Raw genomic sequence first — 57,671 nt, forward strand, 5'->3', positions numbered from 1 at the left:
TTCTCAAGGAACGGACACTTCCTTCGGACCGCCTTCCAGCGGGCCCTCCGGGCGCTTCGTTCTTTCGTGTTCCCAGCTTACCAGATGTTTTCCGCCCCGTTTCCGGCGCTTCGTTCATCCAACTCGCTGGTGTCTTCTGCGGCTTTATGCCCCGTCCGACGTTTCAAACTCTAGCCGACCCCTGCTCCGAAAAGCGAATCAGCCGCAATCCAATAAAACGAGCACGCCGAATAGGAACCAAGCCGCGACAAGACGCGACCCGGCCCGAACCAGGAGGTGGTGTTTCAAGAGGATTGGCCGCCCCGGGACCGTCCGCGCCGATGCGTGTCCGGTGCTCCCTGCCGAGCGACTGGGAGACAGTACCCCCTATTCAGTGCCCGAAACAAACGCCCAGCCCGGGACCGCCCGGGTCTACCCCTGCGAGCCCCTGCCAGCCCCTCCCGACCTCTACCGACCCGCCACAACGCCCCCGGTCACGGCGTCAGGTCGCAGCACCGTTGGCAGCCGTCCGGGCGAGGCGCAGTTGTTCCTCCTCCACGATCAGCGCGGCCAGCGACTGCTCCGAGACGTCGACCGCTTCAGGAGTCGATTCGGCCACGTCACTGCGGCGCGCGTAGTCGTCGAACAACTGGCTCTTCGCGCGAAGGATCTCCACCATCCGCTGGTCGACGCTGTCCACGGCCAGCAAGCGGTGCACCTGCACACGCCGGACCTGGCCCATGCGATGGGCTCTGGCTATCGCCTGGCTCTCCATGGTGGGCTTCACCTGGGGCTCACAGAGAATGACGACCGACGCCGCCTGGATGTTCAGTCCCACACCGCCGGCCTGGATCTGGCTCAGCAGCACCGCATGGCCCTGCACGGCGGCGAACTCGTCCACCACGTCCTGCCGTCGGACAGCGTCCAGGCCTCCGTCGATCGGGCCGAAGGCACGCTGCCCCAGAGCGTCCTGGACGACCCGCAGGACATCTCGGAAGTACGAGAAGACAACGACCTTCAACCCGTTCTCCGCAGCCTCGTCGACGACCTCCATCAGCCGCAGCAGCTTTGCCGACCCTTCCGGGTCCGCGTACGCGGCACGGCGCATGGCCATGAAGTTCCCCTCGGCGACCGCCGAGCGGTAGGCGACGAGATCGGACGCCGACAGTTCCTCCCATTCGTCGACATGAACGACGTCGGGGAGCTCCGTCAGGACGTCCCGCTGGTTGCGGCGCAGGTAGGCCGGTGCCACTGCCTTGCGAAACGACGTCGGCCCTGCGGCGGCCGAACTGCTGTGGATTCCGGGCAGAAGATCAGGCTGCAGATAGCGGACCAGGTTCCGGAACTCCTCCACCCGGTTCTCCATCGGGGTGCCGGTGAGGAACAGGACGCGGTCGACGCGGGCGGTCCACTCTGCCACCGCCTGCGAGCGCTTCGTGCTGTGGTTCTTGACGTAGTGGGCCTCGTCCACCACGACCATGCCGACCGTGACGTCCTCCGGGACCTCCAGGCGACGCAGTCCGTCGAAGGTCACGACGGCGACACCTCCGCTGCGGAGCCATTCGGTGCGCGCCGCTTCCCGCTCCTGGCCGTGGAATCGGAACGCCCTCAACGTGCTGCGCGACTCGATCTCCCTGATCCAGTTGATGAGGACGCTCGCCGGGCAGACGACGAGGAAGTGTGCGCTCCCGTGCGCCCGCAGATGCGCGAGCGCGGCAATCGCCTGGATCGTCTTCCCGAGGCCCATCTCATCGCCGATGATCACCCGCTTCTGGGCGAGGGCGAAGCGGGCTCCGAACGCCTGGTAACCACGGAGCGGGACCGTGCACCGGGTGTCGTCCAGCGGCTCGGCCCGGACCCGGTCCGACAGGCTCTCCGGGAGGAAGCCCTCGGAGGCGGTGAGCCCGTCGGAGCCGGATCCGGCGAACTCGCCCAGGACGCCGTAGAACTCGGCCGAGCGGACTTCGAACTCCGCCCAGGCCTCGATGTCCGTGGCCGGTGGGCGGAGGAGGTCCACCGAGGCCTGGGCGAAGAGCATGGACGTTCCTCGGCCCTCCGTCTCCGCGAGCAGGGCGTCCAACCGATCGACCGCGGCGAATGCCTCCTGCCGGCGCTGCCGCCCGGCGAACAGGCCTCTCACAACGCCCCGGGCCGGCTGGGCGGCGGCGATCAGGGCGGCGGCCTCGCCGGCGACACGCTCCGCCAGCTCCCTGGCCCGTCTCGCATCGGGCCCGGCGGCGACCAGCCGTTGGAGTGCGACGACCAGCGCGGTGCCCGCCGCGTCCTGGTGGTCGACGTCCAGCCGGATCGCCACGGCCTGCTCGGCGGCCCGGGCGATCTGCCCGGCGGCGGCGATGGCCTGGAGAGCGCTCTGGGCTCCGATTCCGGGCAGCAGTTGGAGCGTGTAGGGCGTGGCGTCCACCACCTGCCGCACGGTCCTGATTCCGGCGGCCTCCAACGCGCCGACGCGCAGACGCCCCTCGGTGACGTCCTTCAGCCGGGCCACCGGAATGCCGTCCAGTTCGTCGCGGACCAGCTGGCCCCGCAGACCGGCCGCGGCCTGGCGCACGTGCTCGACAGCACCCTGGTGATCGTCGACGACCGCGCGGGCGACCGCATGGAGCCGCTCCCCGTCCGCCAGCACGACCTTGGGCTTCCGGACGGCGCGCTGCCTCTCTCCCACCTACGGCTCCTGTCCCGACTCGACCCTGCGGCACCCTCTCCGGGCGTCCACATGATTCCATCCAGGCACCGCCGACCGCCCCGGATTCCCGACCACACCCCCGGCCGCCCGACGGCCCGGCGGAGTCTCCGGGCCGGGGGCGCCCGGGCGTCCGTCTCGATCGACGGCGGTCACCCTGCCGTCAGCCGGCGGTCACAGCGCTGCCAGGGCCGTCTCCAGGTCGTCCAGGCCCAGGGAGCCCTGTCGCAGGGCCTTCATGTGCCAGCGCTTGAGGTCGAAGTCGGCGCCCAGCCGGCGGCGGGCCGCCTCGCGGCCGGCCAGCCAGGCGCGCTCGCCGAGTTTGTAGCCGATGGCCTGGCCGGGCCAGCCGAGGTAGCGGACGATCTCACTGTGCAGGTGGGCGGGCGCCAGACCGACGTAGTCGGCCATGAAGGCGGTGGCCAGCTCCGGGGTCCAGCGCTCGCCCGGGTGGAACGGGGAGCCCGCCGGAATGACGCTCTCCAGGTGCATGCCGAGGTCGACGATGACGCGGGCGACCCGCATCATCTGCTTGCCGAGGTAGCCGAGGCGGCGTCCGGGATCGGTGAGGAAGCCGAGCTCGTCCATCAGCCGCTCCGCGTACAGGGCCCAGCCCTCCACGTTGGCGCTGATCTTGCCGAGGGTGACCTGGTAGCGGGACAGCTGCTCCGCCGCCGCGGTCCAGGAGGCGAGCTGCAGATGGTGCCCGGGGACACCCTCGTGGTACCAGGTGCTGACCAGGCGCCAGGTGCGGAACCGCTCCTGCGCGTCGCCGTTGGCCGGCGGGAGGAAGGTCCGGCCCGGGCGGGCGAAGTCGAGGCTCGGTCCGCTGTAGTAGGGCGCGGCGGCGCTGCCGGCCGGGGCGATCCTGGTCTCGACCCGGCGCAGCGGGCCGGTGATGTCGAAGTGGCGCCCGTCGAGTGCCTCGATCGCGTCGTCCGTGATCTGCTGCAGCCAGCCGCGCATCTGCTCGGCGCCGTGCACGGTGTGTCCGTGCTCGTCCAGGTGGGCCCGGGCTTCCCGGACGGTGGCGCCGGGCAGCACCCGTTCGGCCTCTGTGCGCAGCTCGGCCCAGACCCGGTGGAACTCCTCCCAGGCCCAGTCGTAGGTCTCGTCCAGGTCCAGGTCGGCGCCGGTGTACCGGCGGGCCCCGAGCAGGTAGCGCTCGCGGCCGACGGCGTCCGGCGTGCCTTCCGCAGCGGACCGGTAGCTGTCGCGGAGCCAGTCCCGGAACGCGGCCACGGCGGCGGTCGCCTCGTTCGCGGCGGTGTCCAGTTCGGGGCGGAGCCGCTGCGGCGCGGGGGCGACGAACTCGGCGAACCAGCCGGGGCCCCCGGCCGTCTCGCCGGTCCACGCGGTGAGCTGCGCGCACAGCACGTCGGCCTGGCGGGGCGCGGCGAGCAGTTTGCGGGCGACGCCCTCCGCCAGCGTGGCCTGGTAACCGTCCAGCGCGGCGGGCAGGTTGCGCAGTCGGCCCAGGACCGGGGCCCAGTCGTCGTCGGTGGCGGTGGGCATCATCGTGAAGATGCCCCGGAGCTGGTGCACCGGCGTGTGCAGGTTCCGCACGGCGCGGAAGTTCTCGCCGGCCTCGTGCACCCGCACCTCGGCGTGGAGCCGCTCGCGCAGCAGCCGCGCGCACACGAGCTCCGCCGGATCCCCGTCGGGCCCGGCCTCGGGGACGGCGTCCAGACGCGCCAGCGCCTCCCGCGCGAGCCGGACCGTCTCCTCGACGCCGTCCGGCGACAGGTCGGGCATCCGGTCGTCGCCCGGAGCCAGGCCCAGGGACGTGGAGGTGACGGGATCGTGTGCGGCGACCCGGGCCACGTAGTCGTCGGCGATCTGTCGTGGAGTCATCGTCAGCTCCTTCGGTCGGCGATCGGTCGCGGTACCAGGCGTAGGAGGCCTTCGGGGTGCGCCGCTGCGCCACGAAGTCGCTACGCCGCGAAGTCACTGCGCCACGAAGTCACCGCGCCGCGAAGTCGCTGCGCCGCGACGTCGACGTGGACGATTCCGGAGCGCCGGCGGAAGGCCTCAGGCCGTCGAACACGTCGTGATTGTAGCCAGGGTCCGCCCTCCCGCCCCGGACAGCCGCCAAGTCCGCACCGCAGCAGACGGGTTGGGCCACGACCGGGCAGGGCGAGCCGGCCGCCCCCTCCGGTGCGCAGTGGCGCTGATCACAGCAGGTTTCGCGCAGTCGGCGAAATGCGGGGGCCATCCGGGTTGTTTGCACAGGCAACCAATTCCGCCCCGGCGCACTCCACCGGTACCCACGAGGGATCCCATGACCGTCACCGAGCCCGCAGCCTCCCGCGCGGCCGAAATCCTGTCCCGGCCCGTCACGCTCAACGGGCTGACCGTTCCCAACCGCATCGCGATGGCGCCGATGACGCGCAGGTTCTCCCCGGGCGGCGTGCCCGGCGAGGACGTGCGCTCGTACTACGGCCGCCGGGCCGCCGCGGGCGTCGGCCTGATCATCACCGAGGGGACGTACGTCGGCCACGAGTCCGCCGGCCAGAGTGACGACATCCCGCGCTTCCACGGCGAGGAGCAGTTGGCCGGGTGGGCCCGCGTCGCCGAGGACGTCCACGCGGCGGGCGGCACCATCGTGCCGCAGCTCTGGCACATCGGCATGGTGCGCCAGCAGGGCGACCCGCCGTTCGCCGACGCGCCCGCCGTCGGCCCGTCCGGGATCCGGCTGGACGGCACCGAGGGAACGGGCCGGGCGATGACCCGGACCGATCTGGACGCCGTCATCGGCGCGTTCGCCGAGGCCGCCACGGCCGCCGAGCGGATCGGCTTCGACGGCGTCGAGCTGCACGGCGCCCACGGCTACCTGCTCGACCAGTTCCTGTGGGCGGGCACCAACCGCCGCACCGACGCCTACGGCGGCGACCCGGTGGCCCGGACGAAGTTCACGGCCGAGCTCGTCGCCGCGGTGCGAGCGGCCGTCTCCCCGGAGTTCCCGGTGATCTTCCGCTACTCGCAGTGGAAGTCCGAGAACTACGAGGCCCGCCTCGCCGAGACCCCCGAGGAGCTGGAGGCGATCCTCACCCCGCTCGCCGAGGCCGGCGTCGACGCCTTCCACGCCTCGACCCGCCGCTACTGGGTCCCCGAGTTCGACGGCTCGGACCTCAACCTGGCGGGCTGGACCAAGAAGCTCACCGGCCGCCCCGCCATCACCGTCGGCTCGGTCGGCCTCGACGGCGACTTCGTCGGCGCCTTCAGGGGCGAGGGCTCCCCGGTCCAGGCCATCGACAACCTGCTCGACCGGCTGGAGCGCGACGAGTTCGACCTGGTCGCCGTCGGCCGCGCCCTCCTCCAGGACCCGCAGTGGGCCGCCAAGGTCCTCTCCGGCCGCCACGCCGACCTGCGCCCCTACGACGCCGACGCGCTCCGCACCCTCAGCTGACCACCACCCCCCGAGGACCCGGCCGCGCGGCAGGTGCAGCGGCAAGTACGGCGGGGCCGGGTCCCTTCGGACTCCCGCAGGACCGCTCCGGCAGAACGAGGTGTCAACAAGCTTGCGTGAGCGGTGATTTCGGACGAAGTCGACACGGACGAGGCCGTGACGCCGGTGGTGGCCCTCGGCCTGCTGCCCCCACTGCCCTGCGCAGTGGCCCGTACGGCCTTATGGTGAAGAAAGGCCCCCCGGATGGACCCCTGAGCAGCCTGCCGACGTACGGCGACGACTTCCCGGAGGAGCGCCGATCATCTTCCCGGAGGAGCGCTGATCATGAGTACCTATCGAGTGGCACAGGCGACCGCCCCGGGCGGTGCGCTCCACCCGGCCGAGCGAGAGGTGCCGCAGCCGGGACCCGGCCACGTGAGGATCGCCGTGGAGGCGTGCGGCGTCTGCCACTCCGACACACTCTTCGTGAACGCGGCGCTACCGGGCGTGTCGTTCCCCGTGGTGCCCGGACACGAGATCGCCGGGCACATCGAGGAGTTCGGCGAGGGCACTCGGGACCGTGGATGGCAGATCGGCGACCGGGTGGCGGTCGGCTGGTTCGGCGGCAGCTGCGGCCACTGCAAGCCGTGCCGCCAGGGCGACTTCATCGTGTGCCGGAACCTGAAGGTCCCGGGATGGACGTATGACGGGGGCTTCGCCGAGAAGGTGATCGCGCCTGCCGACGCACTGGCCCGGATCCCCGACGAACTGGCGGCGGGCGATGCCGGGCCGATGGCCTGCGCGGGCGTGACCACGTACAACGGGTTGCGGCGCAGCACCGCCCGGCCCGGCGATCTGGTCGCAGTGCTCGGGCTCGGCGGGCTCGGGCACCTCGGGGTTCAGTACGCGGTCGCGATGGGCTTCGAGACGGTGGCGATCGCCCGGGGAGCCGAGAAGGCCGGCTTCGCCGAGCAACTGGGCGCCCACCACTACGTCGACAGCACCGCCGGCACCCCGGTCGCCGAGGCGCTGCAGTCCTTCGGCGGCGCCAGGGCCGTGCTGGCCACTGCCGGGAACTCCGAGGCCATCGCGTCCACGCTGGACGGCCTGGCCCCGCGCGGGGAGCTGGTGGTGATCGGGGCGGACGCAGCTCCGATGGCGATCAGTCCGGCCGGACTGCTCATGGGTGCCAACGTCGTCCGGGGCCACCCGTCCGGCACCGCGCAGGACGTGGAGGACACGATGGCGTTCAGCGCCCTGCACGGCATCCGCCCGATGACCGAGACCGTGCCGCTGGACCACGCCGAGGAGGCGTACCAGAAGATGCTCGCCGGGAAGGCCCGCTTCCGGATGGTGCTCACCACCGGCTGACCCCGCTCGGCCACGCCCCCCTGGCTAGGCGGTCCCACTACGGGCCTCCCCCGGCTACTCGATCATGGGCCAGGCCATCGAGGCACTCGGCTGCAGCGACTGCTCGGCCCAGATGATCTTGCCCCAGGGGGTGTAGCGCACGCCCCAGCGCTCGGCGAGCCGGGCGACGAGGAACAGGCCGCGGCCCCCCTCGTCCTCGGCGGCCGCGTAGCGCAGGTGCGGGGCGGTGCTGCTGGTGTCGGCGACCTCGCAGATCAGCGTGCGGTCGTACAGCAGCCGCACCTTGATCGGTTCGGTCCCGTGGCGAATGGCATTGGTCACCAGCTCGCTGAGCACCAGCTCGGTGACGAACACGGCCTCCTCAAGGCCCCACTCGGTGAGCTGTCGGGTCGCCTCGGCCCGCGCCCGGCCCACGGCCTCGGGGGTCGCGGCCACTTCCCACTCGCTGGTCCGATCGGGTGCCAGCACCTGGGTGCGGGCGACGAGCAGGGCGATGTCGTCGGTCTGGCGGACGGGCAGCAGGGCGTCGAGCACGGCGTCGCAGACCTCCTGGGGCGACCGGTCGGCGCGGCCCAGGGTGGCGGTGAGGACGTCCAGGCCGACTCCGATGTCGCGGGTGCGGTCCTCGATGAGGCCGTCGGTGTAGAGGACCAGGTTGCTGCCCTGGGGCACCCGTACCTCCGTGGCCTCGAAGGGCATCCCGCCCAGGCCGAGCGGCGGACCGGCGGGAAGGCTGAGGACCTCCACCGTGCCGTCCGGGTGGACGAGGGCGGGCGGCGGGTGGCCCGCCCGGGCCAGGGCGCAGGTGGCGGTGGTGGGGTCGTAGATGGCGTAGAGGCAGGTGGCGCCGGTGATCGCGAGCTCGCCCTCGGCTGCCGCCGTCTCCTGGTCGATGTGGGCGACCAGTTCGTCCAGGTGCCCGAGGAGCTCGTCCGGCGGCAGGTCGAGGGTGGAGAAGTTCTGGACCGCGGTGCGCAGGCGGCCCATGGTCGCGGCCGCGTGCAGGCCGTGGCCGACCACGTCCCCGACGACGAGCGCGACCCGGGTGCCCGACAGCGGGATGACGTCGAACCAGTCGCCGCCGACCCCCGCCTGGGCGGGGAGGTAGCGGTAGGCGATGTCGAGGGCGCTCTGCTCGGGCAGCGCGCGCGGCAACAGGCTGTGCTGAAGGGTGACGGCCATCATGTGCTCGCGCGTGTAGCGGCGGGCGTTGTCGATGGACACGGCGGCCCGGGCGGCCAGCTCCTCGGCCAGGGACAGGTCCTCCTCCTCGAAGGGACCTCTGTCACGGCTGCGCCAGAAGCAGGCGATGCCCATCAGCACACCCCGTGCCGACAGCGGAACGGCGATCAGCGATGCCAGGCCGAACTCCAGCACCGCCTGCGTACGCTCGGTGTCCTGCATGCGCCAGCCGGCGTCGGTCGCCAGCTCGGTGACCAGCGTGGGACGCCCCCCGACGAAACCCGCCGCCTGCGGGGTGCCCCGGTCCCACCTGACCAGCTCCCCTCGGGGGTACAGCGGCGAATCGTCCCGGGCGCCCGCGAGCGCCACCCGCTGCAGCTCCACCGGGGCATCGACCACCAGCACCCGTGGTTCCTCGCCGTCCAGGACCGCTTCGGCGAGGTCGACAGTGGCGTAGTCGCAGAATTCGTGGGCGGCCGTCCGGACGAGCTCCTCCGCGGTGCGCCGGACGTCCAGGGTCGTGCCGATGGCCAGGCTCGCTTCGTACAGCAGCCTGAGCCGGCTGCGGGCGACCTCCGCCCTCCCCGCGAGGGCGCGCAGTTCGGTGGAGTCGCGCAGGGTGGTGACGCTGCCCGACGGTCCTCCCCCGCTGTCGGTGGGGCGGCTGTTGACGGCCAGCAGGCGGTCTCCGACGGGGAGCACCTCGTCGGTGACCGCACGGTCGGAGAGCAGCAGTTCGGCCGTGCGGGGGGCGAGGCCGAGGTCGGCGACGGTGCACCCCTCCACGTCGGGCGGCAGGTCGAGCAGGCGGCGCGCCTCGTCGTTGGCGAGCAGGACCCGGCCGTCGCCGCTGACGATGGCCACGCCCTCGCGCACCGCGTGCAGCACCGCGTCGTGGTGCTCGTACATCCGGGTCATCTCTTCCGGCCCCAGGCCGCGCGTCTGCCGCAGCAGACGCCTGCCCACCAGCGCCGTGCCGGCCGTGGCCAGGCCCAGCGCCAAGGCGCCGACGCCCAGGACGACCGGCAGCTGGCGGTTGAACGCGCTGCTCACGTTGGAGACCTTCATCCCGGACGAGACGATGCCCACGACCGCCCCGTGGGAGTCCTCCACCGGGACGACCACCTGGTACTCGGAGCCGAGTGGGCCGTTCACGTCCTCGACGGTGACCTGGCCGTGCAGCGACGGCCCGATGGTGCCGATGAACATCTTGCCGATCAGCTCCGGATCGGGGTGGGTGTAGCGGATGCCGTTGCGGTCGGTCACCACGATGAAGTCGACCCCGGCAGCCGTGCGGGCCGCTTCGGTCAGCGGCTGGAGCACCGCGCTGGGGTCGGGGCCCTGCATCGTCGCCACCAGACCGGGACCGTGGGCGAACGCCTGGGCCGCGGCGAGCGTGCGGCCGTGCGCCGCTTCGAACCGGTCGCTGCGGGACTGGACCAGCAGCACGACGACGGCCGTCACCACGAGCAACAGCACGATCAGCACCTGCAGGACGAACATCTGACCGGCGACACTCCGGATGCTCATCACCGACCACAGGCGATGCGCCGACTGCTCCCGCGGGGCTGAGCGTGGGTGTCGCCGCTCACGACGGCTACCCGATCGACGCAGGGGCAGCCAGGAGGAGCGGCCCGTGTCTCTGGCCATACACCCATGATCCACCGCACCCCGGTCACGAGCGGGCCACACTACGCTGATGGGGGCGAAGCGCAGGTGGCAGCGTGTCCCACCGCAGCACCGAACGGCTCACCCGCCCCGCGGCCGGCCGGCCCTCACCGTTCCTCTCCTCCCTCTCCTCCCTCTCCTCTCGTCTCGTCTCCTCTCCTCTCGTCTCCTCCACGACCGAACAGTCCTCGGCGCGGATGTCAGGCGGGGGACGGGGAGGTGTGGAACTGGCGGGTGAGGTAGTTGGACCAGGTCTGGTGGAAGGTGGTGGCGAGTCGGGAGTGGGGGGCGATGAGGTCGAAGGCGTGGTAGGCGCCGGGGTAGAGGTGGAATTCGACCGGGACGCCGTGGGCCCGCAGGCGGGTGGCGTAGTCGAGGTTCTCGTCGCGGAAGCAGTCGAGGTCGCCGACGGTGATGAAGGTGGGTGGCAGGGCGCTGAGGTCGGTGGTGCGGGAGGGGGCGGAGTAGGGGCAGACGTCGTCGGTGCCGGCGCGGTCGCCCAGGATCGCCTGCCAGGCGAGGAGGTTGGTCGAGCGGTCCCAGATGCCGATGTCGGTGATCTCGTGGCTCGATGCGGTGCGGTTGCGGTCGTCGAGCATCGGATACGTGAGGGATTGGAACAGGGGTGTCACGCCGCCGCGGTCGCGGATCAGGAGGGTCGTGGCCGCCGCGACGCCTCCGCCGCCGCTCTGGCCCGCGATGCCGATGCGGGTGCCGTCCAGGCCCAGGGCGTCCGCCTCGCGGCCGAGCCACTGGTAGGCGGTGAAGCCGTCCTCGGCGGCGCCGGGAGCGGGTGTCTCGGGGGCGAGCCGGTAGTCGACCACGGCGACGGCGCAGCCGAGGCTCGCGCCCAGCCGGGTGAGCCACGGGTCGTCCTGGGCGGCGAAGCCGAGGACCTGTCCGCCGCCGTGGAACCAGAGCAGGACCGGCAGAGGTCCGGGCGCTCCGGTGGGGCGCAGAAGGCGGATCGGTACGTCGGGGCCGTCCGTTCGGCGCGCGAGGTGCGTCTCGATGGTGACCGACGGATCGCCGGGCTGGGCTTCGGCGGCGGCCTCGGCCTGGGCGCGGAACGCCGCGCGCGTTGCGGCGAGGTCCGTCAGGTCGAACGCGCCGTTGGGGGTCATGGGGACCGCGTCGAGGGCCAGGCTCAGTTCCTGGTCCATCAGTTGACGGGATGCGGGCATGGCCGTTCCTGCTTTCGGGGGGAGGTGTTTCGAGGGGGCCGGGGGGAGGCGCTTCAGGGGCGGAACGAGTCGATGACGACCACGCCGGTGGGTCCGTACGTCTCCAGGGACTCCAGGACCTCGCTCGCCTCGTGGAGGCCGACGGTGCGCGAGACGATGCGGCCGGGGTCGAGGCGGCCGGCGGCGATCATGTTCAGCATCGTGCCGAAGCGCTGGCCCTGCATACCGAAGGCACTCAGGAACTCCAGCTCCTTGACCATCATGACGTCGACCGGCAGCGCGACGTCCCCCTGTTCCGCAGCGGTGGTGTGTCCGAGCTGGAGGTGGCGGCCGCGAGTGCGCAGGGAGAGGACGGAGTTGCGGCAGGCGGCGGCGATGCCCACGGCGTCGACCGACACGTGGGCACCGCCGCCGGTGAGGGTCTTCACCGCTTCGGCGGGGTCATCGGTCGCCACGTTGACGGTGTGGACGGCGCCGAGCGCGCGGGCGGCGTCCAGCTTGTCGTCCGTGATGTCGATCGCGATGACGTTGGCGCCCGTCGCCGCGGCGATCTCGACCGTCGACAGCCCCATGCCGCCCCCGGCGCCGTACACCGCGACCCATTCGCCGCCGCGGACCTTCGCCTGGTCGACGACGCCGTGGAAGGCGGTCATGTAGCGGCAGGCCAGCGCGGCGACGTCCACGAAGCCGACGCCTTCCGGCACTTCGACCAGGTTGACGTCGGCGAAGCGGACCATGACGTACTCGGCGAAGGCGCCCCAGTACGACACCCCGGGCACGAGCGAGTCCACGTGCTCGCAGACGTGCTGATTGCCGCTGCGGCACATCTCGCACGCACCCTCGCCGGGGTTCATCGGGAAGATGACGCGGTCGCCCTCCTTCCACCCCCGCACCTCGCGGCCGACCTCCACGACGGTGCCGGCGAACTCGTGGCCGAGGACGAACGGGGCCTCGACACGCGGCCCGCCCGTCCAGAACTCCCCGGCCCACAGGGCCCAGTCGGTCCGGCAGATCCCGTTCGCCCCGACGCGCACGATCGCGCCGTCCGGCGGGCAGGAGGGATCGGGCACCTCGCGGATGACGAGCGGCTTGTGGAGTTCCTCGATGACTGCGGCGCGCATGGCGCGGCCTCCTCGTGCTGAAGGGCGTTGGCGGGAGTTGAGGGGAGTCGACGGGAGCAGGGAGCAACCGCCTAAAGTCCACCGGTTCAAGTGGTGGACTTTGAAGCTAGCCGCTTGCCCGGAGCCATGTCAACCGCATAAAGTGGTGGACATGGACGACAGCCGCGAGGGGCGCCAGCGCGCCAAGGCCGACTTCCGCTTCGACGACGCGCGGCTGTGCTTCGCCTTCGCCGGCACCCTGGCCGACCGCGGCGCGGACACGCCCTTCGAACGGCTCGCCCGGCCCGAGGACTTGAGCCGCTGGGCCGTCGAAAGCGACTGCACGACAGCGCCGCCGCCCTGCACCGAGGCCGACCTCGGCCGCGCCAGGCAGCTGCGTGAGGCGATCCAGCGGACCGGCCGCGCCCTGGCGGACGCCACGCCGCCCTCGCCCGAGGACATCGCGCTCGTCAACCGCACCGCCGCCGAGCCCCCCTCGACACCCGAACTCGCCCCCGACGCGACCACCGTGCGCTGGCACGGCGACGCACTCGCGGCGGTGCTCTCGATGGTCGCCCGGGATCTGATCGCCCTCTGCGCATCGGAGCACCGCACCCGCGTCCGCATCTGCGGGAACCCCGACTGCGGTGCCCCCTTCGTCGACACCTCCCGCGCGGGCGCCCGCCGCTGGTGCTCGATGAAGACCTGCGGCGCCCTCGTCAAAAAACGCGCCTACCGGGCCAGGCAACAGACACCCGCCGACGGCCCCCGGTAGCGCATCGCCGCGCGCGGCGAAATCGGCACCTACTCCTACCAGGTCCACGGAGCAGGCTGCCTCTTCATCAGCGACAACGGCACCGAGATCGACGTGGACTTCGCAGCCGACGGCAGGGAGATCTTCGATTTCTGGCGGCTGCGCCGCTATGGCCGGAGTTTGCCCGCGCCTCACGACCCCACGGAGCAGGACCTGCGGTCCGCAGTGGAATCGCTGAAGCCACCGCTGGTCGAGGTGCGGCCAGGGTGGTTCAGCGTGGCCGAGGTCAAGACTTCAGCGTGAGACCGGCGCGGTCGACGACGAGCCCGCCATTCAGCGACTGATCACGAGGTCGCAGGTCGCGGGGCCACGAACCCCCGTGCTCGCGATTGCTTCGGATTCCCGGGGTATCGCTCTCACTACTGGCTCGTTCTGAGCAGGTGTTCGGGCCGCGGTACACACGGACGGATCACGCGGCCGACCGCGCTGACGTCGAGAGTCAGGAGGGCCCGGTCTCTTCTGTCCCCGCCATCCCGCTCGCCTCTGCGATTCCCTCGACCGTCGCGCGGTCGCTCGCCCGCCGGCCCTCAGCGGCGTCAAGCCGGTCGCGCATTTCCCGCAGTCGGGCCGGGTCGGAGGCGACCTCCAGCGGTACGAGCGACATGACCTCCTTGGCCCACTCCCCGTCGCCGAGGTCGGCCACCACACGGTCGGCACGGTCCTCGTGTCCGGGTGTCAGGGCACCGATCAGGCCGAGGAGAACGAGCAGTTCGCGCTGCACCGCAGGTGTGAACAGCTCCCGCTCCTCGTCGTCCAGCTTCACCGCGATCCGCCCACCGCCGAGCTCGGCATAGCCGCGCAGGACGTCCATCAGAAGCTTGAACTGCCGCTCGGGCATCAGGACCTGGAGCGACTCGACGTAGAGCTTCAGTCGCAGCGCCGGCAGTTCCGAGGGGTTCGCATCGCCGTCCTCGTGCTCGCTGTCCGCCATCAGGGCCCTCCCTGGCGTGTCGGTCGACCGGCATCCTCACCATTCGTAGTCACCCGATGGCACGGGTGGTGAGGACAAGTGACGGCGCCTGGAGGCGGGCGGAGTTCCCATTGCCGTCAAGGATCAGACGATACTCGGAGCCAGGACGGGCGCGATCGACGGGCCGGGGGCCGCCGCGGCCCCCGGCCGAACCGCTGGCGAAGACCGTCCGACCTATCGGACACCCTGTCATCACCGCCGAGCGCGGGGTACTCGGCTACGGGTTCGCATTTCGCCAGTCGCTTCCTTCCCAGTCGCGATCCTGACTCGCACCCCTCGCGCAGCTCGCAACTAACGTCCAAATTTCGCATAATGACTTGCAATCAGGTCGCGGTACCAGGCGTAGGAGGCCTTCGGGGTGCGCTTCTGCGTCTCGAAGTCGACGTGGATGAGGCCGAAGCGCTGGTGGTAGCCCTCAACCCGTCGAACAGGCTGTCATTCTATTCGTTTCGGTGGTCTGCCAAGTCATCGAGGAGGAAATCTGCGACCACCTCCTCGACCACTGCGGTGCGCAGGTCGGCCATGGAGTCGACGAGCTCCCGGTCCCACGGGGCGGGCGTCAGGCGCCCGGGATCGGGGCCCGAGGGGACCAGGGGCGCGGCGGCCCGGTAGTCGTCGGCTGCCATCCGCCGGGGAGCGGCACCGGCCTTGGCCATCACATGGGCTGCGATGCGGATGCCATCGCCATCGAAGTCACCGTGTTAGCGCAGGGAAGCGCCGTCTTCGGCGAGTCGGCGCAGCGGGTAGATCACGGCGGTGTTGGGCCAGCCGGAGGTGCAGACCAGCGGTGGGCAGTGCGGCCGAAGCACGCAGGGCCGGCCCGAGCACGCTGGGATTCTCGGTGATGTGCACCGGTCCTGCGGGACCGGTGCAGTCACTGGGTGTACTCAGTTGGGCAAGGACCGTCAGCGGGCCCCGGGTCCCAGTCGGGAGAGCCGCCGAGAGGCCGTTGGCCCGCTCCTCGCATCGTGGCGCGGCTCGCTCGGACTCGGGGTGGACTTGGGCGGTTCCGCCGCCACAACGGCCGTCACATGAGGCGCTGACGCAGGTCGTGGACCACCCGCCACGCTTGTTCCGCGGACTGCGCCCGCGCGACGTACTTCTCCTCAAGCTCCCCGCGGGCGCACTCCGGCTCGCCCCGGAAGGCCGGAGGAAGCTCGGCCGTGGTCTGAGCGGCCTCCCTGAGGGCGGCAAGTGTCGGCGCACTCTCACCGAGGTCCAATCGGCACTCGGCTGCGCGAAGCCGCGCAGTGATCGCGGCGGCACGTTCCTCTGGCCCATTGGCGTGTGTGAGGTCCCGCGCGATCCCTTCGTACAGCCGGCAGGCATGCCTCCCGGCCCCCGCCTCCGCCCTCAGTCCGTCGGCTGCCAGAATGAGCGCGTCCCGAACCACTGCACGGCGCAGACCCAGCTGCTGCTGGCCGAGGAGCGCCAGCCTCGCAAGTTCCTCGATGCGCTCCACCACTTCGTCGCCTGCCGGATCCCCACTGTCCAGCAGCACCTGGACAGCCTCCATCGCCTTCCTGAGATCGGCCGGCCCCACCCACGGCATGTCCTCCTGCTGTTCGAGGTCCTCCCCGGCCGCCTCGGTCGTCGGAGCAGGATTCTCCAGTAGCCGGAACGGAATGGTCGGGTCGTACTCAAGGCGGGGCGAGGGAGGAGGATCCCCGGGCGCCGGAAGGTGTCGGGCCATCACTTCGCGGATCTCGGCGAGCGAAGGCCGGTCCTGATAGTCCTTGGCCAGTCCCCTCAGAATGACCTCAGCCACATCCACCGGGACCGCTGAACCGAACGGCTTCGGCTGCTCGTACAGGTGCTGATCGCGTAGGGCACCCTCGGTCTGGCCGTCATGCGGGGGGGTTCCCTCGAAGAGAAGATAGAGGACACAGCAGAGACTGTAGATGTCGCTCGCCACAGTTGGCTGACGGTCCATCAACTGCTCAGGGGACTTGTATCCATGACTACCCAGAGTTGATTGATGAACAGTCAGTTGGGACACACCAAGGCCGAGCGGCTTGGCAATTCCGAGGTCGACCACGGAGACCAGGCCCGAAAGAGCGATCATGATGTTCATGGGCTTGATGTCCCGGTGCACCAGCGGCAAGGCGTGGACGTGCGCGAGGGCGTCGATCACCTGCACCGCTACCGCTGCGGCTGCGGCGTGCGGCAACGGACTTCGCTGCTTGAGGATCTCATAGAGCGTCCGGCCATCGATGTACTCCATCGCGAGGTAGCGCTCGCCGCAATGCTCCCCGTGCCCCAGCAGTCGGGGGATGCCCGGGAAACGCAGCCGGCCGAGTTGGTGGACCTCCCGCTCGAAGCGGGCAAGGAGGGTCTTCCACTCTCGTTCTCGCTCGTCAGGATCGAGCCGCTTGAGGCACTCCCGGTCCGAGCGCATGAACTTGAGGGCCACGGCACCGCCATCGGCCAGGTCGATCCCCCGGTAGACCCGGGCCATGCCCCCCTTGCCCTTCGGCTCGACCACCTCGTAGCGCCCGCCCACCCGTTCGCCCGGAAGCAGTTCGCGGTCGTCCACGGTCCCCCAATCATGCAATCGTGCCGAGCGCACATCGTTCGGGCACGCCGCCTGCATCTTGCGCACACCTTAGTACGCATCCATGGCGCTCAGTGACGCATTGACCGCGTTCGGCTACCTCTGCGATGCTCCTCCGGTCGTCATGCCGCAGCACCTTCACCACGCAAGGCGTCCATCTGCCACGGAGGGATCCCGTGAATCGTCCGATTCCGCCGCCGGGCCTCACGGGGGACGGCTGGCTGCTCCGGCTGTCCAGCACAGCCGCACGGGAGGAGCCCAACGCCTGCCCACGAGCCAAGGCTGCCAAGCTCCGACCACTGATCCTACCGAGTTCCCACCAACCCCCGCGGCGGAAAGGGCTCCAGACCTTCGGCATGGCGCCCTTCATGACAGCACTCGACCTGATCGAGCATCAAGATCAGCCGGTTGAACGCGTTGTCGAGCAACTCTTCGCCAGCGAGGGAACATTCGGGTACGGGCCGCCCGCTCACCCGTCCTTGCTCGACTGGACCTCTCAGGCCATCACCCGATTCCTCGTCGCCCGCCGGAGCCAGCAGACTTCCGCCGCCGGAGTCTCACCCACACACCCCTTGCGAAACCTCGAATGGGTCGCCTTCCGGGGACGCCGCACCGACCCGGGCGATCTCGACACCGCGGCCGTCCGCGAGTACACGGCCTGGGGACGGCGCTACGAGTCGGCCGACGGACGGCTTCGTGAGCTGTGGCTCCCTTCGTACGGCAAGGCCAAGCAGAATCGGTCGATCGCCGAACAGGCCGCCATCGCCCACGTCCTCTTCCGAGGAGTGCCGTGCAGACGTCCCCGATTCGGCCAGCCCTACACCCGACCAGACGACTCTGCGTTCCGCGGACCGGACCGCGTCAGGGTGTACGAATTCGGCTGTGCCGCAGGCGACTCGACACTCCTACTGAACTGGTCGACACAGGAGGCCGCTGCAGCATTTGCCGCACACACCGCCCCGCTGCTGGCCCGCGCCGAGGTCGACATCACCACCCGGCCAGGGACGAGTTGCACCGATTGCAAGGCCATTGAAGGGTGCGGCTCCCTGCGCCGGGCCGAAGGACTGTGGCCGGGAACCCCTTCGCTGCAACATTCCCGCAGGGACATCTCCGCCTGGGATCTGCGAACGTACCGCTCCTGCCCAGCTCGCTACCACCTCGACCGGCAGCTTAACCTCCGTGCCCTGGAGGAGAAGGAGTCCGAGGAGACACGCCGAGGCCGAGCCGTGGATGCCTGGCTCAACGACCAGCACAGCACCAGGCCCGGGCGCAGCTGTCGCCACCTCGCTGGCCCTGCGGACCCTGACGACTGGGAGGCCGGCGGGCACCGGCTCACCGGAGGGATCGCAAGCCAGGCCGCCGCGATGCTCAGCTGGCACCGAACACTATGCCCCCTCGACGCTCTGGGCCCCGAGGAGAGGATCCTGGTTCAGCACACGTCAGCGGTCCACATACCGAGCCTCGGCGTGCTCCTTATCGCCACACCCGATCTGCTCTACACCAGGGACGGCGGCTGGTTCTGGCGCGAGACCAAGACCGTCTCCCGCCTGCCTGGTCAGGGCGTCTCACTGATGCGACGTCATCCACAACTGGCCATAGCCGTCATGATGCTGGCGTCGAGATTCGATCCGGAGACGACCCGGCGCTCCCGGGTCGAACTGGAGCTGCTGCACGAGGACTACCCCAGCCTGGAACAGCTCGACCCGAGCCGTCCCGAGACCGTGGAGGAGGCCCGGCTACTCCTCGCGGAACTGGCTGAACCACTCCTTCATGACACGCTCTTCGCCCCCGCGCCAGGACCGCACTGCGCCGACTGCCCGGCCCGCTCCTGGTGCCGGCCCGGCGCCCAACACCTGGCCGGACACACGACGCGGGAGACGGTTCCACCGACACGGGAGCCCAGGAGTCGAGCATGATCAACGTACCGCTGCTCCACGTCCTTGCGACGGCCATCATCGAGATCGCCGAACAACGCGAACAGACGATTCCCCCACCTCCGTACCCTCCCGAGGCACAGCGCGCACTGGACCAGGTGGTGTTGGAATGCCTCCGCGGGAGGATCACGCCCCCTTCCGGGCTGCCCGAGTTGATCAGCTGGTGCCGGACCCGGCCGTTGGACCGCTGGCCCCTACAACTTGCCGACGAAGAAGCCGAGGAGGCCTTCGGTTCGGGAGATGTCCTGATCGACCGTCACTCAGGCATGCCCACGGAGCTGTGCCTGGAGTGGAAGGTCGACGGCGGCAAGGACAGCGCCGCAAGGCAGTACGACCGTCGCACCATCGCCGTTGCGCTCCAGGCATGCCTCGCCGTCGATTCCCCCGAGTCCTACACCCGGTTCCGCCGCGTTCTGGTCGATCAGCCGGTGCTTACCTCCGCTGACTGGTCCGAGCTCGCCGGGGATCTCTACCTGTGTCCGGTGGTGTCCCTGCTGAGCGCCATTTACCCGACTGCACCCGATCACTACCTGCGCGACGGCCGCTACACCCCCTGCGAGCGCTGCCGGACCCTACTCGTCCCACTCACCGACGGCGGTTGGTGGTGCGAGCGCGACGAGTGCCGGCAGCAGGGACCGCCACCGCCTGGCCGGTCGCTGATGCTCAGCGCGACCGGGAAGGTCCTGCAACTGCGGCGCCCGCTCCGACAGTTTGTGACAGGGCCTGGCCGTGCCGAGGTCGGACTGGAGGATGCGTTGCGCAGCCTGGGTCTCACCGTGGAGATGTGGCCGGCCTATGACGCCTACGACCTGCGGGTGACCTTCCCTGACGACCATGTGTGGGCGATCGATGTCAAGGACCGCGTTCATCCGGGTCTGCTCGGCCGCAAGGCGTCGCTGGTTCCCACGACGCCCCCCTATCACGAGGCCTGCTGGGTCGTTCCGCGGTACCGCGTCCGAGGCCACCACGACTATCTGGGGGCCTTCCGCCGGGCACGCCCCGCCTCGGCACGCGGACTGCACCTGCTGGTGGACGACGATCTGGTGCTGCGAGCCCGCGCCAGACTGCGCGGAGGCCGGGGCTCTGAGGCCCGGTTGGACGGAGGCTCCGATGCGTGACCGCAGCTCCTGGCACTCCTCACTGGTGCGATTGCTCAAGCCATGGCCCACCGAACATCAGGACACCAAACCGGCAGTTCTGTGCCAGGTCGAGCTGGGGCTGAGGCTGTTGGAGCGCATCGCGCCCGACGAAAGCGCCGACAGCGTTTGGACTCTCCTCAGCGGCTACCCTTTCGCGCTCGCATCCGGCTTGGGGATCACGCCCAGCGATCAGGAGATCCTCTACAACGCACGGCAGCTGCTCTGGACCCTGCGCCGTCGGCGCCTGTGGCAGCAGAGTCTGGAAGCCTACCGGCGGCTTCCGGAGAGGCTTCGGGCTTATCGTGTCCCCGTCCACGGCGGTCCGGCCCACTGGGTGGAACCGCGCATCGCAGGGGGGCGTCTCGCCCTCTACGACAACGCACTTGACTCCTCCGCACCGTTCTCCCGCACCCCGTTGCCCCCGGCCACGGCCGGCTCGCACCGATTCACCGAGCAGCGCCGCTACGCCTCCGTCACCATCCCGGAGGGGTTGGCACTGAGTGCCCCAAACGGCCACGACCTCAAGGCTGGCCGGCCCGGTGAGGGCGGCCCGATCGACGTCCCCCTGGCCGAGCTCATGGTGACGGCGCAGTGGATGGACCAGCAGGAACCGGGCCCCGCCCAGCACCAGAACCACTGGGAGGAGCGACTGAACAACCTGCGGCTGGATACCCGCCACTCCGACGGCGTCCGCTTCGAGCCCGCAACCGTCCTGCGGCTTGACCAACTCGTCCACATGGTCGGTATGGTCGGGGCCGGGAAGAGCACCCTGATGATGCTCATCGCTGTGTGGGCGGCGCTACGCGGCTTGAGGACCACCCTCGTCGTGGGTGATGTAGCCGAACAGCTCACGCTCACGGCCCAGTTCCGGGAGCTGTTCCGGGCCCGCCCGGACCTGGACGTCGCCCCCGTGATGGGCGGGACCATGCGTGAGCGCCACACCCAGCGTGTACACCGACGGCTCACCGGGCGCGGCAAGTCCTCACTTCTGCTCCACGAGAGCCCCGCCTTCACGGACCTGAGTACCGCATGCCCGCTGGACGCACTGCGGGGCATCGACGCGCACACCCCGCTCCGCTTTGCCGACGCCCCATGTACCGGCCTCCACCCGGCACGTACTCCCGGAAGTCAGTCGGCCCTCGACACCGAGTTGGCCGTGTTGCACCTCGGGGACACGCGAACCGCCGACCAGGCCCCGGGCACGGACCGCGACGGCGACTGGCATTCGACGGCGCACGGGTGCCCGCTGTGGAGCGGCTGCCCGCGCCACAACGCCTCCCGCAGGCTGGTGAACGCCTTGGTCTGGGTTGCCAATCCGATGAGCCTCGTCCAGACATCGGTCCCACGCAACCTCAACGAGGAACGGATCCGATACCTCGAACTGGCCGCCCTGCGCAGCGACATCATCATCGTGGACGAGGTCGACCGCGTGCAGATGGGGCTGGACCGGGCCTTCGCCCCCTCTGCGACCTTGGTGGTGCCGGGGCGCAGGCTCGACTCCTGGCTCGACCGACTGGACACCCACAAGATCGAGGAGCTGGCCCGCCAGAGCCGGCTACCGCTGGCCGACCGCGACGTGCAGCGCTGGGCAGCCTCACTCGGTGTGGTCAGCAACGCCGCCAACCGGCTGTACGCCCTGCTGATTTCTAACCCTGGCCTCCAGGCATGGGTCGAGACCGACTACTTCAGCGCATGGACTCTCCAGGAGAAGCTGCTCGCCGACTGGTACCCACGGCCACACGACGACCTCTCGGAGACCCTGGCCGACGAACTCAGCCTCTACGACCTGGATGAGGCGCTCGACCCGACCCCGGATGCAGCCCCGCCCCCGGCCGCTGGCCGCGAACCATGGGCTGCGAGGCGCAACGAGCTCACTCACGTCATGGACGTCTTCCGCGACGATCCACTCGGCGACTTGGGGCCGCACGGGCCGGACTCCGATCTCCTCACCTCGGCTGCGCAGGACCTGCTGCACACCCTCGCAGAGGGGAACACCCGCGCCCGGGTCCACAAGGTTCTGGAAAGGCTGCTCGACGGAGCACCGGACCTTAATCCCGTCGGGAGTGCTGCAGCGGGACAGCGTGGCAGCACGGCCTGGTTGGAGTGCAACGCCGAGAGGCTGGAGTTCACCCTGCTCCTGGCGACCTTGCACCATCGACTGGATCAGGTGAGCTTCCTGTGGCCGCAGGTCGAGGCCACCCTCCATCTCGACGCCAGCGGCAACGACCTCAGTCGGCGTCCCCCACTCGACTACGCCTCGGTCATCCCCGAGTCGCCCATGGGCAACGTCCTCGGCTTCCAGTACCTGCCGGACGAACGCGACGGTCCGAAGGATGCCGACGGCCTCCGGAGCGGGACCCTGCGGTTCTTCCGCTGCGCCGGGGTGGGCCGCGAGCTGCTCTACTCCCTGCCTCGTCTCGGTGCCGACCCAGATCAGGGGCGACCGGGTCCCAACGTCCTGCTGATGTCCGGGTCGAGCTGGGCCGGAACATCGACCAGGGCGCACGTACTCGCGCCGGTTCAGGCGGTGCTCCGACCGCGAGCGGACGCGATCGACAGGATCAGCAAGAGCGTGTTCCGCACCCAGTTCGTCTACTACTCCGACGGCACGCCGATCCGGCTCTCCGGCGCGCGTCGGGAGAACCACGACAAGGTCCTGCGCACCATGGTGTGGCAGCTCGGCAAGCCCGGGCCAGCCGAAACTGCGGGCCTTCTCCAACGAGAACTGGCCCGGATCCCCGACCAGCACCGAAGGCGTGCCCTGCTCCTGGTCGGGAGCTACCGCGACGCTCTGACAGCCACCGACGTGCTCCAGCAGATGGACCGCTGGCGCACGAGCGTCCGGGTCCTGATCGCCGATGACGCCGACCTGGAGCAGGACCTTGCGACGTCGCTTCCGGGAACCGTGCGCCGCGGTGACCTGGCCTCATTCGCCGAGGACGACACGGCCGAGCTGCTGGTGGCGCCACTCCTGGCGGTCGAACGCGGGCACAACATCCTGACGGTCCCCCATCGGCCTGGCGAGGAAAGGGTGGCGGCCTTCGGAACCGTGCTGTTCCTGACTCGCCCCCACCCCGTGCCCGACGACCTCTACCTCTCGGTCTTCGCCATCAACGACTGGGTGACGCGCTTCGCACGTGACCTTCCCGGATTGCAGCAGGGCACCTTCAGCGAGCTCGTCGCCAAGGCCGGCGGCCTGGACTCCTCGGGGCTCGCCTTTCGCCATGCGGCCCGAGCCGAGTGGCGACGGCTGCTGTCCCGTCGCTACATGTACTCCCGGCTCACCCTTCGGGAGAAGGAGTCGTTCGCATGGGATCAGCTGACCACGATCTGGCAGGTCATCGGCCGTCTCGTCCGCGGTGGGGTCCCCGCGCGGGTGGTCTTCGTGGATGCCGCATTCGCCCCGGCGCTGGCAGCCTCCTTGGCTCCGGAGTCCACCGTCCAGGAAGCGGACCCCCGTGCCCTCACGGATCACGACCTCGCCACTCCTCCCGACCGCTCCGACGCAAGTCGCCGTTGGGAACTCGATGACGGACTGCTCTCCCGCCTTCGCCAAGTCCTCGCTCCGTACTTCAGCGGGCGTGCCGAACCGGCTGATGCGGCCCTGGTTCGAGCTCTTTACCAGCCGCTGTACGACGCTCTGAGCAGCCTGGAGACGTGATTCTCTCTCAACCACGTCATGCGGCCGACCGAACGAGGAGTCTTCCGTGGCCCTGTACGACACCCTTCGCCGCGCCGCTTACGTGAGCACCCCGGATGCAAGCCCGTGGACCGTCGACTACCTCGCTCTGCCCTTCCCCGAGCATCTGAATCCAGGGGTGCTGGAGCTGTGCAACATCGGCCGCACGGAGCAGCACCGGTGGCAGACAGCGCCCACCCGACGGCTGGACGGCGCGCTGCAGACCTTGGCGCCGGATCTGATCGTCCGTCCGCGACACCGGCCACCGGCCACCGTTGATGGTTCCTCCCTCGACGACTTCTGGCTCTATCGCCGATCGGGGGACGACCACCCGCTGCCCGACCCACTGCTGAGCCGCTTCCTGACCGTCTGGCTGCGGACGCTGGGGCGACCGGAGACACTCGGCACCCCGGAGCACCATCGGCTGCTGCTGAAGGTTGCGACAGGCATCGAGAAACAGCCTCCCTCCTGGCAGCCGGTGTCCGGCATCGCCCTGCTGCAGACCCCCACCAGCAAGGGCGGCACCGCAATCCCATCCGCGCTCCAGTTCCAGCTTGCCACCGATGAGTTGGCGCGACGGATCGCAACCCTGCCGCCCTACACCTTCGAAGGAGGTGAACTGCGGTTCCGCACCGTGACGCGAGGGCCGCGGCAGCAGGGGGCCGAACTGATGTCACAGCCCTTGCAACACGTCACCGGCCGCGCGTCCTGGTGGTACTCCATCCTGCTGAACGTAACCCTGCACACCGTTCCCTTCGATCCACGACCACGGCTCCACCTCCACCTGGGCGTCCGCCGGTGGGCCACGCGTCCCCGCACCGATACCGGCCGACTCAACCTGCGCTATCAGGGCGCGACCTCGGTTTACCTACGCCCAGCCTTGCCGTGGCTTCCCGGCCTCCCGCTCAGTAGCCGCTGGTCGGTGGCCAGGCTGGCACGCGATCGGCAGGCGCAGGCCTTCGACTGGCTCGGCAACGACCCTGCGGGGCTGCTGAAGGGACTCTCCCTGGACTCCGCCTTTCCCGCTCCGGACAAGCTGCTCGCCGAGCCGGAACCGTGGCTCGCCGAGGACGGCTCAGGCATCCAGGCCGCTGTCGTCCACAGCACCCGAATGGGCGCTCACGCCGTGGGAACCGGTTTGATGCCGCAGCAACGGTCGGCGATCATCGCCTGGGCCGAGCAGGCGTTGCCCGATGGACTGATCCGCGTGCCGGACCTCAAAAGCTGCGGCACCCGCTCAGCCCAACCCGCCAACGCCCGGCCCAAGAGCATCACGGACCAGTACCGGGAGGGCACCGCCCAGCTCCGACGGGTGGCCCTTGCTGTCGATGCCCGCCGCCGAACCGGTACCGACGGTGTCCCGACCGTGGAGATCCGGTTGTTGTGGCAGAGCAATGAGTTGCGAAAGAGCGCTACAGAAGCCCTGATCGGCACACTGGGGCTCTGCGGTGACGGCGGCGCCCCCGTGGGAAGTGCGGACCAGGTGGAGGCCGTCTTCGAAGCGGCGGGCCCAGGCAGCCCCGTCGTCCTCGAGTGGCAGGCACCGGAGCTGACCGTCCAACTCCGTTGCCTGCCGTTGACCGGGGGACTGGCCGATCCCCTTCAACTCGACCCGTCCGTGCCCAGGCGTGGAGCCCGCCTCGCCCAGGGCGTGAGTTCCCGGCGGTCGGCGATCCGCGATCATCTGCTGGCGGACGGCGCGGTACCCGGGACACCAGCACTGGCGCTCGTCGAGATCGCGCACCCGAGCGTCTTCAGGCCCGCTGACACCGACCCCAAGTTCGCCATGCGCCTCGGGTGTGCCGACTCCGGGGTGCTCACTCAGTTCACCGTGGTTCCGGACACCGTCCCCCGTGCTCTCGGAGCACAGCAGGAGAGTGGAGGCAGTCTGCCCCACCGGCTGCGCTCGGCGTGGGAGGACGGGCTGCGCCAACTGGGAGTGCGCGCTCTGCCGCAGTTGTCGAACGACGTCGATCTGCCGGCAGACCTGCGGTACGCAGCCCTGTGGATGGTCAAGCGCCGGAAGGACGGACCGACCCTGCTGCCGAAACACCTCCCGGTGGCGGTGCTGGTCACACCGGCGGCAGAGCACGTGGGACTGGCGCAGGTGCAGGGCTGGGACGACGACCCGACGGTGCAGGACTGGATTCCCTATCCGGAGCTGCTGCTCAAGCTGGTCCGGAAGGCGGAGATCGATCCGACAGACGGCCATCCTCCGCAGCCTCTCCTCCCGGCACCGCGAAGTGCACCGGACGACGCCGGCGACCCGGCAGTCCCGAATCGGACGTCATGGCGAGCGAACCTCGCCCAACAGCGTCGCGAGACCGCCTCCTTCATCCAGCGGATGCTCTTCTCCCTGCGGACTACCGGCGGCCGCACCGTCCTGATCACCCACTCCCAGAACAGCCGGATGCACTGGCCGTGGCTGCAGGACGGGCGCGTGGAACCGGATGCGGTGGAGGACGGGGCAGCTGGTCCGCGGGGACTCGACCCCGGGCTTCGCCTGGTCAGGATCAGAGGGGGAGCCGGGCGCGAGACACCACAGGGCTGGGGGCTGGCCGAGGACGGCGGTGACAACGGTATCTACGCCGGGCTCTGGGGCGAGGAGCTGCCTGCCGGAGTCCACCGTCCGCTCGATCATCGGGTCTTCTACAGCACCACCCGCAAACCAGTCACGTTCACCAAGACGGCCGTCACCCTCGATCGGCTCGCGCTGCGCCGGAACAGCAAGGGAAACCTGGTGAATGAGGTCGGCAAGCAGGCTTGGAACCCCGCGCTAGTGGAGATTGCCGTCCTCGGCTGTCGATCGAATGGTTCAGCGGCCGGCGATCGCCCCGAGGCTCTGGCGCTGGCCATGCACCAGCTGCGCCACGCGCCCGAGTACACCGACCCGATCTCGATGCCGCTGCCCCTGCACCTGGCAGGCCTCGCGCAGGAGTACGTGCTACCGATGCAGGCCGAGGGCGGAGAGCAGGATCCTGAGCAGGACGACTCGGGGGACGCAGCCGCCGCAGTGGATCCCTCGCTGGCCCCCGCCCCAGGCCTCGCGGTCGAAACGGATCCGGAGGAGGAAGGCCAACTTCAACTGTTCTGAGCCGTCCCGGCAACCGAACCGGACTCCCCTGCCGCAGTCGATCACGTGCGCCACAGCTCCACCGGCGAGGACAGGTGATCCGCCGGCAGTTGGGCCCCGAACGCCGGGTCTCAGATCGGCCACGAACGCCACCGGCACCGCACCACGCACTAGGCTCGTTCAGCGCGCTCACCTGCGCTCCCCTGCTTATGACAGAACGGAGTTGTCCGGCTTGGAACACCGACGCCCCGGAAGTCGGAGTGGCACCGACCCGTTGGAAGGACTGCTCGACCACTGGCAGAAGGCCCTCATCGATCTCGGCTTCCGCAACCGGCTGGTGAGTTACCGTCGCACCAAGAGCCAGGCTGGTATGGACATCACCGCTCCGGGAATGTCCGCCATCCTCGACCGGCTGCCCGACGGATGCATCTTCGCGCCGGTCAACGATCCCGAGCCTGACTCCGGGGCGGCACAGTCGGGCCTGCCCGTACCGCTCGACAAACCAGTACGACAAGCGGCAACTCTGGCCGGGAGCCGGCCGATCGACACCCCGGCCTCCCGGGTCGGTGCCAGGCGCCCCGTCCAGCGACTGGAACTCGTCACGTCGAAGACGACGCAGGCCGAGCAAGATCGCCATCTGCGACGGCTGGTGACCGTCGCGAAGGAGAAGTTCAACGACTACGGCCTCTGGGTGCTCCACCTGGGCGTCGGCTTCCTCGAGTGGCGGCCGGCACCGTCAGCGGACAGCGTCGCCTCACCGCTGGTGCTGGTTCCCGTCACGCTCCGCCGGTGGAAGGGCGACTCCTACCTGCTGGAAATCAACGGCGACGAGGAAGTGGCGTTCAACCCGGCCCTGGCAATCAAGATGGAGGAAGTCGGACTCGACTGGCCGAGCCCGGAACAGGTCGACCTCCCCGATGTTCCGGAGCTGCTGGAGCAGGCTCGCCGGAAGGCCTCGAAGCGCGAGGGGTGGTCGGTCCATGACCGGGTCGTGCTCGACGCCTTCAACTCCAGCAAGGAGGCCATGTACCGCGACCTCAAGGACAACCGGGCCCGCATCCTGAAGAGCCACTTGGTTCGTGCGATCGGCCTGGGTGGAAGCTCGAACCTTCCCGCCGCCACCTTCGACTTCGACCCGGTTCCACTCGACCGGATCGACCAGCTCCAGCCTCCCGAGCAGACTCCCCTCATCCTGGACTCCGATTCGTCGCAGCGCCAGTGTGTGGCCGCTGCGGTCGAAGGCCGGAGCTTCGTGATGGACGGGCCGCCCGGCACCGGCAAGAGCCAGACGATCACCAACATCATCGCCGGGCTCCTCGACCAGGGGCGAACCGTCCTCTTCGTCAGCGAGAAGGCGGCAGCTCTCGACGTCGTACGCAATCGGCTCAAGGACGTGGGTCTCGGCGACTACGTGCTGGCCCTGCACAGCAACACCATGGGTCGGAAGCAGGTCGCCCAGGAACTCGGCAGGGCACTCGAAGCCCCTCCGCGCTCGTTCCCCGGCCCCAGAAGCGGCGAACGCTCCGCGGCGAAGGACCTCCGCGAAGAACTCTCCGGCTACGCCGCGGCGATGAACGAGCGCCGCACCGGCCTCGGTGCGTCCCTCCACACGGTTCTCGGCCGCATCGCCCTGCTGGAGAACATCCATCCGCTGCGTCCGGAGCCGTCCTTCGACGCGGGCGGGCTGTCGGAGGAGGTTCTGCACCAGATCACCGAGGCCGCCGGCTGGATCGCCCGGTCCTGGCGTCCCGCTGTCGAGGGCGAGGCCTTCGTCTGGCGTGATCTGACCGGCGTTCGTGGCGAACTGGAGGCCCTGGACCGGGCATTGGAGGAGATCGACGGCATCCGCCGCACTCTCGCCCCGCACGCAGCCCTGCTCGACGCCATGGGGTGGGAGGGCCTGCACGACGCGGCCTGTCTGGTCGCGGCACTGCGCATCGGCGAGAAGCGTCCCTTGCTTCCCATCGCCTGGCTCGGACTGGAATTCCCTCACCTCAGCTCCACGGTCGAGTCGTTCATCGGGCGGTACACCCACGCCGTTGAGGCGGAGGAACGAGCGATGGTCGCGCTCGGCGCCAACTGGATGGATCTCGCATCGACCGGTTCTCGTGCCGAGGCGACCGAGTGGTCCGCGCCCTCGAACCTCCCATCCTCCACCCTCGATCTGCTGGTTCTCACAGCCGATCAGGCGAAAGCACTGATCGATCAACTGGCGACCGACGCCGACGCGCTGGACCAAGCCTGCCAGCTCTCCACCGGTGCGGCCAGGATGTACGGCGTCCCGGAGCCGGTCACCTGCGAGGACGCCCTCCGACTGGCTCGGCTGGCCGAATTCTCGGCTGCCCCGCCCACGCAGAAGCCGCCGGCCTGCTGGCTGACCCCGGAGGGGCTCAGCGCTGCCCGGACGGCCCTGTCCCGGTTGTCCGAGGCGATCGGCAGCCTGCGAGCGGCACGGGGCAAGGCCCAGCAGGTCTTCACCGACCATGTGCTGGAGGAGGCGTCGTTGGCGGAGGTCGCACAACGCTTCGCCACCGTTCACCAGACCTTCGCCGGCCGGTTCTCAGCTGCTCGCCGGACCGACCGTCGACTCGTCCGCACACTCCTTCCCGGTCAGGGCAAGTGCACCAAGAACGTCATCGCCGCGCTGCCCGGCGCGGTCGAATGGCAGAGGGCCCACAGGGCACTCTCGCAGGAAGCCCGACTGGAGAGCCCCGCGCTGGCACACCTCTGGAAGGGCGAGGACACCGACTTCGACGCCGCCGCAGACCTGCTCGGCCGCGCCCAGGAGATCCTGGATCTCGCTCCGCAGGTGACGCACCCGGAGGCCCTACGAGGAGAACTCGCGCACGGCGGAAGTCCTCGTGCGGCCGCGCGGACCGCCGCGTCGCAGGCCGCGGAGGTCCTCACCCGGTGGCGGGACTCATTGGTCCCCCCGCCGGCCGTCGGCGCTCCCTACACGCTGGAGGACGAGCCGATCACCTCGGCCGCCCAGTGGAGTCGGGACCAACTGCCGCTGCTCCAAACGGCGATGGACGTCCTGCGGACCGTAGGCTCGGTGTCGGGCCGCACCGACTGGACCCTGCGCGGCGCACTGGATGCCCTGAAGCGGGTGTCCGCCGCCGTCGCGGCGAACGAGCAATTCGAGGCTCCTGCCGCACAGGACCTGCAGCTCCTTGAGGACCTCTACCATGGACGCGCAACCGATCCGTCGGCCCTCCGCGCAGCCGTCGCCTGGGTCGCCGAGCTGCGAACGGCCTGTGGCCTCGTCACCAGCCAGGTCTTCCCGGTCGAAAGCACGAAGCCGCTCCACGCCGCCAGGCGGGATGCCGAGCTGGAGGACGCCGTGGCCGGTTGGTCCCGCGCGAGCACCCAGCTGACCGGGTTGTTCATCGCCGAGCGGGAGCAGCAGTTGCGACTCGCCCTGACGCGGGACCTCGCGTCGGCCGAGACCCTGCTCGCCCAGTTGGACGGTGACCGTGGTGGACCGGACGAGTGGGCAGCGTATCTGCGCGGTCGGCGCGTGCTCGATGCTCGACGCCTCGGCGACCTCGTGATGCGCGCCGTCAAGGCGGGCGTGGGACGGGACGACTTCCGCGCCGTCGTCGAGAAGGCGGCCCTCCGCTCATGGGCGGACCGCGTCATCGAGAACGACGGCCGACTGCTCTGGACCCGGTCCCAGGACCGTGACGACCGGGTGACGGAGTTCCGAAGGGTCGACCGGCTCCTGCTCGAACACGCACAAATCCGGGTGGCACGAGCCTGCGACGCCCGTCGGCCTGGCGTCCTGCAGGACGCGGGCACCAGACTGCTGAACACCGAGGGCCGCAGGAAGACCCGTCACAAGCCGGTACGTACGCTGCTCAGCGAGGCTGACAGAGCCGTACGGCTCGTCAAACCCTGCTTCATGATGAGCCCGTTGATGGTCAGCAGGCTGCTCCCGCCGGACTTCATGTTCGACGTGGTCATCTTCGACGAGGCGTCCCAGGTCCTGCCGCAGGATGCCGTCAACTGCATCTACCGCGGCCGTTCGCTGATCGTCGCCGGCGACGAGAAGCAGCTACCGCCGACCGCATTCTTCTCCGCAGGCGAGGACGAAGAGGAGGACGACGCAGTCCCAGGCGAGGCCGAGGACAAGCCGACCAGCTACGAGTCCCTGCTCACGCTGGCCAAGGGCAGCGGGATGCTCAAGAACCTCTCACTGCGCTGGCACTACCGCAGCCGCCACGAGCACCTGATCGCCTTCAGTAACCACGAGTTCTACGACAAGTCGATGACCACCTTCCCGGGCGCGCTGGCCGACGGCCCCGATGTCGGTGTGGCCTTCCTGAGAGCGACGGACGGCTGCTACCAGCCCGGAGCCAGTGCTCGTAACAACCCGTTGGAGGCCAGGGAGGTGGCCCGCCGGGTGATCCACCACTTCGACACCCGTTCCGACCGCTCGCTCGGCGTGGTCGCCCTCTCCCAGGCCCAGGCGGACGCCATCCGCGAGGCCGTCGACGACGCCCGGCACGGCCGCCCCGACCTGGACGAGCACTTCTCAGAGGACCGTCTGGACGGTTTCTTCATCAAGAACCTGGAGACCGTCCAGGGCGACGAACGCGACGTCATCATCATGTCGGTCGGTTACGGCCCGCAGCAGCCCGGCGGCAAGGTCTCCCGCAACTTCGGCCCGATGAACCGGGCCGGCGGCTGGCGTCGTCTGAATGTCGCCGTGACCCGAGCACGGTACCGATTCGAGGTCGTCGCCTCCTTCGACCCCGACGAGATCGGCGAAACCGGAGGCGAGAGCTTCCGCTACTTCTCCCGCTACCTGAAGTACGCCAAGCACGGCCCGTCCGTGCTGGCCCAAGAACTGGAGGGGGAGGAAGCACCTCCTGAGAGCCCGTTCGAGGAGTCGGTCCTGGAGGCACTGCGAAGCTGGGGCTACACCGTGCGGCCCCAGGTCGGCGTAGCCGGCTACCGGATCGACCTGGGCATCCGCGACCCCCGACGGCCGGGGCGGTACGCACTCGGCATCGAGTGCGACGGTGCGATGTACCACTCGTCGAAGGTGGCACGGGACCGGGACCGCCTCCGCGAGTCCGTGCTCTCCGGCCTGGGATGGAAGCTGCACCGGATCTGGGGTACGGACTGGTACCGCAACCGGGCAGGCGCCGAGGCCCGGCTCAAGGATGCCGTCGAACACGAGGTCGGCCCTCCGGAGCAACTGCATGAGGCGTTCCGCATCCCCGGCCAACAGACCTCGGACCGGACCGGCTCCGTACCACCGCCCACAGTCGCGGGCCTGGCACCCGCACCCGAGGTTCCTGCCCCCGGCTCGCGGGTTACGGCCCGACAGGAGTTGCTGTCAGGGCGTGTGGGGCAGCGCATCGACCACGAGCTGGGGCAGATCCGTACGAGGCTGGAGCAACAGGCCTCGTCCGACCACCGGGCCGGGCCGCGTACACGAGCAGATCAGCTCCGACGCGAGCGGGACCAGCAAGCCGACCTGGAAGCCCGTGCGACCGTCCTCAAGGACTACCTCACCGGCGACCGCACCGCACCGGCTGACGTCGTCAGTCCCGGCCGCGTGGTGACCCTGTTTTTCGACGGCGAGGGCGAGGAGCAGGAGTACGAGATCACCTCTGGAAGGCCCTTCGACGAAGGGACCACCCAACTGAGCCCCTTCACAGCCTTGGGTAAGGCACTCACCGGCAGCCCAGCCGGAATCACTGTCACTTGCGACGAGAACGGACGACGGATCGCCGTCCACATCCGCAGCATTCGCGATTGAGTTCTGAGCGGGCGGTGGCTTGTCACCGCCCGCTCGATACTCAATCCGTACGTGGCGTGAGCAGCTGCTACAGGCGCACCATCCAGGTCGCCACTCGACCGCTGCCAGACAGCCGTACATCCCGCACCCGCTGGAGGGCAACTACCTTGGACGATGGGGCCCGGTGGGCAGCGATCAGATCTTGATACCACGCCTACGAGGCCCTCGGGGTGCGCTTCTGGGTGGCGAAGTCGACGTGGACGAGGCCGAAGCGCTGATTGAACCCCTCGGCCCGTCGGACGGGCTGTCATTCTATCCGTGTCGGTGGTCTGCCAAATCGTCGAGGAGAAGGTCGGCGACCACCTCTTCGACCACTGCGGTGCGCAGTTCGGCCATGGAGTCGACGAGCGTCCGGTCCCATGGAGCGGGCGTGAGGCGACCCGGATCGGGGCCCAGGGGAACCCGCGACACCGCGGCCCGGTAGTCGTCGGCTGCCATCCGCCAGGGGACGGCTCCGGTCTTGGCGAGGACGTGCGCCGCGATGCGGATGCCCTCGCCGTCGAAGTCGCCGTGGTAGCGCAGGGACGCGCCGTCGTCGGCGCGTCGGCGCAGCAGGTGGATCACGGCGGTGTTGGGCCAGCCCGAGGTGCAGACCAGCGGCGGGCAGTGGGGGCCGAAGCGGCGCAGGCTCAGGGCGAGCACGCTGGGGTTCTCGGTGATGTGCACGGGTCCGGTGGGACCGGTGAATTCGCCGGGTGAGCGCAGTTGGGCGAGGGTGAGGCTGACGGGGTGGCCCGCTCCGGCGCAGATCCGGGAGATCTCGGCCACCGGGCCCTCTCCCCCGGGGCGGAGACCGACGGCGAGCACGGTGGCCGACAGCTCGTCGTCGGCCACGCCGGCTCGACTCCACAGTGCGCGCCGCCCTTCGGCCGTTTCGGGCATGTCAGTGCCGTACAGCACCGCCAGTGCCCGCAGGACCAGGGAGGAGAGCCGGGTCCCGTCGTCCAGGGCGTGGGAGTCGCCGTCGAGGAGGCGCGCGGCGAGGACCGGTAGTGGCTCACCACCGGCCGGGAACGCGGCGAGGACGGTCAGCGCCGCGGCGATGAGGCCCCGGGTCCGCTCGGGTGAGCCGTCGACGAGGCCGCCGGCCCGCAGGTGGCCGACCCAGTCCAGCAGGGCCGGCTGGACGGTGACCACCTCGTGGCCGGCCAACCACGCCCACAGGGCCTCGCGTTGGCCGGTCCTGTGGTGGCGCTCGGCGGCCCGGTCGTGGATCGGGCCGAGGATCGCGGTCACCACGTCCCGGACGGGTCGGCCGCAGGCGTCCAGCACGGCACTGTCGAGCCCGGCGAGAGGGATCGTCGGTTCGGCGCCGGGGAGCCGGTCGAGTCCGAGGAGGTCGGCCAGTGCCTCCCGGCCCGCCTCGTCGAGTGGTCCGGACCGTACCCGGCTGACGGGGCGACCGGTCGAGAGACGGCCGTGAACGGCCGACCACAGGGGTCGGAGCTCGGGGAGGTCGAGGGGGTGGCGGTCCGTCATGCCTGTTCTTCCGTGTCGGCTTCGTCGGGCAACAGGTCGGTGCCCGTCCAGGTGAAACGGGCACTGGTGACGGCGTCGTCGCCGTCACCTCCGGTGATCAACTGGTGGACGGCGATGCCGGAGAGCTCCCGGTAGGTGCACCATTCGTGGTCCGAGGTGAGCACCAGGTCGAGGTCGAGTGCCGCGAGGAGGCCGAAGACCTGCCCGCGGTTGACGGTGTCGACGCCGACGAAGACCTCGTCGAGCAGGATCAGCCGCGGAGACTCCGGCACCGCCTCGTAATGGGCGGCCACGGCGGCGAACAGCGGCAGGTGGAGGGCGATGGCCTTCTCACCGCCCGAGAGCGCGCCGTGGAGCTTCTTGGTGAGCAGCTGCCACCCGGAGCCGTTGGCGCGGTCCAGTTTGACGACGAACTGGTGCCAGGCCGTGTAGTCGAGGACCTCGGCGAGCTGCTCCTCCCAGGTCGCCGCCGTGTTGCGGGTCTTCGCTTCCTCGATACGGCCCCGGAAGAAGGCGTGGAGGGCCTCACGGTCGGCTTCGGTGATCCGCGCCGGGTCCTTGAGCAGCAGCTCACGGGCCGTCCGGGTACCGGCGGGCAGGTCGGGGTGGATCTGCCACACCAGACGGACGGCCACCCGTGAGGCAGTGCGGATCCCTTCGAGGTGACCGTTCATCCGCTCGACGAGTTCACCGGCCTGACGGATCCGGGAGGCGAGGTGGCGGCGCGTGTCGCCGGTGAGGGTCCGGTCGAAGAGGCCGCGTTCGGCTGCGGTGATGTCGTCCTGACCGCGGTCACGCTCACCGGTGAGGATGGCGAGGAGGCCGGTCGCGCCGACCCGGATGCCGTCGACGGTGGCGGTGAGGACCTGGACGTCCTCCTCCGCTTCGAGCTCGAGGTCGGCGCGGCTGCTGAGGCTCTGGCGGGCTCGGTGGACGGCCTCGGAGAGACGGTTCAGGGAGTCACCGAGGTTCCTGGCGTTGTGCGGCAGGTTGGGCCACGCGGCAGCGGTCTCGCGCGCCGCTTCGAGGGTGGCACGGGTGCCGTCCGCGGAGGTGAGGACGAGCCCGAGGCCCGCGTCCTCGGGGAATCCGAGGACGCACAGGCGCCGGAAGCCATGGGCGGCCTCGTTTCGGGCCTCGACGGCCCTGTCGTGCAGGGCCTCGTCCTGGGCCGCGGTGGCGCCGAGCGCGCCGATGCGGCCTTCGAGCGTGAGAAGTGCCTGGGTGCCGGATTCTAGGTCGCGGCGAACGCGGTCGAGGGACTTCCGGAAGTCACTGATGCGGGCGGCCACTTCGCGGTAGTCCTCACCGACGGTGCTCTCGACCGCCCGGAGCGTGGAGCGGAGCCCACGGACGGCGGCCTCGGCAGTCTCGGCCTCCGCCAGGCCCTCGGTCGCAGCCCCCCTCGATGCCTCGGCATGGCCGCGCGCGGAGTGCCAGGCGTGGTCGGCGGCTGTCCAGGCGAGATGGGCGTCGAGCCAGACGTCGGCCTGTTCGCGCAGCGCTTCGACGGCCGCAGCGGTCTTGTCCAGGGCGGCGCGTTCGGTCGGCAGGGCATGCTCGGCGGAGGCGACGGCGAGAACGCGCAGCGCTTCCGCGACCGCCTTCTCCTGCCGCGCGAGCTGTTCGACGGCCTCCCGCACGGCGTCCTCCCGAGCGCCCACCTCGGACTCGGCCCGGTCCCAGACGCCCTTGGCCTCCTCCACGTCCCGGTGGTGCGGCCGGGAGCGGAGGTCGGCTTCGAGGCGCGTCCGGCGGTCGGCGAGGGCGTGCAGCCGCGTCTCGTAGCCGACGACGGCGGTGTCGGCCTCAGCCAGTTCGGTGGTGAGTTCCGCGATCCGCCGCTGCCTGGCGCGTTCCCGGGCCGCGGCGCCGATGTGGCTGGACTCCTCCTTGGCCCAGGAGCCGACCGCCATCGCCAGCCGCCAGCTTCCGTCGGCGCCCACGACGGCCGGGTGGTCCGTCGTCAGTGCGGGGCCGTAGGCGATACCGGCAAGCAGCCGCCGCACCCGGGCGGGCGACACCGGGCCGTCGGGTTCCGGAGCCAGGACGTCGAGCAGCGAGGGGCCCGGTGCGGGCGTGGCCGCTGCCGGATCGGCCAGGACGTCGTGCCCTGCGACGACGAGACCGCCGTCGGGGGTCATCCAGGCGTCGAGCAGGCCGGCCGCCTCGAGGGCCGCTTCGACGCCGACCTGATCGGCGGGCGGAACGTCCGGCCGGAAGGCCAGCAGACGCCACAGTGGGGCCCCAGGCAGGACCGACCGGTCGGCCGTGCGAGTCCGTGGTGGCACCGGCGGGAGATCGGCCGCGGCCGCGATGCGTTCCAGTTCCCGGAGGACCCGGTCACGCCCGGCGCAGGCGTCGTCCCGGCCGGCGCGGGCGGTCGTCTCGTCGGCGGTGATGGAGCTCTCCGCCGCCCGGGCCGCGGCCTCGACCAACACGAGGACATCAGTCTCGACGGCGGCACGGGACGCGAGTTCCTCGGCGTCGTCGATCGAGAGTTCCACGCAGTCCTCCCTCGCCCAACGACGCAACAGGACGGCGTGGGCGTCGACGGCGGCCTGGTAGGCGCGGGCGTTCCCCTCGCGCTTCGCGGTCGCCCCGGTCAGTCGTTCGCGCGCCGAATCGAGGTGCTGCTCCGCCGTCGTCCGGCCCGCGAGGGACCGCTCGTGGCGCTCGACGGCGGCTCGGACGTCGGCGATCTGGTGGTGCCGCGAGACGACCGCACCGCGCAGCAGACGGCGCGCCGTACGCCCCTGCTCCTCGTTCTCTCCCGACGGACCCGGTGCGGTGCCGAGCACCGTCTGCACCTCGGCGCAGACGGACTCCATGGCTGCTCGCCGCGCCGCGCCGCGTGCCTCCTCGCGAGCGGCCCGGGTGTGTTCGGCCCGCTGTTCGGAACGCAGCCGCGCATCGTCGGCACGCCCCGCGTCCTCGTCGGCCGCCCGAACCTTCCGGTCGGCGGCGGTACGGGCCCGGGCGGCGGTCTGGTCGGCCTGCTCGCTCCTACGACGGAGCTGGTCGAGCTCCTGCCCCTGCCGGTAGACCTCGGAGTCGAGCAGCCCCTCGATGGCGCCCTCGATCTCCTGCCGCCCGTGTTCGAGTTCCTGTTGCGTCCGGTTGCTCTCGTCGCGCTCACGCACGGCTCCCGCGTGTGCCTCCCCGCTTTCCCTCGCGATGCGGGCGAGGTTGTCCATCTCGGTCGTCGCGGAGATGAGACCGGCCGCTCCGGCACGCAGGACGCGCTGGGCGTAGCCGCGTTGCTGGTTCGCGACGGCGGTGGCCGCGGCCACCTCGTCGTCCAGTGTCTTCAGGTGCTCGCGCTGGCGGTCGAGGCGCTCGAAACCCTCGGCCAGTTCGGTGATCTCGCCCTGGCCGAGCGGGGGCAGCGCCCGCGAGAGCAGGGAGGACAGCAGCGACGGATCCAGGCGCTCCGAGAGCTTGGGGGTGCGGAGCTGGAGCAGCGCGGTGATCAGGGCGTCGAAGCGCTGCTCGCTCAGCCCCGGGAAGAGCGTGCTGCGGACCGTGTTGCGGTAGTCGGTGGGTGACCCGTGCAACTCGCCTTGGCCGTGCAGGGCATCGGCCAGGGCGGCGCGAGTGAGCGGCTGGCCCGCGTCGTTGACCAGGGAGAGACCTCCGGGGCGGTCGACCCGCGCGCCGGTGGTGAAGTAGTCGACGGTGACACCGGTGGTGTGCGTACTGGCCTGGAGCCTGGCGCCGCAGGTGAACCACCCGGGATCGCCGTCACCGCGGACGAACTCCAGCCACACGTACCCGACGCGGGTCTTGCCCGTGGCGCCCTCCCCCATCAGGTTCCAGTGCATGGTGCGCTCGGAACCGCCGAAGGTGGACAGCCGGTTGGGTCGCAGGCTCGCGTCGAACAGGAACGGCAGGAGCACCTCCAGTGCCTTCGACTTGCCGGTGCCGTTCTGCCCCCGCAGGAGCAGCCGGCCCTTGTGGAAGGTGAAGGTCTCGTCGTAGTAGCGCCAGACGTTGAGGATGCCGGCCCTGGCGGGCCGCCATCGCACGGCTGCGGCCGTCGCCGGGGGCACGGGGCTCTGCGGTGGCTGTGTCACGGTCATCGGAGGTCTTCCCTGGTCAGGTTGCGGGACCGTCGGTCACGGTGGTGCGGTACCGGAACGCCGCGGGCCGGGGAACGGTGCGGTCGCCGATCCGGCGGGCCAGGCCGAAGTCGTCGAGGACACGAAGGGCATCGGCCGTGAGCCGCTGGGCACCGTCCTCGGACTGGTAGCCCTTCGCCCACCGCGGGAAGCGCCGCAGCAGCGTGTTCGCCTCGGCCTCGAGCTGTTCCGGTGTCAGCCCGTCCGGGGCGGCCGTCAGCGGTTCCAGCAGGAGCAGGGCGGCGACGCGGGCTGTCGCGGAGTCGTCCGGGAAACGGCTGTCGGTGGCGATGGCCTCCGGGTCCACGAACAGCAGGCCGTCGGCCCGTTCCTCCAGCACGAAGCCACCCTGCTCGGCGGCGCGCTTGACAATCTGGCGCCCCGTCGGCGAGGCCAGGTAGGCCAGTTCGTCGGCGCCGAGTTCGTCGTGGTGCAGGACGGGATCGTCGAGGAGCCGCCGGAGCACCGAGTGCCGGAGCCGGAGGTTGCGCTGCGCGTCGGAGGCGTCGGCCCCGCCGTACCGGCTCTCGCGCACCGTGCCCCGCAGGAGTTCCTCGAAGCGCAGCGGCACGTCCTGCGCCGGAACGGCCAGCCGGGACGGGCCGACGGGCGCGGCGAGCAGGCGCATCAGGACGGTGGCGTCCACTCGGTAGAGGACCTTGGCCTTCGCCGAGTCGACGAAGCTCTCCGTGACGCCGTCCACGGTGAGGAGCGCGCCGTAGGCCTCCAACAGCTTGAGCACGTCCACGAACGCCATGCGCTCGGACTTGCTCGCCGTGTCGAAGGGCGGCAGTGCCTCGTCGGTGGCACAGGCGTGGACGACCCGGTCGGCGAGCAGGCCGACCGTCGTGACCGGCACCGGAAGCAGCTCGGCCGCGACGACGCACAGCAGCGTGTAACGGCGGCGGTCGAACGGGGCCTTGCCGGACCGCAGCCGACGGGCGGGGCGCGAGGCGTCGGGCACCTCCCGGATCTTGAGCAGGCGCGCGTACCCCAGACGCGGCTCCACCACCAGCTGCCAGCCGCAGTTGTAGTCGAACCACTTCGTCAGCGGGTCCTGACGGCGGCGGATCAGCTCGAAGGCGGGCGGGTCACCGCGCTCGGTGATCAGCGGCAGGCCGAGGAGCAGTCTGATTCCTCGGGCTATGTCCTGCCGCTCGGCCAGGACCAGCTGGTTGGCGAGAGTGCTCATGTGCCGCTCCTGGTGGTGTTCATGCGCTGTCCTCCCGGATGACCGCCCGCAGTGCGCTCGGGCTCCGGATCTCCACCAGGTAGTCGGGCCCTTCGAACCGGCCGTGGGAGGTCCGCAGGACGGCCCGTCCGCCCTCGGGAGAAGGCCGGAGCACGATCTCCACGCGGCCGTCCGAGGTGACCGCCCGACGTGCCCCGCCGGCGTCCGGTCGTACGGCCAGCGCCCGGCCGAGGAGGTCGAGCAGCCGCTCGAAGACGGTGTGGTCCAGCACGCGGAGGTCGGAGAGCCGCACCGGGCCGTCGGTTCCCAGGACGTCCCAGGCCGCTTCGAGTTCGGCCCGCTCCTTCCGGGCCCGCTCGGCCCGGGCCGCCTTGATGCCTCCGATGTCGCGCACCTTCCCGGTGCGGGTGAACCGCTCGGTGCGGCCGCTGGTGCGCAGCAGCGCCGAGACCTCCACCGGCGGGGTATCGGCCCAGCTGCCCGACGACGGCACCGACTCCGGATCGGGGTGCGCGAGATGGGCGTGCCGGGCCGGGCCGAGGCCGAAGGCGGCCGACCACAGGCGGTGCAGGTCGTCCTCGCCGGGCGCGGCGGCGAACCAGCGGGCCAGCTCCCGGAAGTCCTGGACGGCACTGGTGGAGCGGCGCCGTGACTCGGTGATCCGGTCGAGAACCTGGAGGAGCGTCACGATCGCCCGCCGCGCCACGTCGTGCAGTTGCTCCACGCGGGGCCGCGCCCCGTCGGCCGGCCGGAACCAGGACCGGAGCCCCTCCCAGCGCGCCCGGCGCCGCTCCAGCCAAGCCGGCGCGGGATCGCCGTCGGCGACCGGCGGCAGCTCGGCACCCCGCAGCGCCCGCGCGTGCAGCAGGCTCACTCCGCACCGCTCGACGCGCTCGACGGCGGTGGCGACCGCCTGGCCCCGCTGGTCGAGGTTGACGAGGAACTCCTGGAGATAGGCCACCGTCGCGGCCTTCACCTCGCGGAAGGTCGCCAGGTCCACTCCATCGGCGCGCAGCAGGCGCTGCAACTCGCCGTTGAACGCCTTGGTGTTGGCCAGCAGCGCCTCCAGGTGGCCCTCCAGCTCCTGCAGCGTGGTGAAGACCCGACGGTCCGAGGATGTGGAGTCGCCCAGCAGGACGTACAGCTCGTCGAGCCGGTCCGTGATCGCCTCCAGCACCGCCGTCTGGAGCGCCCCCGTCGAGGCGAGCACCGACAGGGCGTGCTCGACCCCGGCGAACGCGGCCTCACCACGCCGGGTCAGCGAGTACTGGAGGTTGCGGCGCTCGTACTCCTCGGCGGTGCGGTAGTTCTCCGCGTGGTTCTGGACGACGTCCAGCAGCTGCCACTCCCTGAGCTTGCGCAGCGCCTCCTGGAGGTCGTCGTCATGGACCGCGTCGAACCAGCCCACCGTCCGCAGCCGGGTGCGGACCTCGTCCAGCCCGAGCGCGGTCTCCAACCGCTCGTTGGCCGCTCCGAAGGCCTGGAGGATCGCACCGTAGAGTTCGGCCCTCTCCCCCGTCGTGAACCGGAACATCTCCGGCGGCACCCTGCGCAACGGCTCTCCCCTCCTCCCCGTCGGGCGTCACAGTACGTGGACGCACACTGCTTCTCAACGCGGCCCGGACCGGTGCTCAGCGCGTTCCAGGTGCGTCATGACCACCTGGTGGGCGCGCCAGCCATCCGGGAACTTGGGTGGGACGTCCAGGTGGATCGGACTGCTTCGGGGGTGCCGGTCGAGGAGGTCGGTGATGCCGGCGCGGGCCACCACGATGCAGGCGAACCGGTGCCGGGAGAGCAGGACGCACAGCCGGCCGGTCTCCATGTGGAAGGCGGAGGCGTCCGGGCGGCCGGAGAGCGGGTGCCAGACCAGGGTCACGTCGAACTCCCGGCCCTGGAGCCGGTTGGCGGTGTCCACGGTGATCTCGGTGAGGCCCCGTTCCGCCAGCCTTGCCCGCACCGCGTCCACCTGGACGGTCCGCGCCGCGCCGATCGCGATCCGGGCCTGCACCAACGGTTCACCGTTGACCAGCGCGCCCCGTTCGAGCAGCCGGGACGCGGTCGAGGCGAGTGCCTCGGCCATCTGGGGGTCGTGGTCGAGGGTGTGACGTCCCGGGAGTTCGAGGTAGCCCCAGCCGGAGTCGGCGGCCCGGGCCAGCACCGGGTCCTCCGCCACCGGCCGATGGGGCAGGCTCCCGTAGGTCAGCACGCGGTCGCTCGCCGTGGTGCCGGACTCGAAGGGGTAGTACGGGTAGAAGGCCTCCGCCACCAGGGGCGCGGCCATCTCGGGCAGCCGCCAGGAGATCGGCAGTTGGTGCCGGAGCAGGTCGGGTTCGTGGGCGAGCGTGACGTCGACGGCGTTGCGCAGCGGATCCCAGCTGAGGCCCTGCCACCGGTCGGTGTCCACGGTCGCGAACGGGTCGAGCTGGCCGGGGTCCCCCACGAACAGCACCTGGGAGTCGGGCGCGTCGAACAGCGGCGCCGCCGCGAGCAGGGCGTCCGAACGCATCTGGTAGGCCTCGTCGATGATCGCCCACCGCCAGGTGCCGGACTTCTCCGCGTCCACGTGCCGCCACTTGGCGGCCGTCGAGACCACGACCGGCAGGTGACGCAGGGCGTCGATCCCGGTGTCGCCGGAGACGTTGGGGCGCCGGGTCACGCGCTCCGGCAGGGCGAAGCCCGTCGCGTGCAGGCGGCCCACCGGAAGTTCCGGGTACTCCCTCGCGATGTTGTCCACCAGGTCGTCGACCTGCTCGTTGGTCTGCGCGACGATCATCACCTGGTTGCCGGCGCCGGTGAGGTGCCCGGCGGCGCGCTTCACCAGGGTGGACTTGCCGGCGCCGGGCGGGGAGTCCACCACCACGCCCCGCCCGGTGGGCCGGTCGAGGTCGGCCAGAATCCCGGCCACCGCACGGTCGGCCCGGACCCCCGGGCCCGTCGCCTCGTCGGCGGGGGTGCGCGCGGCCGGGATCGCCGCCGCCACCGTCGTGGTGTCGTTCACGCCCACTCCTCCTCGGCGTCCTCGTCGGTCGGTTCGTAGGGCACCGGCGGGCCTCCGTGGGTCCACGGGGTGTTCTCCTCGGCGGGCAGTTTCGCCGGCCTCGAGTCGACGCCGAGCGTTGTGTAGGTCACCGTCTCGCCGGTCTCGGCGAGGGTGCCTTCCGGTGCGGGCGGCCTGCGCTTGTTCGCGAAGCCGCCGGAGAGTTCGAGGGTCACCAGGTGGACCTCCTCGTGCGGGGTGAGGTCGATGATCTCGGCCGGCTGCTTCAGGCGGCCGGGCGACTTCACCTTGGTTCCGACGGTGAGCCGTACCGGGCGCTCGCTGCGCACGGTGATCGTCGGACGCCAGCGCGGGGTCCTCTTACCGGGCTCGAACCGGTCCTCGTCCCGGGCGACGACGGTGCCGCTGAACGCTTCTCCGCTCAGCTCGTACTCCGCCATCACCAGCGGGTCGTCGTAGGCCCGCTGGGTCTGGTAGCGGGACGTGTCGTCCTCCAGCAGGCCCAGCCGCCGGGCCGCGCCCACCGCGCGGTCGCGCTTGCCCTGCGGGTGGCCGTGCTCCTCCAGGTAGGCCGCGTAGTCGGAGAACCGCCGACGGTCGCTGGTCCACCGTTCCTCGACGTGTCCCCCTTCGGGCAGGGCGCGCGCCAGGCCGACACCCCGCCAGACCAGGTCCCACGTCGGCCGCAACTGCTCGCACAGGGCGCGGTCGATGCGCTCGCCGAACCGCACCCGCACCCGTCCCTCGGCTTCCGCGTGGCGGGTGAGGAGGTCGTCGAGGAGCGCGTCGAACCCGGCGTCCGTGGCAGGTCCAGCAGGCGGCCAGAGCAGCGGGTTCTCGGTCTCCCGGGCGGCTTCCGCCCCCGTACGGCCGTCGGGCGGATCGATCCAGGCGACGACGGCCGCCAGGTGGGAGTCCTCGGCGGAACTCTGGCCGGTCGCCCAGTGCGCGGTGAGCACCCGGCTGACGGCGAGCATGGCACTCGACCCCGGGAACTCCGCCCGACCCTCGAACCACGTCAGCCACTTGCCGAGCTTCGGCACGTCGGGATGAACGGCGTGCGGTCCGTCGGTGCTGCGCAGCCGGGTGAGCCGGCCGAGCCGTCGGAGGTAGGCGATGCCTTCACCGTTGGGGACGAGCAGTTGCGGTGCGCGGCGCGCCTGTTGGCGCTCCTCCGCCTTCTCGCCCTTGCCGACGGTGTAGGTCTCGGCCTCCGCCAAGCACTCCTCGAAGTAGGGAAGCAGAAGGGCCGCCAGCTCCTCCGCGAACCGGAACCGCTGGACCCGGTCCCTGGGCCGGCGGACGGTCAGCAGGGTCGGGTGGTCCGGGTCGGTGCCCGCCAGTGCGGCCAGCGGCGCACAGGCCTCCCCGGCGAGGGTCAGCGGCACCAGGACGAACGGGTGGTCGTCCAGGTGGTGGTGCCGGACCGTGGCCAGGGGCTGGGCCCTACCGGTCTGGGTCGCGCGGAGCGTCGCGACCGTGGCAAGCATGCTCATGCGGTCTCCTCGGTGCGCAGCCGGAAGAGCCAGTCGGCGGCGATGAGCAGTTCGACGGTCTCGGCGTTCTCCGCGCCGGGCGGCAGACCGCTGTCGAGGTAGGCGAGGGCCGTGCTGGTGGAGTCGATGCCCGCCAGGGCGTTCCGTACGGTGCTGCCCAGCCGGGCGGGGTATCCGTGGGCGTCGGCCTCGTCGCGGCAGTGGTGGGCCATCTCGCAGAAGGAGAGGCAGTCGGGGACGTAGGAGGCGGGCAGCTGCTCCACCGACTCGTGGAGCACAGCCGGGTCCCGGTCGATGTCGAGGGTCGCCGTCGCCGGAAGACCGCGCGCCAGGTCCTCGGCGCGCCGCAGCCGGTTCAGCTGGAAGTCGAGGGCGGCGAGTTCCTGACGCAGGTCGATTCGGCTGAGGCATGGCCGGTTGGAAAAGTCCTTGGGGCAGACCAGCAGGAAGGTGTCGGCGATCTGCTCCGCATCCAGCCCTGCGGCCGCGAACGCGCGCCGCAACGCCAGCACATGAACGGAGGCCTGCTTCGCGGTCTGGGCGACGGCGGTCGGATCGGCCTGACCGTCGATCACGGGGAACGACCTGATCGCCACGACGTGAAACCTGCCGTCGATCCGGTGGGTCAGGGCATCGGGTTCCAGGTAGGCCAGTCGGCCGGCCACCTCCACGGTGAGCACCGGGTTCTGCAGGATCAACCGCTCCTCGTCACCGGCGGCGATCCGCTCGATGACACCGCGGGTCTCCCGTTCCCGGACTTCGAGCGAGGTGATCCCCCCGACCTCGCCGAGGTCCTGGAGCTTGGCCTCGTCGACCGGTACGCCGAGGTCCTCCCGCAACAGCCGGATCAGTTCGGCGTACGAGCCCCAGCGCACGGTGGCCTTGAAGGCCTCCTCCCGTGCGATGGCGAACGGCGACTGGCCGAAGCGCGGTTCATGGCCCAGCCGCCGGGCCAGAGCGGTCTTGTCGACCCCTGAGGCGTCCAGGACGGACCGCCGGGCACAGGCCGGATTCGCCGTCAGCGCAGTGATCTTACGGGCGGTGTACGCCAACGGCGGCCGCGCGCCGCGAAGTTGAGCCAACCGGTCGGGCGGCTCGGATGAGTGGGAAGGCATGGCCTCTCTTCGTTCCGGGGTGGCGCCGATCTCCTGAGGTTCCGATGCGAATGCGGGACCCCGCGACTACAGGACCCCTCCCCCGCTGCGGAGGGCGTCATGGAGTTCCCTCGCACCGAAAAGCTGCTGCACGTCGCTGAGTTGTTCGCGTGCGCGGCGAGCGGCGTCGATCCGCTCCCGGCTCCCCTCGCCCTGGTGGACCTCCGCCTCGGCTCGCGCGGCGGAGAGCACCCGCTCCGGGTCGGGCCGCAGGGCCTCGCTGTAGGCACCCGGAATCGTGAGCGCGAAGCGGCGCAGCAGCCGCCATGCCGCCTCGGACGGCGGATTGCCCGCGTTGTCGAGGCGCTGGATCTGCTCGGCCGTCCCGATCGCGTGCCGAAGGAAGTCGGCACGCGGGCTGAGCGGAGTGATCAGGCGCTGCTCCAGCGACCAGACCGAGACCGCGAGCAGGCCACGGGCCGCGGTGAGGCGGTCGTGGTTGATCGCAGCGCAGATGTAGTAGGGGCGGGAGTAGCCCTGCGCGGTGAAGGAACGCTCCTCATCACGCCGCAGGGAGGCAAGCTTGGTGGCGACCAGCGACTCGGAGAAGAAGGCCTCGTACACCGAGGAGATGAGCTTCGGCGCGGCGGGCGCGCCGAGGATCGTCAGTGACTGGTAGACCTGCTCGCGCACCGGGACGGCTCCACGGCTGGGCAGACTGGGCGGCCGTTGCTCGTCCCGCACCGGCGGCGTCACGGCAGGCGACCCCTGGAGGGACTCCTCCGCGTCCAGTGCGGCTTCCCACTTCGCTTCAACCTCACGTAGTTCCTTGCGGATCCGCGCGCCAGCGGTCGAATCGCCGGCACGTCGCGACTCCCTCAGTCGGGCACGCAGAGCCGTGAGGCGCTGTTCGAGTTCCTCCACTGATGCGGCCATGCTCCCAGGCTAGTGCATGGTCCATCATTTTCCAAGAACAACCAAGATCACCCAAGGAACTCACCCAAGCTTTTCCAAAGCCGTGCGCTATCATCGTCGCCAGGCACCGGTCGCTCCATGGCGGCGAGGCGTGGTGCCACCGCCGCCAGAAGGAGAAGCATGGTCAAAGGCACACATGGACGGGGTACCGGTGGCCCCGCGTCCACTGCATCGGCGAACCCGCCGGGCGGCAGCGCACCCGGGCGCCCGTCCCGCTGGCTGGCTCCGACGGCCATGACCGCTACGACCGCGGGCCCGACGGTGGCGGGTCTCCTGGGCAACACGACCATCGCCGTCATCTCTGCCGCGCCGGGCTTGGCAGTTGGCCTGCTGTTCTTCTTCGGGGTGGTCTGCCCGGCCGTATGGTCGAGGAAGCCCCAGCGCAGGCGAGCGGCCCTCAATGCGATGAACGCACTCATCGGCCGCAGCCCGTTGACCACACCCGAGCCGCCGTAGGCCGTGGAGTCAGGGCGGACGAGCGCCCTGACCCCACGGACCCGCCAGCCCGAACCGCTTCTTCCGGCCCTGGCGACCGACTACCTTTGGCGCCGCGCCCGGTGGGCGGCGATCAGGTTGCGGTACCAGGTGTAGGAGGCCTTCGGGGTGCGCTGCTGGGTGTCGAAGTCGACGTGGATGAGGCCGAAGCGCTGGTGGTAGCCCTCGGCCCATCGAACAGGCTGTCATTCTATCCATGGCGGTGGTCTGCCAGGTCAGCAGCCTGCGACAAGCCGGTACGACCCGACCTCGCGCCGCAGCAGCCATTGGTCGAAGACTCGGCGAAAATCGTCTTCCCCGTGCCTGCCGGCCTGCGCTTCAGCAGTGGCCTGGTAACCATCGGTGACTCCTCGCGGCTCGTCGTCAGGCCCGTCCTCTAATGGTGGCAACCCAGGCGTATAGGATCACCGCCGCCAAAGTTGAACGGTTGGCTGCAGGGAGGCGGGAAGCGCGTGAACCCGTGCACGACCACGGCGAAGACAGGCGGTCGCGCCTGCGGCAGGTCCCAGTGGTAGAGCGCGTGCAGCGGAGCAATGCCGGCCTCCAACAGCCCGTCCACCAGCCGCTCGTAGAAGTCGAGCCCGGCACCGTTGACCTCGCCCCGGCCGGCCGGCTGCACGCGCGACCAGGCGATCGAAAACCGGTACCCGTCGAGCCCCAGGCCGCGCATCAACCCCACGTCCTCGGGCCACCGGCGATAGGGGTCGCACGCCACCCGGCCGGTGTCGCCGCCCCTTACTGCGCCGGCCCGGTCGCAGAAGGTGTCCCACACCGACCAGCCGCGGCTATCCTCGTCCATCCCGCCCTCGATCTGGTAGGCGGCGGTGGACACGCCCCAGCGGAATCCGGGCGGCGGGTCGCGACGGTCCGTCATGGATGAATCCCTTTAAACAACACGAGCCACAAATGCGAGCAGGGCTCATTTCAAGGCGAGCCGGCGGCCCAAATCCAGAGCCGAGTGCCATATAGCCCGCAAGGGCCTGGCCCTCAGGGGCCGCCGCACCGATCACCCCACCCGGCCACACCGACCACAGGTTCGCCATCGCAACCCCAGAACCAGAGCCACGATCATCAGATCGCCACGTGGTGGAACTTCATCGGCCGCACCAACGAGGGGATCGCCCAGACCCGCGCCGACTGGCAGTCCGGCACCCGCTTCGGCGAAGTCCATGGCTACGCCCGCGCCCGCCTGCCCGCCCCGGAGTGGCCGCTGACGCCACTGAAGCCGCAGGGCCACGAGCGCTGAGCTGGCGCCGGTAGCTGTGCGGTGGGCCGTGTCATGGGCGCATCGATGGTGCTCGAAACGCCCCACCGCACTCCGGTGCGTTCGGCGGCGTTGTTCGGATCACCCGTTCGCGCCAGGGGCGATGTGATAAGGATAGCGGTTGACGGCGGGCCGGACGGGGGAGTCGGAGACATGCGCGATCCGTTGGAGAACGTGGAACTCACCGAGGCCGTGCAAGGTCTGCGGGACCAATTGATGGCCGCCGCGGACGCTGCGGACGGTCAGCGCATCAAGTTCGAGGTCAACGAGATCACGCTGGACTTCTCGGTCGAGCTGCGACGCGACGCGACGGCCAAGGCGGGGTTCAAGGCATGGGTGGTCTCCGGCGACGCCCAGGTGGGGGTCGCGCAGAACGCCGTCCACAAGGTGTCCGTGAAGTTGAAGCCGACGGACTCGGCCCTCGGCGGGCCGATCGAGATCGGCAGTCAGGCCGCTGTCGACCTGGGTGACTTCGAGCATCCGTCCGGGCTGCGCGGCGGATGAGCGTCCGGTCCGTCGAACGCATCGCCATCGTCCAGGGAGCGCGGCAGGGCAGCGGCTTCCTGTTGGACTCCCGCCTGGTGCTCACCTCGGCGCACCTGTTCGACGGGGACAACGGGGCCACTCGCGTCGCCGTCCCCGGAGGGGCGGGGACGCGCAACTGCCGCCTCAGGTGGCGCCGTTACGACGAGGCGTGCGACGCGGCCCTACTCGAAGCGGACGACGACCTGGTCAGGGACGCCACGACGTGCCGGATCTCCGACGTCCGCTGGGGCCGGACGGCGGGCCTGGCCGCGTGGGAGAACTGCGAAGCCGTGGGGTACCCGCTCATCTCACTGCGGGACGGGGCGAGGCCGGACACCGAGCAGATCGTCGGCACGCTGAAGCCGGGCTCGTCGATCCTACGCGGCCGCTACATCCTGGACAGCTCCCACACACCGCCGCCGACGGCCGGCACTCCCGGCACATCGCCCTGGCAGGGGATGTCGGGTGCCGCGCTCTTCGCCGGAGAATTCCTGATCGGCGTGGTCTCCGGGGACCCGGGACGGTGGGCACACGCACGGGTGGAAGCCGTTCCAATATCGGTCGTGGTGGCCGACCCCGAGTTCCAGCAGGCGATGGAGGCAGCCGTAGGGCTGCGGCCGGAAGTGGTGGAGATTGACAGGTCGGTAGCGCACACGGTGCGCGAGGCCGCCACCTCTCGCCAAGGCGACTGGCTCCGGATCGCCGACGCCGATCCGATCTCCTTCGGCGTCCATCGCGCGTCGGACGCCGCCGGCCATCCGGAAGTGGTGCAGTACGTGCCGCGCAACGTCGACGCCCAACTTGACGCCCGACTCGAAGCGCTGGCGGAGACCGGCGGCATGCTGCTCCTGACCGGGGATTCGGCGGCGGGCAAGTCGCGGGCCCTGTTCGAAGGCATGGTCCGCAATCTCCCGGACCGGTCGGTCTGCAAGCCGGATCCCGACGCCGACCTGGCCTTCCTGCGCGTGTCCTCCGGAAACGACTACGAGAACGTCGTGTGGCTCGACGACCTGCACACCTACCTGCGGTCCGGCGGGCTGACGCCGTCCCTTCTCGACCAGCTTGTCCGCCGGGGCACGGTCGTGCTCGCGACGCTGCGCACCGAGTTCTACGAGCACTACACGGATGAGGAGGACGGGCCGTCACTCTGGCAGGGCACCGGACCGCGTCTGCCGTCCTCGCCGGGCAGGGTGATCCGCGCTGCACACCACCTCACGCTGGACCGGATCTGGACCGACGACGAGCGGCAGGCCGCGTCGGCACGCCAGGACCCGCGCGTCGTCGCGGCCTTGAGCGCCAACCGGGCGCACGGGGTGGCGGAGTACCTGGCGGCGGGGCCGCAGGTCCTCAAGCGGTGGAAGGCCGCCTCCCGGGTACGGGGCAACCCCCGGGGGGCCGCGCTCGTCGAGGCTGCAGTCGCCCTTGCCCGCACGGGTGTGGACAGTGCGCTGCCACCGGATTCACTGGAACGCCTCCACGAGTACTTCCTCGACCTGGCGGGCGGTCCAGCGCTGCGTCCGGAGGACATGGCGGACGCATGGAAGTGGGCGTCCCGGATCGTGCTGGGCGTGACCAGTCCCCTGGTGCCGGGCCGGGGCGGAACGTGGAAGCCGTTCGACTACCTGGTGTCCGATGCTGCGCGCCGGGCCCGTCCGAACGAACTCCCGGAGCAGGTGTGGGAAGAGACGCTGCGCGTCGTGGACGATACGCGCCGGGTGCTGGTGTCGACCGTCGCCAAGGCGGCGGGCCGGCCGGAGGTGGCCAAGGAGGTGCTCCGTCCCCTCGCGGAGGCAAACGATCCAGACGGCCTGATCAATCTGGGGGCGCTGCTGGCAGAGGAGGAAGACTATGACGGCGCCGCCCGCTGCTTCGAGCGCGCTGCCGCTCTGGGCGACTCCATGGGGGCACACAATATGGGTGCCGTCTCCTTCATGCGGGGGGATCTGGAAGCGGCCCGGGAGTGGTACGAGCGCGCGATCCAGAGTGGGGAGCGGATGTCGATCGGAGCCCTCGGCCTGGTTCACGAGAAACTAGGCGACCAGGACGAGGCGGTGGCGCTCTGGAAGCGCGGTACCGAGGCCGGAGATCCCGGGAGTGCGCTGCACTACTCGGACTGGCTGAGGTCGAAATGGCAGTCGGACGAAGCCGTCGAAGCCCTGAGAGTTGCTGCCGACGGCAAGATCCCGCTCGCCGCCCTCTCGTACGCCGGCGTCCTCCTACATAGGAAGGACCACGAGACGGCGAATGCCTACGTGTCGCGTGCCTACGCCGCAGCGGTTGAGCAGGGGGAGCTGGGTGATCCGATCGGCTGTCTGATGGCCGGTGTGACGGCGTACTCCTTCGGCGACGTCCGGCTGGGGAAGAAATGGTGGAGCCGGGCGCAGGAGCGTGGCTGCCCCTCGGACTGGGTGGTCCTGGAGGCAGAGGAGGGCTCGTCCGGACTGCGGCACCTGGCCTTCAGCCAGGTCTGCCTGGACAGACTCGGAGAGGAGGAAGCCCGTTCGCTCATGCAGTTGCTCTGGGCCGGCGACTGCCAGGACTGCGGGTACCCCCTGGGCGACGGTGTTCCTGCGCTCTATGTGGACGACACCTTCATAGCGGCCAACGCGCGGCTGTTCCACTTCGGACTGTGCCGGTATCCGCACTGGAACGAGTCAGCCCTGACCCAGATAGCCAAAGACGCGGGCATGAGGTGGACGGCATTCACCGCCGGAGTGCCCATGGGGGAGGGATTCGGCCCGCTTTGCGTTCCCGCCCTCGTGGTCAACCCGTCTTTCGAGATCGCTCAATTGGTCCGCAGCGGGGACCGCTGGACAGCGACGGCGGCGTGCGGGCCCCGGTCGGATGGCGCCCAGCTGATCGACCTGCGACCGGTGTGGTCCGGGCTGCCGCCCAGGTCCTCCGACGGGCGCGCCTGGGCACTCACCGGCCCCGGCGAGGTTGCGGTGGTAACGCCCGGGCAGGCCTGGAGCGCTCCGGCGACCGAGGCGTTCATCGCGCTGGTGGAGCAGTACGGCGGAATGCTGCTCATCACGGCGAGCACCGTCGGGCCCGAGTCCGAGGCCTCGGTGGATGTCCTGGCGGATGTCCTGCAGGCCTGGGACTCGATGACGAGGTGGGTCCCCTTGGAGCCTGGGGCTCTGGGGTAGGCCGTTCCCTGCGGATCATTCGATTGTTGGTTGATGCGCAATAGGCGCGGGCAGAGCCGTTGGGGCCGTACCCTACGCCTCGGCGCGGGCGGACGGTGGCGTGATCATCGGGAGGTGATCGACGCGATCGTGTTCAAGTACCGGACCGGGACGCCGTAAACGGAGCTGCAGGAGCGGTTCGGGGTCGTGGAAGGGCGTCACAACCGGCCATGGAGGTCGGCACTGGACGGTACGTGGGAGCGCGCGCTCACCGCGCTGCTCGCGCTGGCCGAAGCCGAGGGCGACTTGGACCGCGTGGTCGCGGTCGACTCGACGATCGTGCGCGCACCAACACGCCGCCGGGGCCGAGTGGACCCTCACGCGGCAGCGCCCGCTCACCCAGACCGACTGGCTGCTGCCCATTGCCGACGCCCCGCAGCACGAGATCGACCGCCGCTTCCACGCCATCGTCACCGACGTAGTCGGCGCCCCGACCGAACTGGTCGACGAGCACGGCGCCCTGGCCTGGCAGCAGCGCACCGCGCTGTGCGGCCACCCGCTGCCTGACGCGGTCGAGAGCATCGACTGCCCGCTGTGCTTCCCCGGGCAGTTCCACGACGCCGAGACCGGCCCGCACTGCAACGTCTTCCGGTACTACGACCCGGCCACCGCCCACTCTCTCAGCCCCGACCCGCTGGGCCTCGATCCGGACCTGATCGACCTGTACCACGCGATGCCAGCAGCGTCGAGCAGAAACAGGCCCACAACTGGGCCAACACGGCGATCACGCCTGGCTTCAAGGCCTCTACAAAATCCGATTCAGCTCAAACCGCTGGTGACGGCCTTCTCAACCATCGAACACCCTGTCTTCACACCCTATGGCCGAGCGCGGCCACCTGCCCGCGCTCGACCAGCGCACTCATCAACCTGGACCGGTCCCACCATGTGCCACGGCCGCCATCGATCTCAACTACCCAGCCCGATAAAGCCAGTGAGTGGCAATCAGGTCTCGGTACCAGGCGTACGAGGCCTTGGGGGTGCGCTGCTGCGTCGCGAAGTCGACGTGGATGAGGCCGAAGCGCTGGTGGTAGCCCTCGGCCCATCGAACAGGCTGTCATTGTAGTCGCGACCCTCTGCAGCCCCGCTGCCGCCCGGCCTGCGCCTCGCAGCGTCCCCAGCAGGAATGTGAAGCAGAGGCGCCCCGGCCGCCGACGCGGCGGAACTGAACCCCTTGACCCCCAGCACCTCAGGAGGAAAGCAGTCGTGAGACTCAGGAGAGTCCTGGCCTTGTCGGGAAGAATCCGTGCCGGCCGTCACCAGTCCGACGGAACATCACGACATGGGCCTGCTCGACGACGTCGGGGGGCGGTGGCGTGTTCTCAACGATGATCGTCTGTCCCGGTGAATGGAGGAAGTGCCGGTAGAAGCTGTCGTTGACCTCCGGGGCCAGGCGTGCCTCGTCCTCGTCACGGAGCTGCCCGTAGGTCACCAATGGTGAGTCCAGCACGAGGAACCCCAGGTGCGGGAGCCTACGGTCGATGCAGTACTCGGCAAGCGCTGCGGAGAACGCGGAGCGCAGCAGTGCCTGCATCCCCCGGCCGTGGTCAGCACGGGCCTGGCCGCCCGCGCGGACGTCGCCGCCGTAAGGGTCATATCCTGCGTGCTCGGTCCCTGGTACGTTCCAGCGTTCGAGGATCCGCTGGAGTGCGGAGTCGAAGACCCGTACCGTCCGGCCGGGAATCAGCGAGTCGGCGCGTTTGGCGGCCACAGCTCCGGCGGCGACTAGTTCTGCGCGATGTTCGTCGAGTTCACCGATGCGCGCCAGCACTTCGAGGTTGCGCTCGATCTCCGACCGCTCCGTCAGGACTTGGTCGAGCTCGCCCTTCGCCGGGAGGAGTTGCTCCTCGATCATCCGGATCGTGCGATCGAGTTCGGTTCCTCGGATATGCATCCGCTCCTGCCGGCGGAGCAGATCGTCCCGCTGTTCCTCCAGGTCGGCGATGGTGAGCCGGAGGTCCGCCAGGAGGGCCCGGGTCTTGGCACTCTCCGCAGTGACGGCCTCGTGCAGGTGGGTGGTCTCGTGATTGTCGTGTGCGGGTTCCTGGCGCTCGGGCTCCGCCCCACAGAACACGCAGCGTCCGGCCCGGAAGTAGCCGAGTAGGTTGCCTGCTTCACCGACCATCTCCAGTCGAGCGAGGTCCGACTCGTACTGCTGCCGGAGAATGTCAAAACGCCCCAGCAGGTCGCGAACCTCGCCAAGCCGCACCGCCAGTCCTTCCTCGGCTTCGGTGTGCTGCGTCCGCTCGGCCGCGATCCGACTCTGCCGCTCTGTCGCCTCGCGCAGCGAAGCCGTGACCGTCTCCAGGGTGATGGCCAACCGGGCCTGGCGTGCCCGGAGCTGGTCCCCGTTCTCCTCGGTGGTCTGCTTGGCCGACAGGTCGATCACCAGTTGATCGAGCAAAGCGATCTTGCCCTTCTGGATGCGGCGTTGGGCGGCGTTGGGCACCTTGCTCGCCGGCGGCTCGTCCTCGCCGGTGAGGACGAGCTTCATCACGGACCTGGCGGCGGTCTTCGCGGCATTGCCCCGAACCCGCTGCGAGGGCGGCGTCTGGTCAACCATCCGTCCATCGGTGACGATCGCCAGGTGGGTGAGATCGGCGAGCCTGAGGTGCTCGGTGTTCCCCGCCTCGTTGGTACGGATGTAGGCGTCCGCCAGGCCGAGCCGGTCCAGCACGTAGTGGGAGACGTCGCGACGGTTCTTCGTCCGTCGGACGGACAGCACCGCGTCGGGGGCGGCATGGACGAGGCCCCTCAGGTCGGCTTCGTGGACGTGCACGTTGTTGCTGCCTGGTGCCCGAACAAGGGTGAGCGGGCTGCCGTCCGGCAGGAGGAGCCCGAGCAGGATCTGGCTGTAGCCCTCTGCGTGCGGGATCGCAGGCGTGGTGTGCCCGCCAAGCATGTAGTCGATGGAGTCGACGATGAAGGACTTGCCCGTATTGGAGTCCCCACAGACCAAGGTGAAGGTCGGGGAGAAGGCAACTTGCGCGTCTGGGAGGCTGGAACCGGCGTAGGTGAGGTGCGTCAGCGTTAGGTCATTCATGTCCGTCCCCGGGGTGGTGCGCGCTCGCGGCGAACTGCTCGCGCCAGGTCTGTGTGATGGCCCGCGTGGACGCCAGCGGGTCTGTGTGCGGGGCGAGCTGTTCCACCGCCCAGGTCGCCCTCTCGCACAGTCGGCCGACGTATGGCGCTTCGAAGATCCCCAAGAAGCTGGAGCCGCGGGCGGTCGCCCGGTAAACCAAGCCTTCGGTCGTGGCATCGATCGACGCCAGGCCGGCGCGCATCAGGACGGCCAGGCCCTCATGGAGGAGTTCGCGTTTGCGACCGAGTTCGCCCGGCTGAGCGGGCAGTTCGGGCAGCAGGCTGGGTGGCCCACCGAACCGCTCGCTGTGCAGGACCGCGTGGTCGAGCACGACGAGCGCGGCGAGGTCGAGCGCCTCCGGGTGGGCCTCGGAGAGCAAAGCCAAGGCCCGCATGCCCACCTCCACCGGGCCGTTGAGGACGTTCACCACTCTCCTCCGTCGCACCATGTCAACTTGTCGTCGTTCGCGAACTGGTGGCACATTCCCTTGCGCTGGACCTGCTGGAAGTACGACGCGATGACTGATCCCGACACCTGCAGGTTCCCAGCCTGGGTGACGACCGCCCGCAGCCGGTGCCAACCCGATGCGTGGTCGTCTTCCGCCACCTCCACCAGGTTGGCGAGCACGTCGTCCTGCAGCTCCGTGTAGGAGTCGCCCGGGACACTGTCGCGGGCGTACAAGCGCAGCGCCTCCGCCGCGTAGAAAGCCTCGCGCTGGCGCCGCAGGTGGCTTCCTGACCTGGCGTGGTCGAAAGCGTCGTCCACCGTCACGATCTGCTGCCCGAACCGCTCCCGGTACACATCGACCAGTTGTTCCAGGAACCGGGCCTCGTCAGCGGCAGGCTCGGGCGGCACGGGGAGTTTCGCGGGTTCTCCGGAAGGCGGGTAGTTGAAACGGGCGGCAAACAGCGGGGACTTGCTGTAGACCTCCAGCATTTCGTCCAGGTTGACGGTCCAGAACATGGAGAACTCGGTGGCCTCGGCGAGCTTGACGACAGCGCTGAGGAGCTGCGCGGGCAGCTTCGCCACGCTCTGGGAGCGGCCACCTAGGTACGCCAGGAAGCGGGACTTGAGCTCGTCGGGCGTCAGCACCAGGTCTTTGAGTCTCGGGTGAATCCTGGGAGCGACGAAGGTGTAGCGCGTCGGCAATGTCCTAGTGGTCTCCACCGCCGCGACGAAGGGCTTGACCATCTCCGGCAGCGCGTCGGCGAGTACCAACTCCTCGTGGTAGAGCTTGCACTGGAAGCAGTGCCACTCCCCGTTGAGACGCCGCTCGGTGAAGAACGCCACCACGTCGGCGCCCCGGTCGTTACTGCCACCGATGATCTCGGTGCCCAGGTAGCCCTCATCCAACGCCCGCATGCGCACCCACTCGCAGGTGAAGCGTTCCCACTCGTCGGGCTCCCAGAACCAGACCTGCTGCAGCGGCGTGCGCCGGTCGAACCGGTTTGGCGGCACGAGCGCGCCCGGGACGGCGTACTGCGAGACGGTCACCACGCTCACCCGCCGGTCCTGTCTCTGTGACAGGTCTTCCATTCCCACCCCCAACGCGCTCCGTGATCAAGCGCACTGGGTGTCCATACCACCACGGGCCACCGACGAAAACTCACTTCCTGGCAATCGGTTGCGGCGTGACCGCAGATCCAGGGGGAACCGGCCAGTGCCAGCGACATGTCGTATCGGCGCCGTCCGACGTCACCACGGCGTCCAGCACGGCGTGGATATGGGGTCGGCCATTCTGATCGACGCCACACTGGTCCGACTGCTGCTGGTACCGGCCGTGATGCGACTGGTGGCTGCCCAGCTGGCTGGACCGCCGCCTGCCCCACCTCCACGTCGAAGGACACACCGACTTCTACCAGCCGGACGCCGCCGCCGAAGCATCCCGCTCCCCGGCGGCGGGCGGCTAGTCACACCAGCGGACCGCGGGCGCCCCACGAAGCCCGCGGTCCGCCGTCACGGAACCGACGTCACCGACCCTCCTTCGCACACCGCGCCCGGTGGGCGGCGATCAGGTCGCGGTACCAGGCGTACGAGGCCCTCGGGGTGCGGCGCTGGGTCTCGAAGTCGACGTGGACTAGACCAAAGCGCTGACCGAACCCCTCAGCCCATCGAACAGGCTGTCATTATAGGAAGACCGTAACTACCAGTCACGGCCTTTCCCAACTAGGCCATCTCGCAGGAAAGTTACCGACCCCTACCTTGCATTCTGCGCCCGGTGGGCGGCGATCAGGTCGCGGTACCAGGCATAGGAGGCCTTCGGTGTACGCCGCTGCGTTTCGAAGTCGACGTGGACGAGTCCGAACCGCTGGCTGAACAGCCCCTCTGCCCATTCGAAGTTGTCGAGGAGGGACCAGGTGTAGTAGCCGCGGATGTCGATTCCCTCAGCGGCGGCTTGGGCGAGGGCGTCGAGGTGGGCGGACATGAAGTCGATGCGGGGCTGGTCGGGGACGGTCTCCTCGGTGACGGAGCAGCCGTTCTCCGTGATGGTGATCGGTGGAAGGGCCTTGCCGTAGGTGTCCCGCAGGCCGAGGAGGAGTTGGTGGAGGGCGTCGGGGACGACGGGCCAGCCGAAGGCGGTGTGGGGGACGTCGGGGATGTCGACGAAGTCGAAGGGGAGGCCCGGTTCGGTGGGGGCGGCGATGCGGGTGGGGTTGTAGAAGTTGAGGCCGAGGCCGTCGAGGCCGGGGGTGTGGATGAGGTCGGTGTCGCCGGGGTGGAGGGCGCCGTAGAGGTCGTCGGGGACGCCGAGGGCGGAGAGGTCGGGGTAGTGGCCGAGGAGGACGGGGTCGGTGAACAGGCGGTTGTGCAGGGCGTCGTAGGCCTCGGCGGCGGCCGTGTCGGCGGGCGAGGCGGAGGCGGGCTCGACCGGGGTGAGGTTGTTGGAGAGCATCACCTCCAGGCCGCGGTCGTGGAGCACCGAGGCGGCCAGGCCGTGGGCGAGGAGTTGGTGGTGGGCGGCCGGGAGGGCCTCCAGCATCAGGGTGCGGCCGGGGGCGTGGGTGCCGAGGGCGTAGCCGAAGACGGTGTGGACGAAGGGCTCGTTGAGGGTGATCCAGGCGGGGACGCGGTCGCCGAGGCGGTCGGCCATGACGGTGGCGTACTCGGCGAAGCGGTACGCGGTGTCGCGGTTCAGCCAGCCGCCGTTGTCTTCCAGGCCTTGCGGGAGGTCCCAGTGGAAGAGGGTGGGGAGCGGGGTGATGCCCGACTCCAACAA

Annotated in this window: 30 protein-coding genes and 8 pseudogenes (1 of these 38 running past the window's edge); 12 read left to right on the top strand and 26 right to left on the bottom strand. The window is 70.2% G+C overall.

Annotated features, from left to right (window positions below; all coding sequences use genetic code 11):
* Positions 1 to 481 precede the first annotated feature (481 nt).
* Both ACFVHI_RS09265 and ACFVHI_RS09270 read right to left on the bottom strand, forming a co-directional pair.
* Positions 482 to 2,662, bottom strand: coding sequence for a DEAD/DEAH box helicase (locus ACFVHI_RS09265; RefSeq protein WP_380337254.1), 2,181 nt, complete (start codon positions 2,660 to 2,662; stop codon positions 482 to 484).
* Positions 2,663 to 2,854: 192 nt separating this feature from the next.
* Positions 2,855 to 4,534 (bottom strand): DUF885 domain-containing protein, encoded by a 1,680-nt coding sequence (locus tag ACFVHI_RS09270; RefSeq protein WP_380337257.1) that lies wholly within the window; start codon positions 4,532 to 4,534, stop codon positions 2,855 to 2,857.
* A 427-nt stretch (positions 4,535 to 4,961) separates the two neighbouring features.
* On the opposite strand from ACFVHI_RS09270, the gene ACFVHI_RS09275 reads away from it, so the two are divergent.
* Positions 4,962 to 6,089 (top strand): NADH:flavin oxidoreductase, encoded by a 1,128-nt coding sequence (locus ACFVHI_RS09275; protein ID WP_380337260.1) that lies wholly within the window; start codon positions 4,962 to 4,964, stop codon positions 6,087 to 6,089.
* A 324-nt stretch (positions 6,090 to 6,413) separates the two neighbouring features.
* A complete protein-coding gene (locus ACFVHI_RS09280) occupies positions 6,414 to 7,439 on the top strand; it encodes an alcohol dehydrogenase catalytic domain-containing protein (protein WP_363377150.1) in 1,026 nt (341 codons plus the stop codon).
* 54 nt (positions 7,440 to 7,493) lie between these two features.
* Here ACFVHI_RS09280 and ACFVHI_RS09285 read toward each other — a convergent pair whose 3' ends face one another.
* The 3 genes from ACFVHI_RS09285 to ACFVHI_RS09295 form a co-directional block, all read right to left on the bottom strand.
* Positions 7,494 to 10,151 (bottom strand): SpoIIE family protein phosphatase, encoded by a 2,658-nt coding sequence (locus tag ACFVHI_RS09285; protein ID WP_380337263.1) that lies wholly within the window; start codon positions 10,149 to 10,151, stop codon positions 7,494 to 7,496.
* A 338-nt stretch (positions 10,152 to 10,489) separates the two neighbouring features.
* Positions 10,490 to 11,473: an alpha/beta hydrolase gene (locus ACFVHI_RS09290; RefSeq protein ID WP_380337266.1), complete on the bottom strand. Its 984-nt coding sequence runs from the start codon at positions 11,471 to 11,473 to the stop codon at positions 10,490 to 10,492.
* A gap of 53 nt (positions 11,474 to 11,526) precedes the next feature.
* Complete coding sequence (locus ACFVHI_RS09295) at positions 11,527 to 12,594, bottom strand: alcohol dehydrogenase catalytic domain-containing protein (RefSeq protein ID WP_380337269.1); 1,068 nt, start codon at positions 12,592 to 12,594, stop codon at positions 11,527 to 11,529.
* Positions 12,595 to 12,745: 151 nt separating this feature from the next.
* Between ACFVHI_RS09295 and ACFVHI_RS09300 the strand changes: the two genes are divergently transcribed.
* Complete coding sequence (locus ACFVHI_RS09300) at positions 12,746 to 13,348, top strand: CGNR zinc finger domain-containing protein (RefSeq protein WP_380337272.1); 603 nt, start codon at positions 12,746 to 12,748, stop codon at positions 13,346 to 13,348.
* Positions 13,349 to 13,351: 3 nt separating this feature from the next.
* Positions 13,352 to 13,630, top strand: coding sequence for a DUF6896 domain-containing protein (locus ACFVHI_RS09305; protein ID WP_380337446.1), 279 nt, complete (start codon positions 13,352 to 13,354; stop codon positions 13,628 to 13,630).
* Positions 13,631 to 13,826: 196 nt separating this feature from the next.
* On the opposite strand, the gene ACFVHI_RS09310 is transcribed toward ACFVHI_RS09305, so the two are convergent.
* The 4 genes and pseudogenes from ACFVHI_RS09310 to ACFVHI_RS09325 all read right to left on the bottom strand — a co-directional run bounded on the left by ACFVHI_RS09310 (position 13,827) and on the right by ACFVHI_RS09325 (position 16,950).
* Complete coding sequence (locus tag ACFVHI_RS09310; protein ID WP_063350434.1) at positions 13,827 to 14,318, bottom strand: hypothetical protein; 492 nt, start codon at positions 14,316 to 14,318, stop codon at positions 13,827 to 13,829.
* A gap of 330 nt (positions 14,319 to 14,648) precedes the next feature.
* A pseudogene (locus tag ACFVHI_RS09315) lies at positions 14,649 to 14,774 on the bottom strand (family 1 glycosylhydrolase); the annotation flags it as partial.
* A gap of 23 nt (positions 14,775 to 14,797) precedes the next feature.
* Positions 14,798 to 15,235: pseudogene (locus ACFVHI_RS09320) on the bottom strand (DUF2399 domain-containing protein).
* Between the two features lie 149 nt (positions 15,236 to 15,384).
* Positions 15,385 to 16,950, bottom strand: a complete 1,566-nt coding sequence (locus ACFVHI_RS09325; RefSeq protein WP_244293733.1) for a serine/threonine-protein kinase — start codon at positions 16,948 to 16,950, stop codon at positions 15,385 to 15,387.
* A 329-nt stretch (positions 16,951 to 17,279) separates the two neighbouring features.
* On the opposite strand from ACFVHI_RS09325, the gene ACFVHI_RS09330 reads away from it, so the two are divergent.
* The 5 genes from ACFVHI_RS09330 (at position 17,280) to ACFVHI_RS09350 (ending at position 32,509) form a co-directional block, all read left to right on the top strand.
* Entirely contained in the window at positions 17,280 to 18,827 is a 1,548-nt protein-coding gene (locus ACFVHI_RS09330) for a PD-(D/E)XK nuclease family protein (RefSeq protein ID WP_159398560.1), read from the top strand.
* Positions 18,824 to 19,963 carry an HU-CCDC81 and SPOR domain-containing protein gene (locus tag ACFVHI_RS09335; RefSeq protein WP_063350431.1) on the top strand — a complete coding sequence of 380 codons (1,140 nt, stop codon included), beginning with the start codon at positions 18,824 to 18,826 and terminating at the stop codon, positions 19,961 to 19,963. The genes ACFVHI_RS09330 and ACFVHI_RS09335 overlap by 4 nt, the downstream gene beginning before the upstream one ends.
* The gene (locus tag ACFVHI_RS09340) at positions 19,956 to 23,645 is read left to right on the top strand and encodes a hypothetical protein (protein WP_380337277.1); all 3,690 of its coding nucleotides are present in this window, start codon (positions 19,956 to 19,958) and stop codon (positions 23,643 to 23,645) included. Before ACFVHI_RS09335 ends, ACFVHI_RS09340 begins: the two co-directional genes overlap by 8 nt.
* A gap of 46 nt (positions 23,646 to 23,691) precedes the next feature.
* On the top strand, positions 23,692 to 26,757 hold the full coding sequence (locus tag ACFVHI_RS09345; RefSeq protein ID WP_380337280.1) for a pPIWI_RE module domain-containing protein: 3,066 nt from the start codon (positions 23,692 to 23,694) through the stop codon (positions 26,755 to 26,757).
* A gap of 253 nt (positions 26,758 to 27,010) precedes the next feature.
* A complete protein-coding gene (locus ACFVHI_RS09350) occupies positions 27,011 to 32,509 on the top strand; it encodes a DUF4011 domain-containing protein (protein ID WP_380337283.1) in 5,499 nt (1,832 codons plus the stop codon).
* 193 nt (positions 32,510 to 32,702) lie between these two features.
* On the opposite strand, the pseudogene ACFVHI_RS09355 reads toward ACFVHI_RS09350, so the two are convergent.
* From ACFVHI_RS09355 to ACFVHI_RS09405, 11 genes and pseudogenes are all read right to left on the bottom strand, one after another.
* Positions 32,703 to 32,780 (bottom strand): annotated as a pseudogene (locus ACFVHI_RS09355) (family 1 glycosylhydrolase); the annotation flags it as partial.
* 20 nt (positions 32,781 to 32,800) lie between these two features.
* The gene (locus ACFVHI_RS09360) at positions 32,801 to 34,027 is read right to left on the bottom strand and encodes a TIGR02679 family protein (RefSeq protein ID WP_380337286.1); all 1,227 of its coding nucleotides are present in this window, start codon (positions 34,025 to 34,027) and stop codon (positions 32,801 to 32,803) included.
* On the bottom strand, positions 34,024 to 38,109 hold the full coding sequence (locus ACFVHI_RS09365) for a TIGR02680 family protein (protein WP_380337289.1): 4,086 nt from the start codon (positions 38,107 to 38,109) through the stop codon (positions 34,024 to 34,026). Before ACFVHI_RS09365 ends, ACFVHI_RS09360 begins: the two co-directional genes overlap by 4 nt.
* Before the next feature lie 16 nt (positions 38,110 to 38,125).
* A complete protein-coding gene (locus ACFVHI_RS09370; protein WP_063350426.1) occupies positions 38,126 to 39,340 on the bottom strand; it encodes a TIGR02678 family protein in 1,215 nt (404 codons plus the stop codon).
* Positions 39,341 to 39,359: 19 nt separating this feature from the next.
* Positions 39,360 to 40,874, bottom strand: coding sequence for a TIGR02677 family protein (locus tag ACFVHI_RS09375; protein ID WP_380337448.1), 1,515 nt, complete (start codon positions 40,872 to 40,874; stop codon positions 39,360 to 39,362).
* Between the two features lie 75 nt (positions 40,875 to 40,949).
* Positions 40,950 to 42,338 carry an AAA family ATPase gene (locus tag ACFVHI_RS09380; RefSeq protein ID WP_380337292.1) on the bottom strand — a complete coding sequence of 463 codons (1,389 nt, stop codon included), beginning with the start codon at positions 42,336 to 42,338 and terminating at the stop codon, positions 40,950 to 40,952.
* Positions 42,335 to 43,834 (bottom strand): hypothetical protein, encoded by a 1,500-nt coding sequence (locus ACFVHI_RS09385; protein ID WP_380337295.1) that lies wholly within the window; start codon positions 43,832 to 43,834, stop codon positions 42,335 to 42,337. Before ACFVHI_RS09385 ends, ACFVHI_RS09380 begins: the two co-directional genes overlap by 4 nt.
* Entirely contained in the window at positions 43,831 to 44,949 is a 1,119-nt protein-coding gene (locus tag ACFVHI_RS09390) for a hypothetical protein (protein ID WP_380337298.1), read from the bottom strand. Before ACFVHI_RS09390 ends, ACFVHI_RS09385 begins: the two co-directional genes overlap by 4 nt.
* A 66-nt stretch (positions 44,950 to 45,015) precedes the next feature.
* Positions 45,016 to 45,864: a hypothetical protein gene (locus ACFVHI_RS09395; RefSeq protein ID WP_380337301.1), complete on the bottom strand. Its 849-nt coding sequence runs from the start codon at positions 45,862 to 45,864 to the stop codon at positions 45,016 to 45,018.
* Between the two features lie 575 nt (positions 45,865 to 46,439).
* Positions 46,440 to 46,565, bottom strand: a pseudogene (locus ACFVHI_RS09400) (family 1 glycosylhydrolase); the annotation flags it as partial.
* Between the two features lie 323 nt (positions 46,566 to 46,888).
* Positions 46,889 to 47,272 (bottom strand): annotated as a pseudogene (locus ACFVHI_RS09405) (family 1 glycosylhydrolase); the annotation flags it as partial.
* 543 nt (positions 47,273 to 47,815) lie between these two features.
* On the opposite strand from ACFVHI_RS09405, the gene ACFVHI_RS09410 reads away from it, so the two are divergent.
* From ACFVHI_RS09410 to ACFVHI_RS09420, 3 genes and pseudogenes are all read left to right on the top strand, one after another.
* Positions 47,816 to 48,166 (top strand): trypco2 family protein, encoded by a 351-nt coding sequence (locus tag ACFVHI_RS09410; protein WP_063350419.1) that lies wholly within the window; start codon positions 47,816 to 47,818, stop codon positions 48,164 to 48,166.
* The gene (locus ACFVHI_RS09415; protein WP_380337305.1) at positions 48,163 to 51,336 is read left to right on the top strand and encodes a trypsin-like peptidase domain-containing protein; all 3,174 of its coding nucleotides are present in this window, start codon (positions 48,163 to 48,165) and stop codon (positions 51,334 to 51,336) included. The genes ACFVHI_RS09410 and ACFVHI_RS09415 overlap by 4 nt, the downstream gene beginning before the upstream one ends.
* A 571-nt stretch (positions 51,337 to 51,907) precedes the next feature.
* Positions 51,908 to 52,033 (top strand): annotated as a pseudogene (locus tag ACFVHI_RS09420) (RHS repeat domain-containing protein); the annotation flags it as partial.
* Between the two features lie 252 nt (positions 52,034 to 52,285).
* Here the strand turns inward: ACFVHI_RS09420 and ACFVHI_RS09425 are convergent.
* From ACFVHI_RS09425 to ACFVHI_RS09450, 6 genes and pseudogenes are all read right to left on the bottom strand, one after another.
* Positions 52,286 to 52,417: pseudogene (locus ACFVHI_RS09425) on the bottom strand (family 1 glycosylhydrolase); the annotation flags it as partial.
* A gap of 168 nt (positions 52,418 to 52,585) precedes the next feature.
* Entirely contained in the window at positions 52,586 to 54,415 is a 1,830-nt protein-coding gene (locus tag ACFVHI_RS09430) for a hypothetical protein (RefSeq protein WP_063350417.1), read from the bottom strand.
* Positions 54,408 to 54,881, bottom strand: coding sequence for an ABC-three component system middle component 2 (locus ACFVHI_RS09435; RefSeq protein ID WP_107452973.1), 474 nt, complete (start codon positions 54,879 to 54,881; stop codon positions 54,408 to 54,410). The genes ACFVHI_RS09430 and ACFVHI_RS09435 overlap by 8 nt, the downstream gene beginning before the upstream one ends.
* Positions 54,878 to 55,957: an ABC-three component system protein gene (locus ACFVHI_RS09440; RefSeq protein ID WP_380337310.1), complete on the bottom strand. Its 1,080-nt coding sequence runs from the start codon at positions 55,955 to 55,957 to the stop codon at positions 54,878 to 54,880. The genes ACFVHI_RS09435 and ACFVHI_RS09440 overlap by 4 nt, the downstream gene beginning before the upstream one ends.
* A gap of 467 nt (positions 55,958 to 56,424) precedes the next feature.
* Positions 56,425 to 56,565: pseudogene (locus ACFVHI_RS09445) on the bottom strand (family 1 glycosylhydrolase); the annotation flags it as partial.
* Positions 56,566 to 56,651: 86 nt separating this feature from the next.
* Positions 56,652 to 57,671, bottom strand: the 3' portion of a protein-coding gene (locus tag ACFVHI_RS09450) for a GH1 family beta-glucosidase (protein WP_380337312.1). It continues 324 nt past the right edge of the window; only the last 1,020 of its 1,344 coding nucleotides appear in the window; its start codon lies beyond the right edge, outside the window — the gene reads right to left on this strand; it ends in the stop codon at positions 56,652 to 56,654.

It is taken from the genome of Kitasatospora sp. NPDC127121 (genome assembly GCF_042677305.1).
Lineage (GTDB): Bacteria > Actinomycetota > Actinomycetes > Streptomycetales > Streptomycetaceae > Kitasatospora.

Coding starts and splice junctions, on each gene's coding strand:
- ACFVHI_RS09290 (WP_380337266.1), bottom strand. CDS start 11,473: ATGCCCGCATCCCGTCAACTGATGGACCAGGAACTGAGCCTGGCCCTC.
- ACFVHI_RS09365 (WP_380337289.1), bottom strand. CDS start 38,109: ATGACCGTGACACAGCCACCGCAGAGCCCCGTGCCCCCGGCGACGGCC.
- ACFVHI_RS09385 (WP_380337295.1), bottom strand. CDS start 43,834: ATGAGCATGCTTGCCACGGTCGCGACGCTCCGCGCGACCCAGACCGGT.
- ACFVHI_RS09270 (WP_380337257.1), bottom strand. CDS start 4,534: ATGACTCCACGACAGATCGCCGACGACTACGTGGCCCGGGTCGCCGCA.
- ACFVHI_RS09395 (WP_380337301.1), bottom strand. CDS start 45,864: ATGGCCGCATCAGTGGAGGAACTCGAACAGCGCCTCACGGCTCTGCGT.
- ACFVHI_RS09325 (WP_244293733.1), bottom strand. CDS start 16,950: ATGCAGGCGGCGTGCCCGAACGATGTGCGCTCGGCACGATTGCATGAT.
- ACFVHI_RS09275 (WP_380337260.1), top strand. CDS start 4,962: ATGACCGTCACCGAGCCCGCAGCCTCCCGCGCGGCCGAAATCCTGTCC.
- ACFVHI_RS09295 (WP_380337269.1), bottom strand. CDS start 12,594: ATGCGCGCCGCAGTCATCGAGGAACTCCACAAGCCGCTCGTCATCCGC.
- ACFVHI_RS09340 (WP_380337277.1), top strand. CDS start 19,956: ATGCGTGACCGCAGCTCCTGGCACTCCTCACTGGTGCGATTGCTCAAG.
- ACFVHI_RS09410 (WP_063350419.1), top strand. CDS start 47,816: ATGCGCGATCCGTTGGAGAACGTGGAACTCACCGAGGCCGTGCAAGGT.
- ACFVHI_RS09360 (WP_380337286.1), bottom strand. CDS start 34,027: ATGACGGACCGCCACCCCCTCGACCTCCCCGAGCTCCGACCCCTGTGG.
- ACFVHI_RS09375 (WP_380337448.1), bottom strand. CDS start 40,874: ATGTTCCGGTTCACGACGGGGGAGAGGGCCGAACTCTACGGTGCGATC.
- ACFVHI_RS09310 (WP_063350434.1), bottom strand. CDS start 14,318: ATGGCGGACAGCGAGCACGAGGACGGCGATGCGAACCCCTCGGAACTG.
- ACFVHI_RS09370 (WP_063350426.1), bottom strand. CDS start 39,340: ATGAGCACTCTCGCCAACCAGCTGGTCCTGGCCGAGCGGCAGGACATA.
- ACFVHI_RS09300 (WP_380337272.1), top strand. CDS start 12,746: ATGGACGACAGCCGCGAGGGGCGCCAGCGCGCCAAGGCCGACTTCCGC.
- ACFVHI_RS09415 (WP_380337305.1), top strand. CDS start 48,163: ATGAGCGTCCGGTCCGTCGAACGCATCGCCATCGTCCAGGGAGCGCGG.
- ACFVHI_RS09430 (WP_063350417.1), bottom strand. CDS start 54,415: ATGAATGACCTAACGCTGACGCACCTCACCTACGCCGGTTCCAGCCTC.
- ACFVHI_RS09280 (WP_363377150.1), top strand. CDS start 6,414: ATGAGTACCTATCGAGTGGCACAGGCGACCGCCCCGGGCGGTGCGCTC.
- ACFVHI_RS09390 (WP_380337298.1), bottom strand. CDS start 44,949: ATGCCTTCCCACTCATCCGAGCCGCCCGACCGGTTGGCTCAACTTCGC.
- ACFVHI_RS09285 (WP_380337263.1), bottom strand. CDS start 10,151: ATGAGCATCCGGAGTGTCGCCGGTCAGATGTTCGTCCTGCAGGTGCTG.
- ACFVHI_RS09330 (WP_159398560.1), top strand. CDS start 17,280: ATGACAGCACTCGACCTGATCGAGCATCAAGATCAGCCGGTTGAACGC.
- ACFVHI_RS09335 (WP_063350431.1), top strand. CDS start 18,824: ATGATCAACGTACCGCTGCTCCACGTCCTTGCGACGGCCATCATCGAG.